This is a genomic window from Nocardioides sp. (genome assembly GCF_030149505.1).
Taxonomy (GTDB): domain Bacteria; phylum Actinomycetota; class Actinomycetes; order Propionibacteriales; family Nocardioidaceae; genus Nocardioides.
The window spans coordinates 1-57,252 of sequence record NZ_JASBRN010000069.1 but is presented as its reverse complement, the minus strand read 5'-3'; the positions used below and the strand labels follow the sequence as shown (position 1 = coordinate 57,252).

General features: G+C 73.8%; 49 protein-coding genes, 1 pseudogene and 1 riboswitch (1 of these 51 only partly in view). Of the genes and pseudogenes, 34 read left to right on the top strand and 16 right to left on the bottom strand.

The annotated features are described in order from the left end of the window. Nucleotides 1-625, top strand: partial view of a GNAT family N-acetyltransferase gene (locus Q1V71_RS15255; protein ID WP_300644844.1) — the 3' portion only. 293 nt of this gene lie to the left of the window's left edge; only the last 625 of its 918 coding nucleotides appear in the window; its start codon lies beyond the left edge, outside the window; the stop codon is at nt 623-625. Here Q1V71_RS15255 and Q1V71_RS15250 read toward each other — a convergent pair. Continuing rightward, entirely contained in the window at nt 603-1,700 is a 1,098-nt protein-coding gene (locus tag Q1V71_RS15250; RefSeq protein WP_300644843.1) for an NAD(P)-dependent alcohol dehydrogenase, read from the bottom strand. The two genes, Q1V71_RS15255 and Q1V71_RS15250, sit on opposite strands and share 23 nt — an antisense overlap. Nucleotides 1,701-1,778: 78 nt before the next feature. On the opposite strand from Q1V71_RS15250, the gene Q1V71_RS15245 reads away from it, so the two are divergent. Both Q1V71_RS15245 and Q1V71_RS15240 read left to right on the top strand, forming a co-directional pair. Continuing rightward, the gene (locus Q1V71_RS15245; RefSeq protein WP_300644841.1) at nt 1,779-3,158 is read left to right on the top strand and encodes a folylpolyglutamate synthase/dihydrofolate synthase family protein; all 1,380 of its coding nucleotides are present in this window, start codon (nt 1,779-1,781) and stop codon (nt 3,156-3,158) included. Next, entirely contained in the window at nt 3,155-3,532 is a 378-nt protein-coding gene (locus tag Q1V71_RS15240; protein ID WP_300644840.1) for a DUF4233 domain-containing protein, read from the top strand. The genes Q1V71_RS15245 and Q1V71_RS15240 overlap by 4 nt, the downstream gene beginning before the upstream one ends. A gap of 248 nt (nt 3,533-3,780) precedes the next feature. On the opposite strand, the pseudogene Q1V71_RS15235 reads toward Q1V71_RS15240, so the two are convergent. Next, a pseudogene (locus Q1V71_RS15235) lies at nt 3,781-4,815 on the bottom strand (PLP-dependent aminotransferase family protein); the annotation flags it as partial. Between the two features lie 150 nt (nt 4,816-4,965). Here Q1V71_RS15235 and Q1V71_RS15230 point away from each other — a divergent pair. The 7 genes from Q1V71_RS15230 (at nt 4,966) to rodA (ending at nt 12,520) form a co-directional block, all read left to right on the top strand. Then, nucleotides 4,966-5,673 (top strand): pyridoxamine 5'-phosphate oxidase family protein, encoded by a 708-nt coding sequence (locus tag Q1V71_RS15230; RefSeq protein WP_300644839.1) that lies wholly within the window; start codon nt 4,966-4,968, stop codon nt 5,671-5,673. A gap of 178 nt (nt 5,674-5,851) precedes the next feature. Further along, entirely contained in the window at nt 5,852-6,274 is a 423-nt protein-coding gene (gene ndk, locus Q1V71_RS15225; protein ID WP_300644838.1) for a nucleoside-diphosphate kinase, read from the top strand. A 331-nt stretch (nt 6,275-6,605) separates the two neighbouring features. Then, a complete protein-coding gene (locus Q1V71_RS15220) occupies nt 6,606-7,634 on the top strand; it encodes a rod shape-determining protein (protein WP_300644837.1) in 1,029 nt (342 codons plus the stop codon). Beyond that, nucleotides 7,634-8,671 (top strand): rod shape-determining protein MreC, encoded by a 1,038-nt coding sequence (gene mreC, locus Q1V71_RS15215; protein WP_300644836.1) that lies wholly within the window; start codon nt 7,634-7,636, stop codon nt 8,669-8,671. The genes Q1V71_RS15220 and mreC overlap by 1 nt, the downstream gene beginning before the upstream one ends. Continuing rightward, nucleotides 8,668-9,177 carry a rod shape-determining protein MreD gene (gene mreD, locus Q1V71_RS15210; RefSeq protein WP_300644835.1) on the top strand — a complete coding sequence of 170 codons (510 nt, stop codon included), beginning with the start codon at nt 8,668-8,670 and terminating at the stop codon, nt 9,175-9,177. Before mreC ends, mreD begins: the two co-directional genes overlap by 4 nt. Then, complete coding sequence (gene mrdA, locus Q1V71_RS15205) at nt 9,174-11,324, top strand: penicillin-binding protein 2 (protein ID WP_300644834.1); 2,151 nt, start codon at nt 9,174-9,176, stop codon at nt 11,322-11,324. The genes mreD and mrdA overlap by 4 nt, the downstream gene beginning before the upstream one ends. Further along, nucleotides 11,321-12,520 carry a rod shape-determining protein RodA gene (gene rodA / locus Q1V71_RS15200; RefSeq protein WP_300644832.1) on the top strand — a complete coding sequence of 400 codons (1,200 nt, stop codon included), beginning with the start codon at nt 11,321-11,323 and terminating at the stop codon, nt 12,518-12,520. Before mrdA ends, rodA begins: the two co-directional genes overlap by 4 nt. Before the next feature lie 6 nt (nt 12,521-12,526). Here the strand turns inward: rodA and Q1V71_RS15195 are convergent, their stop codons facing one another. Together Q1V71_RS15195 and Q1V71_RS15190 are read right to left on the bottom strand one after the other, a co-directional pair. After that, nucleotides 12,527-14,305, bottom strand: a complete 1,779-nt coding sequence (locus tag Q1V71_RS15195) for a M1 family metallopeptidase (RefSeq protein ID WP_300644831.1) — start codon at nt 14,303-14,305, stop codon at nt 12,527-12,529. A gap of 38 nt (nt 14,306-14,343) precedes the next feature. After that, nucleotides 14,344-15,162 (bottom strand): alpha/beta hydrolase-fold protein, encoded by an 819-nt coding sequence (locus tag Q1V71_RS15190; RefSeq protein WP_300644830.1) that lies wholly within the window; start codon nt 15,160-15,162, stop codon nt 14,344-14,346. Nucleotides 15,163-15,225: 63 nt separating this feature from the next. Here Q1V71_RS15190 and Q1V71_RS15185 point away from each other — a divergent pair, with 63 nt between their 5' ends. After that, the gene (locus Q1V71_RS15185; RefSeq protein WP_300644829.1) at nt 15,226-16,455 is read left to right on the top strand and encodes an MFS transporter; all 1,230 of its coding nucleotides are present in this window, start codon (nt 15,226-15,228) and stop codon (nt 16,453-16,455) included. A gap of 15 nt (nt 16,456-16,470) precedes the next feature. Here the strand turns inward: Q1V71_RS15185 and Q1V71_RS15180 are convergent, their stop codons facing one another. Next, nucleotides 16,471-17,601 (bottom strand): ionic transporter y4hA, encoded by a 1,131-nt coding sequence (locus tag Q1V71_RS15180; protein WP_300644827.1) that lies wholly within the window; start codon nt 17,599-17,601, stop codon nt 16,471-16,473. A 75-nt stretch (nt 17,602-17,676) separates the two neighbouring features. On the opposite strand from Q1V71_RS15180, the gene Q1V71_RS15175 reads away from it, so the two are divergent. Continuing rightward, complete coding sequence (locus Q1V71_RS15175) at nt 17,677-19,347, top strand: MDR family MFS transporter (protein ID WP_300644825.1); 1,671 nt, start codon at nt 17,677-17,679, stop codon at nt 19,345-19,347. Nucleotides 19,348-19,462: 115 nt separating this feature from the next. After that, complete coding sequence (locus Q1V71_RS15170) at nt 19,463-21,451, top strand: TIGR03960 family B12-binding radical SAM protein (RefSeq protein ID WP_300644823.1); 1,989 nt, start codon at nt 19,463-19,465, stop codon at nt 21,449-21,451. A gap of 3 nt (nt 21,452-21,454) precedes the next feature. On the opposite strand, the gene Q1V71_RS15165 is transcribed toward Q1V71_RS15170, so the two are convergent. The 4 genes from Q1V71_RS15165 to Q1V71_RS15150 form a co-directional block, all read right to left on the bottom strand. Continuing rightward, on the bottom strand, nt 21,455-21,772 hold the full coding sequence (locus Q1V71_RS15165) for a hypothetical protein (protein ID WP_300644822.1): 318 nt from the start codon (nt 21,770-21,772) through the stop codon (nt 21,455-21,457). Nucleotides 21,773-21,804: 32 nt separating this feature from the next. Continuing rightward, nucleotides 21,805-22,035, bottom strand: a complete 231-nt coding sequence (locus Q1V71_RS15160) for a YlcI/YnfO family protein (protein WP_300644821.1) — start codon at nt 22,033-22,035, stop codon at nt 21,805-21,807. Next, the gene (locus Q1V71_RS15155) at nt 22,025-22,339 is read right to left on the bottom strand and encodes a hypothetical protein (RefSeq protein WP_300644820.1); all 315 of its coding nucleotides are present in this window, start codon (nt 22,337-22,339) and stop codon (nt 22,025-22,027) included. Before Q1V71_RS15155 ends, Q1V71_RS15160 begins: the two co-directional genes overlap by 11 nt. A 115-nt stretch (nt 22,340-22,454) precedes the next feature. After that, the gene (locus Q1V71_RS15150; RefSeq protein WP_300644819.1) at nt 22,455-23,306 is read right to left on the bottom strand and encodes a DUF4190 domain-containing protein; all 852 of its coding nucleotides are present in this window, start codon (nt 23,304-23,306) and stop codon (nt 22,455-22,457) included. Nucleotides 23,307-23,526: 220 nt separating this feature from the next. Between Q1V71_RS15150 and Q1V71_RS15145 the strand changes: the two genes are divergently transcribed. Further along, complete coding sequence (locus Q1V71_RS15145; RefSeq protein WP_300644817.1) at nt 23,527-25,272, top strand: S8 family peptidase; 1,746 nt, start codon at nt 23,527-23,529, stop codon at nt 25,270-25,272. 42 nt (nt 25,273-25,314) lie between these two features. Here the strand turns inward: Q1V71_RS15145 and Q1V71_RS15140 are convergent, their stop codons facing one another. Continuing rightward, on the bottom strand, nt 25,315-26,529 hold the full coding sequence (locus Q1V71_RS15140) for an MFS transporter (RefSeq protein WP_300644816.1): 1,215 nt from the start codon (nt 26,527-26,529) through the stop codon (nt 25,315-25,317). A gap of 71 nt (nt 26,530-26,600) precedes the next feature. Here Q1V71_RS15140 and Q1V71_RS15135 point away from each other — a divergent pair, with 71 nt between their 5' ends. From Q1V71_RS15135 to Q1V71_RS15085, 11 genes are all read left to right on the top strand, one after another. Next, nucleotides 26,601-27,794: a winged helix DNA-binding domain-containing protein gene (locus Q1V71_RS15135; protein WP_300644814.1), complete on the top strand. Its 1,194-nt coding sequence runs from the start codon at nt 26,601-26,603 to the stop codon at nt 27,792-27,794. Continuing rightward, nucleotides 27,787-28,497: a TIGR03936 family radical SAM-associated protein gene (locus tag Q1V71_RS15130; RefSeq protein ID WP_300644812.1), complete on the top strand. Its 711-nt coding sequence runs from the start codon at nt 27,787-27,789 to the stop codon at nt 28,495-28,497. Before Q1V71_RS15135 ends, Q1V71_RS15130 begins: the two co-directional genes overlap by 8 nt. 471 nt (nt 28,498-28,968) lie before the next feature. Continuing rightward, nucleotides 28,969-32,628, top strand: a complete 3,660-nt coding sequence (locus Q1V71_RS15125; RefSeq protein ID WP_300644810.1) for an Rne/Rng family ribonuclease — start codon at nt 28,969-28,971, stop codon at nt 32,626-32,628. 205 nt (nt 32,629-32,833) lie between these two features. Continuing rightward, the gene (rplU, locus tag Q1V71_RS15120) at nt 32,834-33,136 is read left to right on the top strand and encodes a 50S ribosomal protein L21 (protein ID WP_300644808.1); all 303 of its coding nucleotides are present in this window, start codon (nt 32,834-32,836) and stop codon (nt 33,134-33,136) included. 46 nt (nt 33,137-33,182) lie between these two features. Further along, nucleotides 33,183-33,437, top strand: coding sequence for a 50S ribosomal protein L27 (gene rpmA / locus Q1V71_RS15115; protein ID WP_179531651.1), 255 nt, complete (start codon nt 33,183-33,185; stop codon nt 33,435-33,437). Between the two features lie 111 nt (nt 33,438-33,548). After that, complete coding sequence (gene obgE / locus Q1V71_RS15110) at nt 33,549-35,132, top strand: GTPase ObgE (protein ID WP_300644806.1); 1,584 nt, start codon at nt 33,549-33,551, stop codon at nt 35,130-35,132. After that, entirely contained in the window at nt 35,129-36,256 is a 1,128-nt protein-coding gene (proB, locus tag Q1V71_RS15105) for a glutamate 5-kinase (protein ID WP_300644805.1), read from the top strand. The genes obgE and proB overlap by 4 nt, the downstream gene beginning before the upstream one ends. A gap of 44 nt (nt 36,257-36,300) precedes the next feature. Then, the gene (locus tag Q1V71_RS15100) at nt 36,301-37,317 is read left to right on the top strand and encodes an endonuclease/exonuclease/phosphatase family protein (protein ID WP_300644804.1); all 1,017 of its coding nucleotides are present in this window, start codon (nt 36,301-36,303) and stop codon (nt 37,315-37,317) included. Nucleotides 37,318-37,372: 55 nt separating this feature from the next. Next, on the top strand, nt 37,373-38,554 hold the full coding sequence (locus Q1V71_RS15095) for a cysteine desulfurase family protein (RefSeq protein WP_300644802.1): 1,182 nt from the start codon (nt 37,373-37,375) through the stop codon (nt 38,552-38,554). A gap of 7 nt (nt 38,555-38,561) precedes the next feature. Continuing rightward, a complete protein-coding gene (gene mnmA / locus Q1V71_RS15090; RefSeq protein WP_300644800.1) occupies nt 38,562-39,683 on the top strand; it encodes a tRNA 2-thiouridine(34) synthase MnmA in 1,122 nt (373 codons plus the stop codon). Beyond that, nucleotides 39,680-40,669, top strand: a complete 990-nt coding sequence (locus Q1V71_RS15085) for a methionine synthase (protein ID WP_300644799.1) — start codon at nt 39,680-39,682, stop codon at nt 40,667-40,669. Before mnmA ends, Q1V71_RS15085 begins: the two co-directional genes overlap by 4 nt. A 63-nt stretch (nt 40,670-40,732) precedes the next feature. Here Q1V71_RS15085 and Q1V71_RS15080 read toward each other — a convergent pair whose 3' ends face one another. The 3 genes from Q1V71_RS15080 to Q1V71_RS15070 form a co-directional block, all read right to left on the bottom strand. After that, entirely contained in the window at nt 40,733-42,367 is a 1,635-nt protein-coding gene (locus Q1V71_RS15080; protein ID WP_300644798.1) for a DHA2 family efflux MFS transporter permease subunit, read from the bottom strand. Beyond that, nucleotides 42,360-42,980 (bottom strand): TetR/AcrR family transcriptional regulator, encoded by a 621-nt coding sequence (locus Q1V71_RS15075; RefSeq protein ID WP_300644797.1) that lies wholly within the window; start codon nt 42,978-42,980, stop codon nt 42,360-42,362. Before Q1V71_RS15075 ends, Q1V71_RS15080 begins: the two co-directional genes overlap by 8 nt. A 142-nt stretch (nt 42,981-43,122) precedes the next feature. After that, on the bottom strand, nt 43,123-43,746 hold the full coding sequence (locus tag Q1V71_RS15070; RefSeq protein ID WP_300644796.1) for an alpha/beta fold hydrolase: 624 nt from the start codon (nt 43,744-43,746) through the stop codon (nt 43,123-43,125). Between the two features lie 88 nt (nt 43,747-43,834). On the opposite strand from Q1V71_RS15070, the gene ligA reads away from it, so the two are divergent. Continuing rightward, on the top strand, nt 43,835-45,964 hold the full coding sequence (gene ligA, locus Q1V71_RS15065) for an NAD-dependent DNA ligase LigA (RefSeq protein ID WP_300644795.1): 2,130 nt from the start codon (nt 43,835-43,837) through the stop codon (nt 45,962-45,964). A gap of 50 nt (nt 45,965-46,014) precedes the next feature. Here ligA and wrbA read toward each other — a convergent pair whose 3' ends face one another. Next, a complete protein-coding gene (gene wrbA, locus Q1V71_RS15060; RefSeq protein WP_300644793.1) occupies nt 46,015-46,620 on the bottom strand; it encodes an NAD(P)H:quinone oxidoreductase in 606 nt (201 codons plus the stop codon). A 117-nt stretch (nt 46,621-46,737) separates the two neighbouring features. Here wrbA and gatC point away from each other — a divergent pair, with 117 nt between their 5' ends. The 8 genes from gatC to Q1V71_RS15020 all read left to right on the top strand — a co-directional run bounded on the left by gatC (nt 46,738) and on the right by Q1V71_RS15020 (nt 56,039). Further along, nucleotides 46,738-47,037 carry an Asp-tRNA(Asn)/Glu-tRNA(Gln) amidotransferase subunit GatC gene (gatC, locus tag Q1V71_RS15055; RefSeq protein WP_300644792.1) on the top strand — a complete coding sequence of 100 codons (300 nt, stop codon included), beginning with the start codon at nt 46,738-46,740 and terminating at the stop codon, nt 47,035-47,037. Next, a complete protein-coding gene (gene gatA / locus Q1V71_RS15050) occupies nt 47,034-48,569 on the top strand; it encodes an Asp-tRNA(Asn)/Glu-tRNA(Gln) amidotransferase subunit GatA (protein ID WP_300644791.1) in 1,536 nt (511 codons plus the stop codon). The genes gatC and gatA overlap by 4 nt, the downstream gene beginning before the upstream one ends. Further along, on the top strand, nt 48,566-50,077 hold the full coding sequence (gene gatB / locus Q1V71_RS15045; protein WP_300644789.1) for an Asp-tRNA(Asn)/Glu-tRNA(Gln) amidotransferase subunit GatB: 1,512 nt from the start codon (nt 48,566-48,568) through the stop codon (nt 50,075-50,077). The genes gatA and gatB overlap by 4 nt, the downstream gene beginning before the upstream one ends. A gap of 143 nt (nt 50,078-50,220) precedes the next feature. Then, nucleotides 50,221-50,345: riboswitch (cobalamin riboswitch) on the top strand. 79 nt (nt 50,346-50,424) lie between these two features. Beyond that, a complete protein-coding gene (locus Q1V71_RS15040) occupies nt 50,425-51,522 on the top strand; it encodes a prenyltransferase/squalene oxidase repeat-containing protein (protein ID WP_300644788.1) in 1,098 nt (365 codons plus the stop codon). Beyond that, nucleotides 51,519-52,421, top strand: a complete 903-nt coding sequence (locus Q1V71_RS15035) for a hypothetical protein (protein WP_300644787.1) — start codon at nt 51,519-51,521, stop codon at nt 52,419-52,421. Before Q1V71_RS15040 ends, Q1V71_RS15035 begins: the two co-directional genes overlap by 4 nt. Next, the gene (locus Q1V71_RS15030) at nt 52,418-53,548 is read left to right on the top strand and encodes an energy-coupling factor transporter transmembrane component T (protein WP_300644786.1); all 1,131 of its coding nucleotides are present in this window, start codon (nt 52,418-52,420) and stop codon (nt 53,546-53,548) included. Before Q1V71_RS15035 ends, Q1V71_RS15030 begins: the two co-directional genes overlap by 4 nt. Then, nucleotides 53,545-55,197: an ABC transporter ATP-binding protein gene (locus Q1V71_RS15025; protein WP_300644785.1), complete on the top strand. Its 1,653-nt coding sequence runs from the start codon at nt 53,545-53,547 to the stop codon at nt 55,195-55,197. The genes Q1V71_RS15030 and Q1V71_RS15025 overlap by 4 nt, the downstream gene beginning before the upstream one ends. Further along, nucleotides 55,194-56,039: an ECF transporter S component gene (locus Q1V71_RS15020; protein ID WP_300644784.1), complete on the top strand. Its 846-nt coding sequence runs from the start codon at nt 55,194-55,196 to the stop codon at nt 56,037-56,039. The genes Q1V71_RS15025 and Q1V71_RS15020 overlap by 4 nt, the downstream gene beginning before the upstream one ends. An 11-nt stretch (nt 56,040-56,050) precedes the next feature. Here the strand turns inward: Q1V71_RS15020 and Q1V71_RS15015 are convergent, their stop codons facing one another. Both Q1V71_RS15015 and Q1V71_RS15010 read right to left on the bottom strand, forming a co-directional pair. Continuing rightward, on the bottom strand, nt 56,051-56,338 hold the full coding sequence (locus tag Q1V71_RS15015) for a DUF4287 domain-containing protein (protein ID WP_300644782.1): 288 nt from the start codon (nt 56,336-56,338) through the stop codon (nt 56,051-56,053). Between the two features lie 406 nt (nt 56,339-56,744). After that, the coding region (locus Q1V71_RS15010; RefSeq protein WP_300644780.1) for an HNH endonuclease signature motif containing protein at nt 56,745-57,252 on the bottom strand (508 nt) is incomplete at its 5' end.

Genomic DNA, 57,252 nt, shown 5'->3' with positions numbered 1-57,252 from the left:
CGAGCCGGACGTCGCCCACGCCAACGGCGTGCGTGCCTCGGTCGAGACGGTGCTCGGTGTGCTGGCGGCTCACCGCGGCGGCAGCACCCGGGTGATCGAGCACGATCGTCTCTGGGAGGCCACCTCCGTCCTGCCACCGACCGGCGTTCCCGGAGTCGGCCGCGCCGCCACGTTGGACGACCTCGACCTGGTCACCGCGTGGTGCCTGGACTTCATGCCCGCCGCCGACCGGCAGGCCGGCCGCCCACCGCGCGAGGGGGAGGGCGAGCACCTCGACCGTGAGTACGCCCGCGGCAAGATCGAGCGGGGGCTCATGTGGCTGTGGGAGGACAAGGGAGAAGTTGTGCACCTCACCGGCTGGAACCCTCCTGCCCTGGGGGTCGCCCGGGTCGGTCCGGTCTACACCCCGGTCGAGCACCGTGGGCACGGGTACGCCGCCGCGCTGGTCGCGCAGGTGACCGAGCGCATCCTGTCCGACGGCGCCCGCGCCTGCCTCTTCACCGACGTCGACAACCCGGTGAGCAACGGGGTCTACGAGCGGATCGGCTACCGCCCGGTGGCGGAGATGGTGCGGATGGAGGTCGCGCCGCAGCCGGTCGCGGTCACCACACCAGGACCGGCTTGACCACCTTCGCTGCCAGCACGTCCGCGACCGCGGTGTTGATGTCGGCGAAGTCGTAGGTCGTCACGAGCGGGTCCAGGTCGAGCACGCCCTCGGCGCGCATCGCGATCATCCGCGGCACCATCACCTGCGGGTCGGAGTCGCCCTCCAGGCTGCTCATCAACCGCTTGCCGCCCTGCAGCAGGTCGGTCGCGTCGATCGGGTACTCCTCCGCGCCGAGCCCCAGCGCCACCAGCGTCCCGCGCATGCCGAGCGCCTGCACGCCTTGCTTGACCACCGACGGCACCGCCGTCGTGTCGATCGCGTACGACGCCCCGCCGCCGGTCAGGTCCCGGACCGCCTGCACGACGGCCTCCGGCGCCAGGCCGGTGGCGTCCAGGGCGGTGGCCCCCAGCCGCTGCGCCTCGGCGAGCCGGGCGGCCTGCAGGTCGACGGCGACGACCGTGCCCACGCCGGTCGCGGCAGCCGCGGCCACCGCGGCCAGGCCGACCGCGCCGGCGCCGTACACCACCAGGGAGTCGGTGGCCCCGGGCTGGAGGACGTTGAGGACGGTGCCGACCCCGGTCTGGTAGCCGCACCCGAAGGGTGCGAGCCGGGTGAGGTCGAGCGCGGGGTCGACGACGACGCAGCACTCGGCGCCCACCAGGGCGTGCCGACCGAAGCTGGACTGGCCGAAGAACGACCCGAAGACCGACGACCCGTCGCGGCTCATCGTCGTGGAGCCGTCGATCCGCATGCCCATGTAGTTGAGCAGCAGCGTCTGCTCGCAGTACGCCGGGTTGCCGGCGCGACAGGCCACGCAAGCCTGGCAGGAGCGGAAGGAGAGCACGACGTGGTCGCCGGGGGACACGGAGGTGACGCCGGGCCCGACCTGCTCGACCACGCCGGTGCCCTCGTGGCCGAAGACGTTGGGGAACATCTCGGCCGGGAGGAAGGAGCGCATCGTGATGTCGGTGTGGCACAGGCCGGTCGCGACGATCCGCACCAGCACCTCGCCCTCGCGCGGCTCGTCGAGCTCCACGTCGACCAGCTCGAAGTCCTGGCCCGGACCGTTGACCACCGCCACCGTCGTCTGCATGACGGCACCCTAGGGGCGAAGTAGAACGCGTTCCAGCGAATCTGCCGACGAGCAGCCGCTCCCTAGACTGGCGGAGCCATGAGTGAGACCCCCGCCGCCCCCCGCCTCGCCGAGTCGATCGCCGAGGTCGAGGACGCGCTCCTCTCCCGCTGGCCCGAGACCCGGCTGGAGCCGTCGCTGGACCGCATCCGCGCCTTCACCGAGCTGCTGGGCGAGCCGCAGCACGCCTACCGCGTGGTCCACCTGACCGGGACCAACGGCAAGACCTCCACCTCGCGGATGGTCGATGCCTTGCTGCGGGCGCTGGACCTGCGCACGGGCCGCTTCACCAGCCCGCACCTGGAGACCATCAATGAGCGGATCAGCGTCGACGGCGAGCCGCTGGACGACGAGGCGTTCGTCCGCGCCTTCAACGACGTCGCGCCCTACACCCACCTCGTCGACGAGGACCAGCCGCACCCGCTGTCGTTCTTCGAGACCGTCGTCGGCATGGCGTACGCCGCGTTCGCCGACGCCCCGGTCGACGTCGCGGTCGTCGAGGTCGGCATGGGCGGCGGCTGGGACGCCACCAACGTCGTCGAGGCCGACGTCGCGGTCGTGCTGCCGATCTCCGTCGACCACGCCAAGTACCTCGGCGCCACGCCGGAGGCCATCGCCCAGGAGAAGGCCGGGATCATCAAGGCCGGCTCGGTCGCGGTCTCCGCGGCGCAGGAGCCCGAGGTGGAGGCCGTCCTCGCGGCCCGCGCGGCCGAGGTCGGCGCGAGCCTCGTGCGCGAGGGCGTCGACTTCGGCGTCGTCTCCCGCACCCCCGCGGTCGGCGGCCAGATCCTCAGCATCGAGGGGCTGCGCGGGCGCTACGACGACCTGTTCCTCCCGTTGTACGGCGCCCACCAGGCCCAGAACGCCGCCGTCGCGCTGGCCAGCGTCGAGGCGCTCGTCGGCGGTGCCGAGCCTCTGGACGCCGAGCTGGTCGCGGCCGCCTTCGCCGAGGTGACCTCGCCGGCCCGGCTCGAGATCGTGCGCCGCAGCCCCACCGTGGTGCTGGACGCCGCGCACAACCCGCACGGCGCCCGCGCCAGCGCCGAGGCGCTGGAGGACTCCTTCACCTTCGACCCGCTCATCGGCGTGCTCGGCGTCATGGCCGACAAGGACGTCGAGGGCCTGCTGGTCGCCCTGGAGCCGGTGCTGGCCCACGTCGTGGCCACCCAGAACTCCAGCGACCGGTCGATGTCGGCCGCCGCCCTGGGCGAGGCCGCCATCGAGGTCTTCGGGGAGGAGCGGGTCACCGTCGTGCCCCGCCTGCTGGACGCGATCGAGGCAGCCGCCACCCTCGCCGAGGCGGGGGAATCGGTCTCGGCCAGCATCGGCGCCGGGGCGGTCCTCGTGACCGGCTCGGTCGTCACCGCGGGCGAGGCCCGCACCCTCCTCACCGCCGGCCGCAGGAAGGACCTCTCGTGAGACGTTCCCCGCGCCGCGGCATGTGTGCCGCGGTTCTCTCCCTCGAGGCGATCACGCTCGGGCTGACCACCCCGGTCATCCTCACGCTCACCGACGTCTCGACCCCCGTGGGCCTGGCCGTCGGTCTGGGTCCCGCGGTCTTCGCCCTGCTGCTCGCCGGCGCCCTGCGCAGCGAGGGCGCCTACGGCCTGGGCTGGGCGCTGCAGGTCGTCGCCGTCGGGCTGGGCTTCCTCGTGCCCTCGATGTTCTTCCTCGGCGCGGTCTTCGGGCTGCTCTGGGGCACCGCGGACCTGCTGGGCCGCAAGATCGAACGGGAGCGCGCGGAGGCGTACGCCGCGCTCGAGCACGAGCAGGCCGACCCCGAGGCCGGCTGACCAGGTGCGCCCCGGCCCCCGCGCCCGTCAGCCCGCCTGGAGGCCACGCTGGAGCGCGGCAAGGGCGGCGTCCAGCTCGGCGTCGCTGCAGCCGCCGAAGCCGAGCACCAGCCCGGTGAGCGGCGAGCTGCGGCAGTAGTCCGACAGCAGCGGCACGTCGAACCCGGCGCGGCGGCCCGCCGCGCGGCCACCGCCCGGTCGCCGGGGAGCAGCACGGTGGCGTACATGCCGGCCACCGGACCACCGAGGTGTGGGCCCAGCGCCTCGGTCACGCGCGCCGACCGCTCGGCGTACACCCTGCGCGCGGAGCGGACCACGCGGTCGACGTAGCCGTCGCGGAGCATGGCCAGGAAGGCGCGCTGCACCGGCCAGGCCGCCGCGTCATGGGTGATCGCGCGGTGCCGGTCGACCTCGTCGGCGAGCGCCGGCGGCGGGACCAGCCAGCCCAGCCGCAGGCTCGGGGCCACGGACTTCGAGGCGGTGCCGAGGTAGGCGGTGTGCTCCCGGTCCAGGCTGGCCAGGGCCGGGATGGGGGCCACGTCGTAGCGGAACTCGGAGTCGTAGTCGTCCTCGACGACGACCGCGCCCGTGTCGCGGGCAGCCGCGAGCAGCGCGACCCGGTCCCGGCCGGACATGGGCGGGCCGAGGGGGTGCTGGTGCGCCGGGGTGGTGTACGCCGCCGCCACCCCCTCCAGCTCCGGCCTGCCGACGGGGCGGGTCGCCGGGTGGTCGAGCACGGTGCGGCCGGTGGCGCGCACGGTCTCCACCGCGGCGCGGTACCCGGGGTCCTCCACGAGCACCGGCCCCGGCCGGAGGGCGGTCAGCAGGTGGCGCAGACCGTCGGTCGTGCCGGCGGAGACCCGCACGTCGTGCGGATCGAGCTGCAGGCCGCGGGTGCGGGCCAGGCGCTCAGCGAGCGCCTCGCGCAACGCAGGCAGGCCCCGCGGGTCGTCGTAGCCGCGGGGAGCGGTGGCCTGGCCGACCTCGCGCCAGGCGCGGCGCCAGGCGGCGGCGTGCCGCGGGTCGATCCAGGGGGTCCCGGCGTCGAGCCGGACCAGGCGGCGTCCCGTCGCCGCGGGTCGCGGCCGGGGCACGTCCACGGAGCGGGGGGTCCGTCCGGCGGCGACGTAGGTCCCGGAGCCGTGGCGCCCCTCGAGCCAGCCCTCCGCGACCAGCTGGGCGTAGGCCTGCTCGGCCACCGAACGCGCGACGCCGAGGTCGGCCGCCAGCGCCCGGCTCGAGGGGAGCCGGTCGCCCGGGGCCAGCCGGCCCTCGGTGACCATGCCCCGGACCGCGACGCTCAGCTGGACCCCCAGGGGCACCCGGGACGCCCGGTCCAGGCGGAGGGGGAGGGTGGAGGTCATCGAGTGGCCCGTCCAAGATCGTCTCGATTGGCCCTGGAGCGCAGGCCACTGGGGCTCGACGATAGTGGCATGTCGACCCAGACGACCTCGCCGGGCCCGCTCTCGCCGACGCCCCGCACCACGCTGACCCGCAGCCGCCACCGCGCCGCGACGGACCGGGCCGAGCTCGACGCGCTCCTCTCCGAGGTGCTCGTGGCCCACCTCGGCATCACGGTCGGGGAGGGCGAGGACGCGCACCCGGTCGTCCTCCCGGTGGCGATCGCCGTGGACCACGACGGCCCCGACGCGGGCGGCTCTCTCTACCTCCACGCCTCCGTGGCCGCAGGCTGGGTCTCCGCCGTCCGTGACCGCACCGTCTGCCTGACCGCGACGCTGCTCGACGGGCTGGTCGCCGCCCGCTCGGGCTTCCACCACTCGATGAACTACCGCTCGGCCGTCGTCATCGGCCGTTGCCGGGTCGTCGAGGACGCCGAGGAGCGGGCACGCGCGCTGGACCTCGTGGTCGACCACATGGTCCCCGGCCGCGCCGCCACGCTGCGCCCGCCGACCCGCAAGGAGCTCGCCGCCACCGTCGTGCTCGCGCTCCCGCTGGCGGAGGCCTCGGTCAAGCGCCGGGCCGGCGGCCCGAAGGACGACCCGGAGGACGTCGCGGCCGGCGGCTGGGCGGGCGTCGTCCCGCTGCGCACCGTCGCCGGGGCCCCGGAGCCCGACGAGTGGTCGCCCGCCGAGGTGCCGGCCGACGTCGCCACGCGCGCCGCTGCCCTGGCCGACCGGTAGCCCGCCGAGCCGGCGCAACTTTCCGGAAGGACGTGCCGGTTCGGCGGTGACGGTCGGCCGAGCCGGCGCATGTTCCGGAAGGACGTGCCGGTTCGGCGGTCACGGTCGGCCGAGCCGGCGCATGTTTCGGAAAGACGTGCCGGTTCGGCGGGGGAGGGGCAGTCGGTAGGTTGACCCCATGAGCGAGCGTTCCCTGGTCCTGGTCAAGCCCGACGGCGTACGACGGGGGCTGACCGGCGAGATCCTGCGCCGCATCGAGGCCAAGGGCTACACGCTGGTCCGGCTCGAGCTGCGCACCGCCACCCGCGAGCTGCTGGCCGCGCACTACGCCGAGCACGAGGGCAAGCCGTTCTACGAGCCGCTGGTGGAGTTCATGCTCTCCGGCCCGGTCGCCGCGATCGTGATCGAGGGCGAGCGCTGCATCGAGGGCTTCCGCTCCCTGGCCGGTGCCACCGACCCGACCGTGGCTGCCCCCGGCACCATCCGCGGCGACCTCGGTCGCGACTGGGGCCTGGCGGTCCAGCAGAACCTCGTGCACGGCTCGGACTCCCCGGAGTCGGCCGCCCGCGAGATCTCCATCTGGTTCTCCGAGGGCAGCTGACCGGACGGAGTCCGGGCAGCGTCGCCCGAGGAGGTCGAGGGAACGCGGTGCCCTGAGCCTGCGAAGGGCGCCGACCGTTCGTCTCGAGACCCGGTCGAGTGCGGGTGACAACGGCAGCCTGGCCAGGCGGGGGTCTCGAGGCTCGGCGCTGGCGCGCCTCGCACCTCGACCACCGGCTGAGGAGTCCCACCAGTCACAGGAGTCCCGGCGTGGCGCCGGGTTTCGGCGTACGCCGCTGCCTACCCTCGTGACCGGGTCGGACGGGAGCGTGCGCGCGTGCCGACCCGCCTTCCCCGGCTGAGATCTGCGCACGAGGCGGCGACGAGCACCGATGGCGAACAGCTTCTTCGGCCGGGACATGGCCGTGGACCTCGGCACCGCCAACACGCTCGTCTACGCCCGCGGCAAGGGCGTGCTGCTCGACGAGCCGAGCGTCGTGGCGCTGCACTCCGGCACCGGCGAGGTGCTGGCGGTCGGGCACGAGGCGAAGCGGATGATCGGCCGCACGCCGGACTCCATCACCGCGATCCGCCCGCTCAAGGACGGCGTGATCGCCGACTTCGAGGCGACCGAGCAGATGCTGCGCTGGTTCATCCAGCAGGTGCACCGTCGCCGCGCCTTCGCCAAGCCCCGCATGGTCATCTGCGTGCCCTCCGGCATCACCGCCGTCGAGCAGCGCGCGGTCAAGGAGGCCGGCTACCAGGCCGGGGCCCGCCGGGTCTACATCGTCGAGGAGCCGATGGCCGCCGCGATCGGCGCCGGGCTGCCCGTGCACCAGGCCACCGGCAACATGGTGGTCGACGTGGGCGGCGGCACCACCGAGGTCGCGGTCATCAGCCTCGGCGGCATCGTCACCAGCCTCTCGATCCGCACCGCCGGCGACGACCTCGACAACGCGATCGTGGCGTGGATGAAGAAGGAGTACTCCCTGCTCCTGGGCGAGCGCACCGCCGAGGAGGTCAAGATGACCCTCGGCTCGGCCTTCCCGCTGCCCGACGAGCCCGAGGCCGAGATCCGCGGTCGTGACCTCGTCTCCGGCCTGCCGCGCACCGTCCTGGTCTCCAGCGCCGAGGTGCGCCAGGCGCTGGAGGAGCCGCTGCACGCGATCGTCGACGCGGTGCGCACCACCCTCGACCAGACCCCGCCCGAGCTGGCCGGCGACATCATGGACCGCGGCATCGTGCTCACCGGCGGGGGAGCGCTGCTGCGCGGCCTCGACGAGCGGCTGCGCCACGAGACCGGCATGCCCGTCCACGTCGCCGAGGACCCGCTGACCTCGGTCGCTCTGGGTGCCGGCAAGTGCGTGGAGGAGTTCGAGGCGCTCCAGCAGGTCCTGGTCAACGAGCGACGGCGGTACTGATGGCCCTGCTCGAGCGCACCTCCGGCTCCCGCGGCACCGGCACCGGCCCGGGCGCCTCCCCGACCGGCCGCAGCCGCCGCTCCCTGGCCGCCCGCCGCGAGCGGCGCGAGCGCCGGTGGAGCCCCGGACCCGACCTGGACCGCCAGCGCCCCAGTCGCTCGCTGCTGGTCGCCCTCGGCCTGGCGAGCGCCACGCTGATGACCCTCGACCTCACCGCTGGCGGTGCCGCTCTCGACCCGGTGCGCGGCGTCGTCGCCGACGTCGTCGGGCCCGCCGAGGCGGGCGCGACCGCGCTGGTGAGCCCGGTCCTGGCCGTCCCCGACTTCTTCCGCACCCACTCCTCGCTGCGCGAGGAGGTGGCCGCGCTGGAGGAGGAGAACACCGCCCTGCGCGCGGAGCTCGGCAGCGCCGCCTTCCAGCGCAACCGGCTGGCGGCGTACGACGAGCTGACCGCGACCGCCGAGGACCTCGGCTACTCGCTCGTGCCGAGCCGCGTGGTCGGCTGGGGCCCGGCCCAGTCCTTCTCCAGCACCGTCACCATCGACGCCGGCACCGACGCCGGCGTGCAGCCCGACATGACCGTGGTCAGCGGCGCCGGCCTGGTCGGCCGCGTCGTCTCCGCGGGCCGCACCACCGCCACGGTCCTGCTCATCATCGACCCCGCCTCCACCGTGGGCGCCCGGATCGGCGACACCCTCGACATGGGCTTCCTCACCGGTCGCGGCGTGGTCGGCGACGAGGGTCGCCTCGACCTCGAGCTCGTCGACCGCACCGCCGTCCCCGCCCGCGCCGACTCGGTCGTCACCTGGGGCAGCGACGGGGGAGCGCCCTACGTCTCCGGTGTGCCCATCGGACGCGTCACCCGGGTCTACTCCTCGCTGCGCGAGACCTCCCAGCGCGTCGTCGTCGACCCGTACGTCGACTTCGGCTCCCTCGACGTCGTCGGTGTCGTCGTGCCCACCGGCACCACCTCCGACCGCGCGCTCGTCGGTCCCGACGGAGAGCTGAGCGACGAGCCGGGCGGGGGTGAGCAGTGAGCACCGCCCGGGCTGCCGCCGCGGCCGCCGCCGTCTTCGTCGCGCTGCTCCTGCAGGTCTCCCTCGCGCCGCACCTGGCCTGGCAGGGGGTCGTGCCCAACCTCGTCCTGCTCGTCGTGGTCGCCGCGGCGCTGACCCGCGGCCCGCAGTTCGCGATGGTCCTCGGCTTCGCCGCGGGTGCCCTGCTCGACCTGGCCCCGCCGGCCGACCACACCGCCGGGCGGTGGGCGCTCGCCCTCGTCGTCGTGGGGTACGTCGCCGGGCGGGTGCGCAGCGAGGCGAGCCCGACCGCGACGACCGTCGTCTCGACCGTCGCCGCGAGCTCCTTCGTGGCCACCTCGCTCTTCGCGATGACCGGCCTGCTCCTGGGCGAGCTGAGCGTCGGCGTGGGCGAGCTGCTCCTGGTGGTCGGGCTGGCCGTGGTCTGGGACGTCGTGCTGACCCCGTTCGTGCTGCCCCCGCTGATGGCGATGTTCCGGCGTCTCGAGCCGGCGCGGCTGGCATGAGCCGCCCGACCGAGGAGGCCGCCGGGACCCGCCGCTCCCGGCTGCGCATCGTCGTCATCCAGGCGCTGGTCTTCAGCCTCTTCGCGACGCTGCTCGTGCGGCTCTACTACCTGCAGGTCGTCTCGGGCGAGCAGTACACCGCCCAGGCCGCCTCCCAGTCCGTGCGCGACATCGTCGAGCAGCCGCAGCGCGGGCTGATCGTCGACGACATGGGCCGCCCCCTGGTCACCAACCGCCTGGCCTGGGTGGTGTCGGTGGACCGCACGTTGCTCGGCAAGCTGCCGGGTCGCGACCGCACGGAGCTGCTCGACCGGGTCGCGTCCGTCACCGGCGTACCCGTCAAGGCGCTGGAGCGCCGCCTGGTCACCTGCGGCGAGGAGGGCAGCGTGACCGGCACCTGCTGGAACGGCTCGCCCTACCAGCCGGTGCCCGTGGCCACCGACGTCGAGCGCGAGGTCGCGCTGCGCATCCTCGAGCAGCCCGAGGACTACCCCGGCGTCCTCGCCGAGCAGCAGAGCGTGCGCGCCTACCCCCGCCCCTACGGCATCAACCTCGCCCACGTCCTGGGCTACCTCAGCCCGGTCACCGCCGAGGAGCTCGAGCAGGCCGAGGCCGACGGTGAGGACTCCGTCAACGGCGCCTCCGTGGTCGGTCGCGCCGGCGTCGAGAAGGAGTACGACGCGTGGCTGCGCGGGGTCCCGGGGACCCAGTCGGTCGCGGTCGACTCGATGGGCCGCGTGCTGGGCGAGGACTCCCAGGTGCAGGCGCGCCCGGGCGACACCCTGGTCACCTCCATCGACGCCAAGGTGCAGTCGGTCGTCGAGCAGCAGCTCGCCGAGACCATCCGCACCGCCCGGCAGACCCGGGACACCGTCACCGGGCGCAACTACGTCGCCGACTCCGGCGCGGTCGTGGTGCTCGAGGCCGACACCGGCCGGGTCGTGGCGATGGCCAGCCAACCGACGTACGACCCCGAGGTCTGGGTGGGCGGCATCTCCGACGACGAGCTGGCCCGGCTCTACTCCGAGGCCGCCGGCACCCCGCTGCTGGGCCGTGCGACCCAGGGCCAGTTCGCCCCCGGCTCGACCTGGAAGCCCTTCATGACCGCGGGCGCGCTGACCAACGGCTACTCCACCGACACCCGACTGGACTGCTCGAGCTCCTTCACGGTCGGCAACCGCCCGTTCCGCAACTACGAGTCCGGTGCCTACGGCTACATCGGCTTCGACAAGGCGCTCGAGGTCTCCTGCAACACCTTCTTCTACCGCGTCGGTTACGCCTACTGGCAGCGCTTCGGCTCCGACGAGGCCGACGTCGACGCCTTCGACCCGCTGGTCGAGGAGGCCAAGGACTTCGGCTTCGGCAAGCGCACCGGCATCGACCTGCCCGGCGAGGCCGCCGGCCGGATCGCGGACCGGAAGTGGAAGCGCGAGTACTACACGTCCATGAAGGATTTCTACTGCGGCATCTCCGAGAAGCCGCAGGACTCGAAGACCTCCGACTTCGTCTACAAGTTCGCCTACGAGTTCTGCCTGGAGGGCTACGCCTACCGCGCCGGTGACGCCGCCAACTTCGCCATCGGGCAGGGCGACACCATCGTCACGCCGCTGCAGCTGGCCCGCGCCTACGGCGCCCTCGCCAACGGTGGCACCCTCTACGCGCCTCGCGTCGGCAAGGCGATCGTCGGCCCCGACGGCTCGGTCGTGCAGCGGATCCCGCCCAAGAAGGTCGGCACCGTCGACGTGCCGCAGAGCACGCTGGGCTACATCGACACCGCGCTCAAGGGCGTGACCCGCCAGGGCACGATGGCCTGGCGGATGGGCGGCTTCCCGCTGGACGAGGTCGAGATCCGCTCCAAGACCGGCTCCGCGGAGGTCTACGGCAAGCAGTCGACCTCGTGGGTCGCGTCCTACTCCGACGACTACGTCGTGGTGATGATGGTCAGCCAGGGCGGCACCGGCTCCGGCACGTCCGGCCCGGCGATCCGCGCCATCTGGGAGACGTTGTACGGCGTCGAGGGCGAGCGCGTGGTGCCTGCGCGGGCCGCGATCCCCGGCACCGTCCCGCCGACCCAGCTGCCCGAGTTCCTGCCCGACGGCTCGATCCTGCCGCCGGCACGCACCCCCGGGAAGCGGGACGAGCGATGACCACCCTGACCCGCTCGCCGGCGAGGGTCGGCGCCGGCGTACGTCCCCGCTCCTCGCTGGGCACCCGGCCGCTGCTGCGCTGGAGTGGCATCGACTGGTGGCTGATGGTCGCCGTGGCCGGCCTGCTGGTGCTCGGCACCCTGCTGGTGTGGTCCGCCACGACCACCCGCGACGACCTCACCGGCGGCGACCCCCGCGCGTACCTCTACAAGCAGGTCACCAACATCACCATCGGCCTGGTGCTCATGGCCGTCGTGCTGGTCTCCGACCACCGGTGGGTGCGGATCGCCGCGCCGCTGGCCTACCTGGCTTCCGTCGCGGGGCTGGTGCTCGTGCTGGTCGCGGGCTCCACGATCAACGGCTCGCGGTCGTGGATCGTGGTCGGGGGCATGTCGATCCAACCCGCCGAGCTGGCCAAGCTGGCCGTGGTGATCGGGATGGCGCTCGTGCTCGCGCACCGCGCCACCGGCCGCTGGCGCCCGCGAGTGGGCCTGGTCGAGGTCGTCCTCATGCTGGCGATCGCGGCGGTGCCCGCCGTGCTGATCCTGCTGCAGCCCGACCTCGGCACGATGCTCGTGCTGACCGCCACCGTGACCGGCGTCCTGGCCGTCTCCGGCGCGCCGCGTCGATGGCTCGCGCTGCTGGCCGGTGGAGGAGTGACCGTGGCCGTCGCGGCCGTCGCCGGCGGGGTGCTGAAGCCCTACCAGGTCGACCGGTTCCTGGCCTTCACCAACCCCGACCTCGATCCGCGCGGCGCCGGCTACAACGTCGAGCAGGCCCGGATCGCGGTCGGCAACGGCGGCCTCTTCGGCCAGGGCCTCTTCGAGGGCTCCCAGACCCGCTCGGGCTTCGTCCCCGAGCAGCACACCGACTTCGTCTTCACCGTCGCCGGTGAGGAGCTAGGCCTGCTGGGGGCGGGTCTGCTCATCGCCCTGCTCGGCGTGGTGGTGTGGCGCGCGCTGGCCATCGCGATGTCCACCGACGACGTCTTCGGACGGGTGGCGGCCGCCGGCATCGCTTGCTGGTTCGGCTTCCAGGGCTTCCAGAACATCGGGATGTGCCTGGGGATCATGCCGGTCACCGGCGTCCCGCTGCCGTTCGTGTCCTACGGCGGCTCCTCGATGTTCGCCGGCCTGCTCGCGATCGGGCTGCTGCAGAACATCCGGCTGCGCGCCACCGACCGCACGGTCGGGTAGTCGCCCTCAGGCCAGGATCCGGTCCACGACCCCCTGGCTGACCGGGTGGTACGTCGGGCGGGCGAGCGTGTAGATCTCCCGCGCGCGCGTCCGACCCTGCTCGGTCGTGGCGAGGGCGGCGTACACCTTGCGCAGGTAGAGGGCTCGACCGTGCCGGGTCAGCAGGTCGGCGAGGGCGGCGTCGGCCGCGGGCCGCTCGAAGACCCACCCGGAGGAGACGGCCAGCTCGAACCAGGCGGTCGCGACCTCGATGTTGCCGCTCGTGGAGAAGGCGTGGGCCGCGTCGACGTCGTCGAGCACCGCGTGGTCGGTCGGAAGGGACCGGATGAAGTGGACCCACTGGTGGCTGTTCCAGCCGGTGGTGTCGAGGTCGGCAGCGGGGGTGCCCGCGGCGAGGGCCGAGGCCTGGGCGTCGACGAGGTCGAAGGCGTCGGAGGTGAAGGCCGGGGCCGCGACGGGGACTCCGGGGCCGTGGACCCACTCCTCGACGTCGACGTCCTCGGACGTGAGGCCGGCGGGCGCCAGCAGCTCGGCCTCGAGGTGGGCGAGGAAGGTCGGGGTGTCCATGGACCCGAAGGCGTGGCGGTCGAAGTAGTCGCGCAGGAAGGCGTCGAAGCGCTCGCGGCCGACCCGGGCCTCCAGCATCCGCAGGAAGAGCGAGCCCTTCTCGTAGGGCAGCTTGGGCAGGTAGCCGTCGGGGTCCTCGAGCTCGATGTGCAGCACGGTCTGCTGCGGCTCGGCGCCGTCGAGGGTCTTCTCCAGCTCCTGGCGGCCCAGCCGCAGCAGCATCGAGGTGTAGTCCGCACCGAAGACGGCCTCGTCGATGCGCGTCTCGAAGTAGGTGGTGAAGCCCTCGTTGAGCCACAGGTCGTTCCAGGTGGCGTTGGTGACGAGGTTGCCCGACCAGGAGTGCGCGAGCTCGTGGGCCACGAGCGAGACCAGCGAGCGGTCCCCGGTGATGACGGTGGGGGTGGCGAAGGTCAGGCGCGGGTTCTCCATGCCGCCGTACGGGAAGCTCGGCGGGAGCACGAGCAGGTCGTAGCGGCCCCAGCGGTAGGGCCCGTAGAGCCCCTCGGCCGCCTCCACCATCCGCTCGGTGTCGGCGAACTCCCAGGCCGCCGCCTCGACCACCTGGGGCTCGGCGTAGACGCCGGTGCGCGGGCCGAGCTCGCGGAACTCCAGGTCGCCGACGGCCAGCGCCACGAGGTAACTCGGCACCGGCTCGGGCATGGTGAAGCGGTACGTGCCGTCGGCCGCCGGTGCGGTCGGGTTCTCCGCGCTCATCACGGCCATGAGCCCGAGGTCGGCGGGCACCCGGACGACGGCGTCGTACGGCGCGCGGATGCCGGGGCTGTCCTGGCAGGGGATCCAGCTGCGGGCCAGGATCGGCTGGGACTGGGTGAAGAGGAACGGCTTCCTCGAGCTGGTCTGCGCCGGGTCGAGCCACTGCAGGGCCTGGGCGTCCCCGGTGGTCGCGTAGTGCACGACCACACGGTCGCCCTCGCCCAGCGTGATGGTGAGGCGAGCGCCGAGGACCGGGTCGTGCTCGCCGAGGTCGTGCGCGAGCGGCGTGCCCCGGCCGTCGGTGACGGCACCCAGGTCGAGGTGCCAGGTGTCCAGCACCAGTCGGGTCGCGTCCGGGTCGACCCGCTCGACGTCGAGGGTCACGCTGCCGGAGAGCCGGCGCTCCTCGAAGGAGACGTCGAGGTCGAGCGCCATCCGGCGCACGACGACCTCCTCGGGACGGGCGTGGGAGTGGGGGTCGCGGGCGAGTCCGAGGGTCACCGGCGCAACGTACATGGTGGGTCCGGGAGCGAGCCGACCTACCGCCAGAGCCAGCGCAGGGCGTCGGGCAGCAGGACCCCCGGGTGGTTCGAGGTGTGCGCGCCATCGCCGAGCACCAGGCGTGCGTCGTACCCGGCGCCGAGGAGCGCAGCGGCCACGAGCAGGTTCTCGACAAGCCAGTTGTCCTCGGGCTCGTCCCAGCCGAGGTCACGGTGGCCGACCTGGAGCAGGACGCGGAGTGGCCGAGCCGGCTCGGAGCCGATGAGTGCCGGGAAGCGGTTGCCGCCGCGCACCTGCGGGAAGCTGGAGGAGAACCCGAGGACCTTGCCGAAGGCGTCGGGGCGGTGCCAGGCCGCGGTCAGGGCCGCGTTGCCGCCGCTGCTGAAGCCGCAGATCCCGCGCTCCGCCGGGTCGTCGCTGATGGGAACGAGGCCGGAGACCAGGGGCAGCACCTCGTCGACGAGGAGGTCGGCGTAGCGGCTGTCGAACGCGTCGTACTCGGCGTTGCGGGCGACCGGCTCGACGAAGACACCGACCATCGGCGGGACGTCGCCGCCGGCCACGAGGTTGTCCAGCACGATCCCGGCCCGCAGGTCGTCCTCGGGCTCGAGGAAGCCGGCCCCGTCCTGGAAGACCATGCAGGGCAGGGCGCCGTCCTTGCTGCGGCCGTCCGCCGCCGCGGGGACGTGCACCCGCACGTCTCGATCGGCGCCCGGGAAGGCGCGGGAGCCGGTGAGCCGCAGTCGGGTCGTGCGGCCCGTAGGGACGCCGGCACGCGGCGCCGAGTCGGGCCCGTGGTCGTAGACGACCCGGGTCGCCTCCATCGGCAGGGGGTGGAACGGGATCCGAGCATCCATGCCCGAGAACCTAGGCCCCGGCCGGGCTCGGGCGGAGCGCGGGCCGCGTGAAAGGGTGGCCGCGTGTCGACTCGGGGCGTGGTCATCTCCCCGCCCTTCTTCCGCTACTGGCGCGCCACCGCGGTCTCGGGTCTGGGCACCTACGTCACCGTCTTCGCCCTCCAGGCCCTGGTCGTGCTCACGCTCGACGGGACGGCCTCGGACGTCGGGCTGCTCAATGCCGCCCGCTGGCTGCCGTACCTGACCTTCGGGCTCGTCGTCGGCGCGCTCGTCGACGGTCGGCGCAGGCTGCCGTTGATGGTGCGCACGGACCTCGTGCAGGCGTTCCTGCTGCTCCTCGTCCCACTGCTGTGGTGGCTGGACGTGTTGTCGCTGCCGGTGCTCCTGGCCGTCGTGTTCGCCTACGGCGCGGCGGCTGTGGTGAACATGGCGGCGACGATGTCCTTCCTGCCTCGGCTGGTGGACCGCAACCAGCTCCAGTCGGCCCATGCTCGCGTGGACGGGGCCGACGCCGTCGCCTCGACGTCCGGCCCCGCGCTCGGGGGCCTGCTGGTGAGTGCCGTGGGTGCGCCGGTGACCGTCGTCCTGGACTCGCTGACCTACCTCTTCTCCGCGCTCACCCTGCGCCGGATCACGCTCGACGAGCCTCCACCGAGGACGGGCGTCACCGCCCGCCAGCTGCTCGGCGAGATCAGGGAGGGTGTGCGCTGGGCCTACGGCCGCTCGGGCCTGCGCACCCTGGCGATAGCCACGCACGGCTGGTTCGTGGGCAACGCGGTCGTCGGCGTCGTCGTGGCTCCGTACGCCTTCATCGTGCTGGACCTCGGTGCCGCCCAGCTCGGCCTGGTGGGTGCCGCCGGCGGGGTGGGGGCGTTGGTCGGTGCGACCGTGACGACCGCGGTCGGGCGTCGCCTGGGCACCGGGCGCACGATCATCGCCTGCCACCTGCTCACCACCGTCGGTGTGGCCGTGATGGCCCTCGCCGCCGAGTCGTCGTACGCCGCCTGGGTGCTCGGACTGGGCCAGGCCGGCTACGGCATGGCGATGGGCATGAGCAACTCGCACGAGATGAGCTACCGCCAGCTCGTCACCCCGGACGAGCTCCAGGCCCGGACGAACACGACCCTGCGGTCGCTCAACCGCGCCGTCGTGGTGGTCGTGGCGCCGGTCGCCGGCTTCCTGGCCGACGCGGTCGGCATGCAGACCATGCTCGTCGTCGCGGCGGCGACCTTCGCCGTCGTGGCCACGGGTCTGGCCGCGACGTCGTTCCGCGCCGTGCGTGCACCGGTCTGAGCGGGTGCGCCGCCGTCAGGGGCTGAGGGAGAAGAAGAGGAACGTCGCCAGCAACGTCAGGTGCACGACCCCCTGCAGGGCCTTGGCCCGGCCCTGCACGACGGTGAGGGTGGCGACGGCGACCGAGGTCACGAGCAGCACGATCTGGGTCGACTCCAGGCCCAGGACCAGCGGGCCGTCGAGCCAGATCATGGCGACGGCGATGGTGGGGATGGTCAGGCCGATCGATGCCATGGCCGAGCCGTAGGCGAGGTTGAGGGAGATCTGGACCCGGTCGCGGGAGGCGTTGAGGACGGCGGCGATGGACTCCGGTGCCAGGACGAGCAGGGCGATGACGACGCCGACGACGGCGTACGGCAGGCCCAGGGCGGAGACCGCGTCCTCGATGGTGGGGGAGAGCAGCTTGGCCAGGCCCACCACGGAGACGAGCGAGACCAGCAACAGCGCCAGGGACATGACCGTCTCCCGGCCGTCCGGCGGGTCCGCGTGCCCGTCACCGTCGGAGTCGGCGAGGTCGAAGACGCCGGTCATCCGCCCCTGCGAGTCCGAGGTGACGGGCAGGAAGAAGTCGCGGTGCTGCACGGTCTGGGTGAAGACGAAGGCGCCGTACAGCACGAGGGAGGCGACCGCGGCGAAGGCCAGCTGGTTCGGGGCGTACTCCAGACCCTGGCCGGTCGAGGTGAACCCGGGCAGCACCAGGCACACCGAGGCCAGGGCGACCACCGTGGACAGTGCCGAACCGGTGCCGGTGGCGTTGAAGCTGACCAGTCCGTGGCGCAGCGCGCCGACGAGCAGCGAGAGGCCGACGATGCCGTTGAGCGTGATCATGAGGGCGGCGAAGACGGTGTCGCGGGCGTACGTCGAGGAGCCCTCCCCGCCGCCGACCATGAGCATGACGATGAGCCCGACCTCGATCACCGTCACCGCGACGGCCAACACCAGCGAGCCGTAGGGCTCGCCGACGCGGTGCGCGACCACCTCCGCGTGGTGCACCGCCGCCAGGATCGAGCCCACCAGCGCCACCGCGATGGCGACCAGGACGACCGGGTTCTCGTGGCTGGACCAGGTCGCCAGAAGCAGGCTTAGGGAGAGGACCGGCACCGCGACCGTCCACTGGAAAGGGCCTCGCCGCGCGGGGTCGCTCATGCCCCAACCCTAGGGAGGTGGCCAACCGGTCGAGCGGGGTGGGCCCGGACCCACCTCTGCGTATGATGGTTGCTGATGGCAACGAATACCCCCGACGTGCCGGCGACCGACGGCGCTCCCCAGACCGACTCGGGCGAGTACACCCACGCCCAGGTCCTCACGATCCTCACCGGCCTGATGCTGGGCATGTTCCTGGCCTCGCTCGACCAGACGATCGTCAGCACCTCGATCCGCACGATCGCCGACGACCTCAGCGGGCTGTCGGTGCAGGCGTGGGTGACGACGGCGTACCTCATCACCGCCACGATCACGACCCCGATCTACGGCAAGCTCGGCGACACCTACGGCCGCAAGAAGCTGTTCATGTTCGCCATCTCGGTCTTCATCGTGGGCTCGGCGCTGTGCTCGTTTGCCGACTCGATGTACGTGCTCGCGGTCTTCCGCGCGGTGCAGGGGCTGGGCGCGGGCGGCCTCATGACGCTGGTGCTCGCGATCATCGGCGACATCGTCAGCCCACGCGAGCGCGCGCGCTACACCGGCTACTTCATGGCCACCTTCGCCACCTCGTCCGTGCTGGGCCCCGTGCTCGGCGGGCTGCTCGCCGGCCAGGACTCGATCCTGGGCGTCACCGGCTGGCGCTGGGTCTTCCTCGTCAACGTCCCGGTCGGACTGCTGGCGCTCGTCGTGGTCGCTCGCACGCTGAATGTGCGGACCGAGCGCCGGGACGTGCGGATCGACTGGTGGGGCGCCGCGGCCCTGGTGGTCGGCCTGGTCCCGCTGCTCACCGTCGCCGAGCAGGGCCGCGAGTGGGGCTGGGGGTCCGGGCTGGCCCTGGCCTGCTACGCCCTCGGCGTCCTCGGTCTGGTGGCCTTCGTGCTGGCCGAGCACGCGATGGGCGACGCCGCGCTCATCCCGCTGCGGCTCTTTCGGATGCGCGTCACCGCCGTCACGATCGCGGCCAGCGTCATCATCGGCATGGCGATGTTCGGCGGGATCATGATCCTGCCGCTCTACATGCAGATCGTGCACGGCGCCAGCCCCACCGAGTCCGGCATCCTCATGCTGCCGATGGTCGCCGGCATGATGCTCGCCTCGATCGGCTCGGGCCGCGTCATCTCCCGCACCGGGCAGGTGCGGATGTTCCCGGTCGTCGGCTCCGCAGTGATCGTGCTGGGTCTGTTCCTGCTCTCCTTCACCTCCGCCGACACCCCGCTTCCCTGGGTCAACGCCGCCATGTTCGTGCTGGGGGTCGGCCTCGGCTCGTGCATGCAGCCGCTGCTGCTCACCGTCCAGAGCGCGGTGCCGCCGACCGAGATCGGGGTGGCCACCGCCTCCTCGACCTTCTTCCGGCAGATGGGCGGCACCCTGGGTGTCGCGGTCTTCCTCTCCGTGCTCTTCAGCACCGTCGGGCCCAACATCTCCGAGGCGCTCGACGAAGCAGCACGTACGCCGGAGTTCCAGCAGGCCGCGCAGGAGGTCGGCGGGCTCGACCCCGACCTGGTCACCACGATCCAGGACGACTCCTCGGTCCTGGAGACCCTGCCCGACGCCCTGGCCCAGCCGTTCCGGGTCGGCTTCGCGGAGTCGATGGACACCGTCTTCCTGGCCGCGGCCGGCGTGGGGGTGCTCGCCTTCCTGATCCTGCTCCTCCTGCCGCCGGTCCAGCTCCGCGACACCTCGGCCTCGGCGGCGCGCGCAGCCGCCGCGACCTCGACCGGCCCCACCCCCGCCGCCCCGCGGGAGTAGGGCCCGGCCCGGAGGTTTCGGGACGCGACCGGCGGCGCCGTACCCTGGGTGACTGCGCTGCCACCCGTCGCGGAGCGCAGCCTGCCCCGTCCCAGACCCACGCCGAGGTGAACCCATGTCCGCCCCCGCAGCCCTGCGCCGTGGCCAGTCCGTCTTCGAGCTCCTGGAGCCGCACCTGCCCGGCGTCTCCAAGCCGATCCAGTACGTCGGTGGCGAGCTGAACTCCACGGTCAAGGACTGGGACTGCGGCGCCGACTCCGAGGAGTCCGGCGGCCAGACGGTTCGGTGGGCGCTGATGTACCCCGACGCCTACGAGGTCGGCCTGCCCAACCAGGGCGTCCAGATCCTCTACGAGGTGCTCAACGAGCGCGACTGGATCGTCGCCGAGCGCACGTACGCCGTGTGGCCGGACATGGAGAGGCTGCTCAAGGAGCAGGGGATCCCGCAGTTCACCGTCGACGCGCACCGCCCCGTCGGCGACTTCGACCTCTTCGGCCTGAGCTTCTCCACCGAGCTCGGCTACACCAACATGCTCAACGCCCTCGACCTCGCCGGCATCCCACTGCACGCCGTGGACCGCACCGAGGACCACCCGGTCGTCATCGCCGGTGGGCACGCGGCGTTCAACCCCGAGCCGATCGCGGACTTCATCGACGCCGCCGTGCTCGGCGACGGCGAGGAGGTCGTGCTCGCGATCTCCGACATCGTGCGCGAGTGGAAGTCCGAGGACCGCCCCGGCGGTCGCGAGGAGCTGCTGCGCCGGCTCGCCGTCACCGGCAACATCTACGTCCCCCGCTTCTACGACGTCACGTACGCCGCCGACGGGTCGATCGAGGCGGTCGTGCCCAACCGCCCCGGCATCCCGTTCCGCGTCCGCAAGCACACGCTCATGGACCTCGACGCCTGGCCCTACCCCCGCAAGCCGCTGGTGCCGCTGGCCGAGACCGTCCACGAGCGCTTCAGCGTCGAGATCTTCCGCGGCTGCACCCGCGGCTGCCGCTTCTGCCAGGCCGGGATGATCACCCGCCCCGTGCGCGAGCGCTCGATCGAGACGATCGGTGCGATGGTCGAGAACGGCATCCGCAAGACCGGCTTCGAGGAGGTCGGCCTGCTCTCGCTCTCCAGCGCCGACCACACCGAGATCGGCGACGTCGCCACCGGGCTGGCCGACCGCTACGAGGGCACCAACGTCTCGCTGTCGCTGCCCTCGACCCGCGTCGACGCCTTCAACATCACCCTGGCCAACGAGTTCTCCCGCAACGGCCGCCGCTCGGGCCTCACGTTCGCCCCCGAGGGGGGATCGGAGCGGATGCGCAAGGTGATCAACAAGATGGTGACCGAGGAGGACCTCATCCGCACGGTCGCGGCGGCGTACTCCCACGGTTGGCGGCAGGTGAAGCTCTACTTCATGGTCGGGCTGCCCACCGAGACCGACGAGGACGTCCTGCAGGTCGCCGAGCTGGCCAAGGCCGTCATCGCGAAGGGCCGCGAGGTCGCCGGCCACAACGACATCCGCTGCACCGTCTCCATCGGTGGCTTCGTGCCCAAGCCGCACACGCCGTTCCAGTGGGCCGCCCAGCTCGACGTCGAGACCACCGACGAGCGGCTGCGCAAGCTGCGCGAGACCGTGCGGGCGGACAAGAAGTTCGGCCGCGCCATCGGCTTCCGCTACCACGACGGCAAGCCCGGCATCGTCGAGGGCCTGCTCTCGCGCGGCGACCGCCGCGTGGGTCGGGTCATCGAGCGGGTCTGGCGCGACGGCGGCCGCTTCGACGGCTGGTCCGAGCACTTCTCCTACGACCGCTGGATGGCTGCTGCCGAGCAGGGCCTGGCGGGCACCGGGGTCGACCTGGACTGGTTCACCCTGCGCGAGCGCGACTACGACGAGGTCCTGCCCTGGGACCACCTCGACTCCGGCCTGGACAAGGACTGGCTGTGGGGTGACTGGGAGGACGCCCTCGCGGTCGCCGACGGCTCGGCCGACGTCGAGGTCGAGGACTGCCGCTGGACGCCGTGCTACGACTGCGGCGTGTGCCCGGAGATGGGCACCGAGATCCAGGTCGGTCCGACGGGGCAGAAGCTGTTGCCGCTCAGCGTGGTCTGACGATCACTCCGTCTGCGACCACGCTGCGACCGGCAGCATGAGGTAGACGCCGACCCGGAGTGGGTTGAGGACATCGGTGACAGCAGCAAGGACCGCGTCACATCGCTGCTGCCTGTTCTCGGCACGGCTGGCGAACCACTTCGAGCGGATCTCGATGGTCACGTCCAGTCCGGACGAGTCGTGAGGGCCCAGCGAGCGAAAGCGGAGCTCGACGTCGCCAGGTCCCAACCGACCGTCGTAGGGCTCTTCCGGGCACTCGACCGCGGTCGACACGGCGTGCGGCAGCACGGCAGCCAGGTCCGCGACCTGGCAGTCGCTCACCCCTTGACCGAGCATGACCTCGACGATCGGCATCAGGCAGGCCGGTTGAGCTCGTGCTCGACGGCGCGTCGGATCCACGACGAGACGGATCGGTCGTCGGCGTCCGCGCGGCGCTTCACCTCGTCGAGCACGTCGGCGGGGAAGCGGACAGGGATCGGCGTGGTCAACTTCGCTGAACGACGCCGTGGCTCGCCGGTCGGCGTCTGGTTCGCAGGGTCGGCGTAGAACTCGTACTCCTCGTCCGGAGTCATCTCAGACGTCATCACGATCACCTCGGTAGGTCTCGGCCAGCTCGACGCTGGCCTGATAGCAGCCGATCGGTCGGCAGCGGGTCGGATCGCCGTCCCGAGACGGGGCGATGGGGACGACGAGCACCTGCCCGCCGACGTCGGCCACCATCAGCCAGTGGGCAGGCGGCTTGGCTGGGTAGAACACCGGGTCGTTCGCCCAGACGTCGTACACATCGTCGAGTCCCAGGTGCGGGTGCTTGAACAGATGAGCTGCCTGTGCGTCGACCTCGAACGGTTCGTCGGCGAGCTGATCGAGGTCGAGCGGATCCGAGTCCACGGCGAAACTGTATAACAAACGACTACGAACCGGTCGGCACCACGGATATCGACGAGGACCGATCCGTCCTGAGATGGGCACCGAGATCCAGGTCGGCCCGACGGGGCCCGCCGAACTACTCGACCAGCGGCTCGTCGAGCTGGCCGCCGTCGGGGGCCAGGGCCAGGCAGGCGATCTGCTCGCCGGCCTCGAGCTCGTCGTAGATCACCAGGAGCGAGACGTCGCCGCTGGTGCTGACCGCCTCCCGCTCGGGGTCGTCGGAGACGGCCTCGTCGCACAGCTGGCTGTAGTCGCCGTCGGGGCCGCCGGCCGCGGCCTCCTCGGTCAGCGTGGCCACCGCCAGCACCTCGGCGTCGTGCGGCTCGGTGCAGTCCTCCACGGTGATCGTCTCGAAGCTCTCCGCGTCACCCCGCAGGCCCTCGGCGCTGATGCAGTCACCCGGCTCCAGGTCGTTGACCGCGCGCACCGAGCTGCCGACGACGACCGCCACCACGACCAGGACCAGTGCGCCGATCATCACCAGCGTGTTGAGCACGATCGCGGCGATCGCCAGGCCCTTGCCGTGGTCGCGCCCGTCCTTGCTGCGGCGCAGCACGACGATGCCCAGCACGAGGCCGACCGGAAGGCAGCACAGCACCGAGGAGACCAGGGCTCCGATGGCCATGCCCTTGCTGGGCTCGCCCTGCTCGCTGCCGCCGGGGAAGGCGCCGCCCGGGAACGCGCCGGGAGCGCCGTACGGCTGCCCGGCGGGCTGCGGCGCGCCGTACGGCGAGGGCGGCTGGCCGTAGGGCGTCGAGCCGTACGACGGGGGCGGGGTGCCCGGGGCGGGGTAGGGGTCGCCCGAGGGCTGCTGGGGCGGCGGCGGGGGAGCGCCGTACGGCGGCGGGGGCGGAGGCGTGCCCTGCGGGTCCCGGCCCGGCTGCTCGGGCTGCTGGGGCTGGTCGGGACCTGTCGGCGGCTGCGTCACGGTGCTCACCCTAGGGACGGGCGGGCCGCGCGGCGAACACATCCGCACCGCGGAGCGGCGGCGTAGTCCCGGGCGCACTTCTGCGAGTTGTTGCAGCGCGAGAAGGTGAGCCATCGCGCGGCCCCCGGACGGCCCGCGACGCCACTACGTTCCTGCGCACCGTGCCGACCGGCCGGGAGCCGCGCTCGCGGCGTCCTCACCACTTCTCGGGAGTCCACCCATGACGTCCACCCCTGTCCGCAGGCGCGCCCTGCGCCGACTAGGCGCCACCTCGGCCGCCACCTCGGCCGCCGCCCTGGCCAGCTCCGTGGCCCTCGCCGGCCTGACCGGTGTCACCGGCCTCGCCCCCGCGCAGGCCGCCCCCGGCGACGCCCGCTCCGACCGGGCCCCGGTCGTCGGCGAGAACCGCGCCGCCGCCGTCCCGGGCCGCTACATCGTGGTCTTGGAGGAGCGGGCCGCGGCCGGCGCCGACGCCGACGCCCGCGAGACCGCCCGCGCCCACGGCGGCCGGGTCCTGGAGACCTACGGCACCGCGCTGCGCGGCTTCTCGGCGCAGCTGCCCGAGCGCGCCGTCGAGGCCCTCGCGAAGCGCCCCGGGGTCGCGTTCATCGAGGCCGACCAGACCCTGTCCGTCGACGCCACCCAGACCGGCGCCACCTGGGGCCTGGACCGCGTGGACCAGCGCAACCTCCCGCTGGACGGCTCCTACACCTACGACCGCACCGGCCAGGGCGTCACCGCCTACATCATCGACACCGGCATCCTGGCCGGGCACACGCAGTTCGGCTCGCGCCTGCAGTCGGGCTACACCGCCATCAGCGACGGCCGCGGCACCAGCGACTGCAACGGCCACGGCACGCACGTCGCGGGCACCGTCGGCGGCTCGACGTACGGCGTCGCGAAGGCCGTGACCCTGCGCCCCGTGCGCGTGCTGGACTGCACGGGCAACGGCTCGACGTCCGGCGTCATCGCCGGCGTCGACTGGGTGACCTCCCACCACACCGCAGGTGCCCCGGCCGTCGCCAACATGAGCCTGGGCGGCGGGATCTCCTCCGCGCTGGACCAGGCCGTGTCGACCTCCATCGCCGACGGCGTCACCTACGCCGTGGCCGCCGGCAACGAGAACACCAACGCCTGCAACGGCTCGCCCTCGCGCGTGGCCGCGGCGCTGACCGTCGGGTCGACCACCCGCACCGACGCGCGCTCGTCGTTCTCCAACTACGGCAGCTGCCTCGACCTCTTCGCCCCCGGCTCGGACATCACCTCGGCCTGGCACACCGGCACCAGCGCCACCAACACGATCTCCGGCACCTCGATGGCCACCCCACACGTGGCCGGCGTCGCGGCGCTCTACCTCCAGGGAGCGCCCGGCGCCTCGCCGAGCACCGTCTCCTCGGCGGTGCTCGGTGCGACGACCAGCGGCAAGGTGACGAGCGCCGGCACCGGCTCGCCCAACCGCCTGCTCACCTCTCTCGTGACCGGCGGGACGACCGAGCCCCCGGCCCCGTCGGGCAACCTGCTGGCCAACCCCGGCTTCGAGTCCGGCGCCGTCTCCTGGACCGCCACCTCCGGCGTCATCACCAACGACGCCGGCGCCCCGGCCGCCAGCGGGAGCTGGAAGGCGTGGCTCAACGGTTACGGCACCGCCCGCACCGACAACGTCACCCAGCAGGTCGCCATCCCGGCCGCCTCGCGTGCCACGCTCTCCTTCAAGCTCTACGTGAGCAGCGCCGAGACCACGACCAGCCAGGCCTACGACACCCTGCGGGTGCAGGTCGTCTCGGGCGGCAGCACCAGCACGCTGGCGACCTACTCCAACCTCGACGAGGGCAGCGGCTACACCACGCGGACCCTCGACCTGTCGGCGTTCACCGGTCGCACCGTCACGGTCCGGTTCCTCGGCACCGAGGACTCCTCGCTCGGCACCAGCTTCGTCGTCGACGACACGTCGCTGACCACGGGCTGAGCACCTCCTGACCGGAGGCTGCTCCGCAGGGGCCGCGCCCCGTCACCCGTGCTGGGGTGACGGGGCGCGGTCGCGCAGCTGGTCCTCCACGTGGGCCGGCCGCGCGAGCACGACCGAGAGCCACGCGAGCGGTGCGACGAGCACCAGCAGGAAGAGCAGCGGCAGCGTCCACGCGTCGGTGGCGGCGTACAGCAGGCCGACCACGAAGGGCCCCACCACCGCCAGGAGGTAGCCCGCGGACTGGGTGAAGGCCGAGAGGGTGGCGGTGCCCTCGGCGGTGCGGGCGCGCAGCCCGATGAGGGTCAGGATGAGCGGGAAGGTCGTGGTGCCGGCACCGGTCAGGAGCGCCCACAGCACGGCCAGCGAGGCGGGGGCGACGAGCAGCCCGACGTACGCGACGGGGTAGCAGGCCACGACCGCGAGGAGCACGACCGCGGGCCGCGGGCTGGCCACGAGCACCCGCGGCAGCACGTAGGACAGCGGGATCGTCACGCCGGTGAGCAGTCCGACGAGCAGCCCGGCGGTGCCCGCGGAGTAGCCGTTGTCGCGCCACAGCTGCGCGAACCAGCCGAAGATCGCGTAGGCCTGCAGCGACTGCAGGCCGAAGTACGCCGCGAGCGCGATGCCCAGCGGGGTGCGCGCCACCGCCCAGAACGCCACGCGCGGACCCTCCTCCTGCGCGACCCGGTCGTGCCGGCTCATCAGCAGCCAGGGCACGAGCGCCGCGGCGGCCAGGACCGTCCAGATGCCCAGGCCCCAGCGCCAGCCCTCGTCGACCGAGCCGCCCAGCAGCCGGCTCAGCGGCACGGTCAGCACCAGGGCAGCCGTCAGGCCGACGGCCAGGACCGTGGAGTAGACCGACGTGGCCTCGCCGATCCGGTCCGGCTGGTGCCGCTTGACCAGCGAGGGCAGCAGCACGTTGGCGACCGCCGCGCCGGAGACGGCCAGGAAGGAGAGCGCCAGGAACGCGAGAGGGTCGCCGGTCAGGGCCCGCAGCAGCAGCCCGGCGGTGACCGCGACCAGTGCGAGGAGGGTGACCCGGTGCAGGCCGGCGCGCGCGGCTGCTGCCGACGCGAGCGCGCCGACCAGGGCGAAGGCCAGGACGGGGAGCGAGGTCAGCAGGGCTGCCTGGGCGTCCGAGAGCCCCAGCCCGTCCCGCACCTCCTCCAGCACCGGCCCGACGCTCACCGCCGCCGGACGCAGGTTGACCGAGACCAGGACCAGCCCGGTCCAGAAGAGCAGCTGCGACCGGTTCACCCCGCGATGCTCGCACTCGCTCCAGCCACCGTGGGGGTGGGGTGTCGGTGCGCTGCGGCAGGATCCCCCTCGTGACGACCCGCGTGGTGAGCGACGAGGAGCGCCGGGCCCGGCTGGGCCGCCGGCACGCCGTCGCGCCGTCGTACCGGGTCGCCGACCCGGTCGAGGCGACCCGGTCCGTGGTCGCCCTGCACGCGACCGAGCCGGCGACGGTGCACCTGGCGGTGCACGCCCGTGCCGAGGTGCCCCGCTCCGCGGTGGACCACGCGCTGGAGGGCGAGCGGTCGCTGGTGCGGCAGCTGGCGATGCGGCGCACGATGTTCGTGCTCCCGCGCGACCTGCTGCCCGCGGCCTGGGGGAGCGCGGCCGCGCGGGTGGCCGCGACCGAGCGGTCGAAGCTGGCCAAGGACCTCGTGGCCGCCGGTCTGGCCGACGACGGTCACGCGGCGCTCGCGCAGGCGGGGGAGGAGATCCTCGCCGCCCTGGACGCCGCGCCCGCGGGGCTCACCACCACCGAGCTGCGCGCGGTCGTGCCGGCGATGGACGTGCGCGCCGAGCTGCCCTCCTCCCAGGTCGGCCCGGGTCGGTTCCTCACCGTCCTCGGCGCCGAGGGGCGCCTGGTCCGGGGCACCAACACCTCGCACTGGCGGGTCTTTCGGCCGCGCTGGGCCACGACGGCGGCCTGGCTCGAACTGGTGGAGGAGCCGCTGACCGCGGAGGCGGGCTACGCCGCGCTCGTACGCCGCTGGCTGGAGCGCTTCGGCCCCGGGACCGAGACCGACCTGGTCTGGTGGCTGGGCGCCACCAAGGGGGCCGTGCGCCGCGCCCTGGCCGACGTGGGGGCCGTCGCGGTGGCGCTCGAGACCGGCGCGACGGCGTACGTGCTGGGCGAGGACGTGGAGCCCGAGCCGGCCGTCGAGCCGTGGGCGGCGCTGCTGCCGGTGCTCGACCCCACGGTGATGGGGTGGAAGGAGCGCGACTTCTACCTCGGCGAGCACGGGCCGGCGCTCTTCGACCGCAACGGCAACGCCGGCACGACCGCCTGGTGGGACGGGCGGGTCGTGGGGTGCTGGGTGCAGGACCCCGACGACGCGGTCGAGGTGCGGCTGCTCGAGGACGTCCCTGCCGAGGGGCGTGCCGCGCTGCGGGTCGAGGCCGGGCGGCTGCAGACCTGGCTCGCGGGGGAGCGGGTGGGCACCGTCTACCCCTCGCCGGCGATGCGGACCGACCCCGGTGACCTCACCTACCCTGTGCTCCGTGCGTGAGCAGCCCGAGCAGCAGGCCCCCCCGGTCCAGCGCCTGAGGATCCGGTACGCCAAGCGCGGCCGGCTCCGCTTCACCAGCCACCGCGACTTCTCCCGGGCCTTCGAGCGCGCCGTCTTCCGCGCCCGGATCCCGATGGCCTACTCCAGCGGCTTCAACCCCCACCCCCGCATCTCCTACGCCGGTGCCGCGCCGACCGGGTCGGCCAGCGAGGCGGAGTACCTCGAGATCGCCCTTGCCCAGGTGGTCGACCCCGCCGGCGTGCACGCCGAGCTCGAGGAGGCCCTGCCCCCGGGGCTGGACGTGCTCCAGGTCGTCGAGTCCCCGGGCGGCTCCCTGGCCGACCGGCTCGAGGCCAGCCACTGGACCCTGGACGTCCCGACCGCGCCCGACACCACCGCCGCGGCCGTCGAGGGCTTCCTCGCCCAGGAGGCCGTGCTCGTGGAGCGGATGACCAAGAAGGGCCTGCGCGAGTTCGACTGCCGCGCCGCCGTCGTCTCGCTCGCCGTCACCCCGCACGAGCAGGGCTCGCGGCTCGACCTCGTGCTGCGCCACTCCACCACCCCGGCCGTCCGCCCCGACGACGTCCTCCGGGGCCTGCGCGAGACCGCCGGCCTGGAGACGGGCGGCGCCCCGCTGCTGACCCGCCGCGCCCAGGGCCCGCTCGACCCCGAGACCGGCGAGGTCGGCGACCCGCTCGCCTGACCTGGTGGTCCGGGGGCGGTGGGTGATGAACCCTTCCGGCCTGGGACCCGGTTGCCGGCGCACCGCTCGCGGACGACGCGCCCGACGCGGGGCCCGCACGCCGACGAACCGGCCCGTCCGGCCCGCGTGTGCGATACTCGCCACGGTCCCTGACCACCTGCCCAGCCCGCCGCGACACGAGTGCCGCGACGAGCCAGACCGGGTGGTCCAGGACACGACGACGTTCTCGCCGGTCCCGCGCAAGGACCGGCACGCCGAGGACAGGTCGTCGCCAGACCGCGACGCGGCCCGGCTGATCGGTGACAGCGATCCTCCCGGAGCAGGCGACCGCGGCAGGCGAGGGCCGGCCGAGGTGACGCACCCGCGGAGGGGGTCGCCGCCACACGACAGACTTGCGTCCGGCCCCGCGGGGTCAGGACGTTCGACCAGCCCGGACGCTGCGCACCTCGCGACCGGGCCGAGGAGCAGCACGTGCCCCAGGACGACACGCAGGACAACGCCCCGGACCAGGCCGGCGTCGAGCAGGGCGGGGCCACCCCCGCCGCCGAGAGCACCCCCGCCGCTGCCGGCGGCACCGCGACCGAGGGTCGCCAGGCCGAGGAGCCCACCACCCCGGCCCGCAAGACCGCCGCCCGCAAGACGGCGAAGAAGGCCCCCGCCAAGAAGGCTGCGGCCACGAAGACACCCGCGAAGAAGGCCTCCGCGAAGAAGACGGCCGACAAGGCCGCCGCCGACGAGGCGCTGCCGCTCGAGGCCGGCACCGACGCCGCAGAGACGGGCAGCGCCGACGACACGGCCGCGACCGCGCCCGCGGCGAAGAAGGCGGCCAAGAAGGCGCCGGCGAAGAAGGCCGCCGCCAAGCGCACGACGAAGAAGGCCGCCGCGGCCCCGGAGGTCCCCGCCGAGGACCAGACGCGCGAGGGCGTCTCCGCCGTCGACGCCCCGGCCGAGCCGGTCGAGGCAGGCCAGGCCGCCCCCGCGAAGAAGGCGGCCGCCAAGAAGTCGACCGCGAAGAAGACCACCGCGCGCAAGAGCGCCGCCAAGAAGACCGAGGCCCCTGCGGAGGCTCCGGTCGAAGCGGCCTCCGAGGGCGCCGAGCAGGACGAGACAGGCGCCCCCGCGGGCGCTCCCGTGCCGCTCTTCCAGGCCCCGGTCGCGAAGAAGACCACGAGCCGCCGCAGCACCGCCAAGAAGGCAGCGTCCGCGCCTGTCGAGGAGCCCGCCGACGAGGAGCTGGACGAGGACGCCGAGGCCACGGCCGAGGGCGCTGCCCCGACCGATGCGCCCGTGGTCGAGGCCGTCGAGGGCCAGGACGCCGACACCAGCGAGGGCGCGGACGACGACTCCGGCGACGACTCCGGCGACGAGGACGGCGACGAGGACGGCGAGGACTCCGGCGACGGCTCGCCCGCGCGCCGCCGCCGGCGTCGCGGCGGCCGCCGCCGTCGCCGCGGAGGCTCGGGCGGGTCCGGTGGCGGCTCCGCCGACTCCGGTGACGACTCCGAGGACGGTGCCGAGGGCACCGGCTCCTCCGCAGGCGCCGAGGCCGAGGCCGGCGCCGCGTCGTCCGAGGGCGGCGACGCCGACAAGGACGAGAAGGACGACGGCGACCAGGACTCGCAGGACTCCCAGGCAGGGCAGGGTGAGGGCTCCGGCTCCTCGCGCCGCCGGCGTCGCCGTCGCCGCTCCGGCGAGGGCGGGGACGACTCCGCCGACGAGCCCGGCACCACCACCCGCGTGCGCAGCTCGCGCACCGGCGAGGACCAGATCACCGCCCTGAGCGGCTCCACGCGCCTGGAGGCCAAGAAGCAGCGTCGCCGCGAGGGCCGCGAGGCCGGTCGCCGCCGCGCGCCGATCGTCTCCGAGGCCGAGTTCCTGGCCCGCCGCGAGTCGGTCGACCGGGTCATGGTCATCCGCGAGCGCGAGGACCTCACCCAGATCGCCGTCCTCGAGGACAAGGTCCTCGTGGAGCACTACGTCGCGCGCGAGTCCCAGACCTCGCTCATCGGCAACGTCTACCTCGGGCGCGTGCAGAACGTCCTGCCCTCGATGGAGGCCGCCTTCATCGACATCGGCAAGGGCCGCAACGCCGTCCTGTACGCCGGCGAGGTCAACTGGTCCGCCCTGGGCCACAAGGAGGGCCAGCCGCGCAAGATCGAGTCGGTGCTCTCCTCGGGCCAGCCGGTCCTGGTGCAGGTCACCAAGGACCCGGTCGGCGCCAAGGGTGCCCGCCTGACCAGCCAGATCAGCCTGGCCGGCCGCTTCCTGGTCTACGTCCCGGACGGCACCACCTCCGGCATCTCCCGCAAGCTGCCCGACACCGAGCGCAGCCGGCTCAAGGCCCTCCTCAAGGAGATCGTCCCCGACACCGCCGGCGTCATCGTGCGGACCGCGGCCGAGGGCGCCAGCGAGGAGGAGCTGACCACCGACGTCGAGCGGCTCAAGGCGCGCTGGGAGGACATCGAGAAGAAGTCCAAGGGCAGCGCCCCGCAGCTGCTCTACGGCGAGCCGGACCTGACCCTCAAGGTGGTCCGCGACCTGTTCACCGAGGACTTCGCCAAGCTCGTGATCCAGGGCGAGGACGCCTGGGAGACCGTCGAGTCCTACGTCAGCCACGTGGCCCCGGACCTCGCCGAGCGGCTCGAGCGCTTCGAGCCCGTCACGGAGGGCCGCGACGCCGGCAAGGACGTCTTCGCGGCGTACCGCGTCGACGAGCAGATCGCCAAGGGCCTCGACCGCAAGGTCTGGCTGCCCTCCGGCGGCTCGCTGGTCATCGACCGCACCGAGGCGATGACCGTCGTCGACGTCAACACCGGCAAGTTCACCGGCTCCGGTGGCAACCTGGAGGAGACGGTCACCAAGAACAACCTCGAGGCGGCCGAGGAGATCGTGCGCCAGCTCCGGCTGCGCGACATCGGCGGCATCATCGTCGTCGACTTCATCGACATGGTCCTGGAGTCCAACCGCGACCTCGTGCTGCGGCGCCTGGTCGAGTGCCTGGGCCGCGACCGCACCCGCCACCAGGTCGCCGAGGTCACCTCGCTCGGCCTGGTGCAGATGACCCGCAAGCGGATCGGCACCGGCCTGCTGGAGGCCTTCAGCGAGAACTGCCAGGCCTGTCAGGGTCGCGGCCTCGTGATCCACGAGCACCCGGTCGAGCCGCGCGGTGGCGGCTCCGACGACGACCGCGGCGGACGCGGCGGCGGGAGCAAGCGCTCGCGCGGAGGTCGCGGGGGCAAGGGCTCGGAGGGCTCCGGCGGCCAGGGCAACCAGGGCAACCAGGGCAACCAGGGCGGTTCCAGCGGCTCGGGCACCCCCTCGGCGCCCTCGCCCAAGGACGTGGCCGCCATGGCCCGCCAGGAGCGCCAGGACGCCGAGAAGGCGGCCGAGGCCGCCGACGGTGCGACGTCGCAGACCGAGCAGCCCCCGGCTGACCAGGCCCGGACCGACCAGGCCGGGACCGACCAGGTCCAGGCCCCGGCTCCGACCGACCAGGTCCAGAGCGACCAGCCCCGGGCCGACCAGCCGAGCGAGCCCGCCGCGCCCCGCGTGAGCACCCGCTCGCGCTCCCAGCGCGGCCGCTCGGGCCAGTCCGGCCGCACGGACGCCCCGGCCCAGCAGGAGGCTCCGGCAGCCGAGCAGCCGGCCGAGCAGCCGGTCCAGCAGGCGCCCCGGGACACCGAGCCCGCCCCGGAGCCGACCCCGGCGCCGGAGCGAGCGGAGGCGCCCGCCGCAGCCCCCGCGGGCAGCAGTGGCGTCGTCACCCGGACCCGCCGCAGCGCCCGTCGTACGGCGCCGCTGACGACCGGCGAGGCAGCGGCCGTGGTCGTGGACCCGAAGAAGGTGGAGACCGCCGCACCTGCCACGAGCTCCACGGCCCAGACGGCCCCGACGCCCGCCCCGAAGGTCGTGACCCGCACCCGCTCCAGCCGGCCGGCCCGGCAGGGGAGCGTGCCGAGCATGGGCGAGGCGTCCGTGCCCGGCGGTGTGGGAGAGCCGGCCGGCGACGGCCGGGTCGAGCCGGGGACCGCCGACAGCGGTGCCGGGACCGACACCGGCAGCGACACCGGTGGCAGTGCGAGCACCGTGGAGCACGTGCCCGTGAAGCGCAAGGGTGCGCGCAAGCGCTGACGTTTTGCGGGGGCACCCCGCGGGCGCGTAGCATCATCGTTCGGTGCGCCCGCGAGCGTGCCGTTCTCCGTGTGGCGCCACCGTCGCCGCCGACCTCCCAGCGGGAGGGTCAGGCGTGGGCAGGTGCCGCAGCCCCGGAGGCAGCACCACCAGCACAAGCACCAGACCCAGCAGCATCAGACGTAGGACGACGAAGGAGACCGCGGTGTACGCGATCGTGCGCGCTGGCGCCACCCAGCAGAAGGTTGCCGTGGGCGACGTCATCGAGATCGACAAGGTCGGCACGCCCGTCGGCGAGACCCTGACGCTCCCCGTGGTCATGGCCGTCGACGGCGAGAAGGTCACCTCGACCGGCCTGGACAAGGCCGCGGTGACCGTCGAGGTCCTCGGCGCCACCAAGGGCCCGAAGATCGTCATCCAGAAGTACAAGAACAAGACCGGCTACAAGAAGCGCCAGGGTCACCGCCAGAAGTACACCCAGGTCAAGGTCACCGACATCTCCCTCTGACCCGTCCGGCCGGCGAGTCAGCAGCAACGACACGAAGGAACTCCTCATGGCACACAAGAAGGGTGCGGCGTCCACCAAGAACGGCCGCGACTCCAACGCCCAGCGCCTGGGCGTCAAGCGCTTCGGCGGTCAGCTGGTCAACGCCGGCGAGATCATCGTCCGCCAGCGTGGCACCCACTTCCACCCGGGTTCCGGTGTGGGTCGTGGCGGCGACGACACCCTGTTCGCGCTGCAGGCCGGTGCCGTGGAGTTCGGCACCCGTCGCGGCCGCAAGGTCGTCAACATCGTGCCCGGCGAGTGACCGGGCGCTAGCACTTCCGACCGGCTCGTCCGGTCCCGTCGAGGGCGTCCCGATCCGGGGCGCCCTTCGTCGTTCCCCACCGGAGAACAGAACAGACCCGAGGAGCACCTGATGGCCCTGCCGACCTTCGTCGACCGCGTGACGCTGCACGTCAGCGCCGGCCGCGGCGGCAACGGCGTGGCGTCCGTGCACCGCGAGAAGTTCAAGCCGCTGGGCGGCCCCGACGGGGGCAACGGCGGTCCGGGCGGCTCGGTCATCCTCCGGGTCGACCCCGGGGTGACGACCCTGCTGGACTACCACCACAGCCCCAAGCGCCGTGCCGAGCACGGCGGCCACGGCGCCGGCGCCCACAAGAACGGCGCCCACGGCAGCGACCTGGTCCTGCCGGTGCCCGACGGCACGGTCGTCGCCGACCGCCAGGGCAACGTCCTGGCCGACCTGGTCGGCCCGGGCACCGAGCTCGTGGTCGCCGAGGGCGGCCGCGGTGGTCTCGGCAACGCCGCCCTGGCCTCGGCCAAGCGCAAGGCCCCCGGCTTCGCGCTGCTCGGCGAGCCGGGCGACGAGCTCGAGATCGTCCTCGAGCTCAAGGTCGTCGCCGACATCGGCCTGGTCGGCTTCCCGAGCGCCGGCAAGTCCAGCCTGATCGCCGCGATCTCCCGGGCCCGGCCCAAGATCGCCGACTACCCCTTCACCACCCTCGTCCCGAACCTCGGCGTGGTGACCGCCGGCGAGACCGTCTTCACGGTCGCCGACGTCCCCGGGCTCATCGAGGGCGCCAGCGAGGGCCGCGGACTGGGCCATGACTTCCTGCGCCACGTCGAGCGCTGCGCGGCGATCGTGCACGTCATCGACACCGCGACGATCGAGCCGGGACGCAACCCGATCGACGACCTCGACATCATCGAGGCCGAGCTCAGCAGGTACGGCGGTCTCGAGGACCGCCCCCGCCTGGTCGCGCTCAACAAGGTCGACGTCCCCGACGGCAGCGACATCGCCGACATCACCGGCGACGACATCCGGGCCCGTGGCTTGCGCGTCATCCCGGTCTCCGCTGCGTCCGGGGTCGGGCTCAAGGAGCTGACCTTCGCGATGGCCGAGATCGTGGCCGCCTCCCGCACGGCCAAGGAGGTCGTGGCGCCGCAGCGGATCGTCCTGCGTCCGCCGGGCGTCGACGGCAGCGCCGACTTCACGGTCACCGAGGCCGACGACGTCCCCGTCGAGGCGGGCCACCGCGGCTGGCGGGTGCGGGGCACCAAGCCCGAGCGGTGGGTGCGCCAGACCGACTTCAGCAACGATGAGGCCGTCGGCTTCCTCGCCGACCGGCTCAACCGGCTCGGGGTCGAGGACCGACTCGTCAAGCTCGGCGCGATCGAGGGCGACACCGTCCTCATCGGCCGCGACGACAACGCCGTCGTCTTCGACTTCAAGCCCGGCATCGAGGCCGGTGCGGAGATGCTCGGCCGGCGCGGCGAGGACCAGCGCTTCGACGAGCGCCGCGACGCCTCGCGCCGCCGTCGCGACATCGACGCCGCCATGCCCGAGCGCGGGGAGAACGAGACCCGGGCCGACGTCGCCCGTCGCCTGGACGCCGAGCGTCGCGGTGGCGCAGCGGGCCCGATGTCCTACGAGATCGGCAGCGCCGACGACCCCGACTGGGCCGAGAACGACCCCGGCACAGGGGCAGACCGGGGGTGAGCGCCCTCGTGGAGGGCACCCGGCCGGAGGTGACCGGCGCACGCCGCGTCGTCGTCAAGGTCGGCTCCTCCTCCCTCACGACCCCGGCCGGCGGCATCGACCCCGACCGGGTCCGCGCGCTCGTCGACGTCCTCGCCGCCGCGCGCGAGCGCGGCACCGAGGTCGTGCTGGTCTCGTCTGGTGCGATCGCCGCGGGCCTGGCCCCGCTGGGCCTGGCCAAGCGGCCCCGCGGCCTGGCCGCCCAGCAGGCGGCGGCGTCCGTGGGCCAGGGGCTGCTCGTGCACCGCTACACCGAGGAGCTGGCCCGCCACGGCGTCATCGCCGGCCAGGTGCTGCTGACCCTGGACGACGTCACCCGGCGCGCGCACTACCGCAACGCCCACCAGACCCTCGCCACGCTCCTCGAGCTGGGCGTCCTGCCGATCGTCAACGAGAACGACACCGTCGCCACCTCCGAGATCCGCTTCGGCGACAACGACCGCCTCGCCGCCCTGGTCGCGCACCTCGTGCACGCCGACCTGCTGGTGCTGCTCTCCGACGTCGACGGGCTCTACGACGGCCCGCCGAGCCGCGAGGGCACCCGGCTGCTCCCCGACGTCCGCGGCGAGGACGACCTGGCCGCGGTCACCATCGGGTCGGTGGGCTCCGCGGTCGGCACCGGCGGCATGGTCACCAAGGTAGAGGCCGCCCGGATCGCGACCGGTGCCGGCATCCCTGTCGTGCTCACCTCCGCCGACCACGCCGCCGGCGCGCTGGCGGGGGAGCCGGTCGGGACGCTGTTCCACGTCACCGGTCGCCGGCGGCCCACCCGGCTGCTGTGGCTCGCGCACGCCACCGAGTCCCGCGGCACCCTGCACCTCGACGCCGGCGCCGTCCGCGCGGTCGTCGAGCGCCGTGCCTCGCTGCTGGCCGCCGGTCTCACCGGCGCCACGGGCGGCTTCGTCGCCGGTGACCCCGTCGACCTCGCCGGGCCCGACGGCGCGGTGGTGGGCCGCGGCCTGGTCAACTTCGACGTCGAGGAGATCCCCGCGCTGGTCGGCCGCTCGACGGCCGAGCTCAAGCAGGAGCTGGGAGCGGCGTACGAGCGCGAGGTCGTGCACCGCGACGACCTCGTCCTGCTGTAGCAGGCGAGCCGCTCTCGCGCCCAGCGGCTGGCTAGCCTGGCGCCGTGCGCGTTCGGGGGATGCTCTTCTGGGGCGCGTCGGCCCTCCTGGTGCTCCCCGCCGCCGCGCTGACGCTGGTCCGCCTGCTCGGCCTGGACTCCGCCCCCGCGGTGCGACTGGTCAGCTTCGCCCCCCTCGCCCTGCCGTCGTACGCCGCTGCGTTGGTGCTCCTGGCCGTGGCCCTCCTGCGCCGACCCGCGCGCGGTGCGGGCGGCGGTCGGCTGCTCGTGGCGGCGACCGTCGCGGTGCTGGTGGGGCTCGGCCTGCACGCGTGGTGGCTGGCCCCGCTCGTGACCGGGGAGCGGCCGGCCACCGAGGGCCGCACCTGGTCGGTGCTGACCAGCAACCTGCTGGCCGGGCAGGGCGACGGGCTCACCGTCCTGCGCACGGCCGTGGCCGAGGACGTCGACGTCCTGGTGCTCCAGGAGGTGACCCTGGACGCGCTGGCGACCCTGGACCGCGCCGGGCTCGCCGAGGCCTACCCCCACCGGATCGGCGAGGCGGTCCCCGAGGGCCGCACCGACGGCACCATGGTGCTCTCCCGCACGCCGCTGGGGGAGCCGTTGCGCGTGGCCACCGACATGCAGTCGTGGGCGGTCGACGTGGCCGACCCCGACGGCGGTGACCCCGTGCGCCTGCTCGCGGTGCACCCCGCCGCCCCGACCGACGTCGGAGCCTGGCGGCGCGACCACGCGGTGGTGCTGGCCGCGGCCCGGGAGCTCGACGTCGACCTGGTCGCCGGCGACCTCAACGCCACCCTCGACCACGCTCCCGTGCAGGCCCTGGTCGACGGCGGCTGGCGCGACGCCACGGAGGAGGCCAACGGCGGGTGGCAGCCGACCTGGCCCAGCAACGGCCTCTTCGAGAGCCTGCCGCTGCCGCCGCTGGTGCAGATCGACCACGTGCTCACCGGGCCGGGGTGGGTGGGCACGTCCTCGAGGCCGCTGCGGGTCGAGGGCACCGACCACCTCGCCCTGCTCGTCGAGGTGGCCCGCGCCGCCGACGACCCGCCCGCCCCGTGACCGGACAGGGTCCGGACCCGGGATGGGGACCCGGCGCCGTACGCTGGGCGACGTCATGACCCCGCCCGTCTACCTCGACCACGCCGCCACGACGCCGATGGTGCCGGAGGCCGTCGAGGCGATGGTCGAGCAGCTCGGCCGGGCCGCCAACCCTTCCTCGCTGCACGCCTCGGGCCGCGCCGCCCGGCGCGCCGTGGAGGAGTCGCGCGAGCGGGTCGCCGCGGCCCTGGGCTGCCGCCCCGGGGAGGTCGTGTTCACCTCCGGCGGCACCGAGGCAGACAACCTCGCGCTCAAGGGGCTCGCCTGGGCTCGTCGCGGCCAGGACGCCCGCCGGCGCCGGCTGCTCACCACCGCGGTCGAGCACCACGCCGTGCTCGACCCGCTGGAGTGGCTGGCCACGGCACAGGACTTCGTCGTAGAGCACCTGCCGGTCGACGCCGAGGGGGCTCTCGACCTCGACGCCGTGGCCCGGGCGCTCGCCGAGCCCGACGAGGTCGGCCTGATCTCGGTCATGTGGGCCAACAACGAGGTCGGCACCGTGCAGCCGCTGCCCGAGGTCGTCGCGGCCGCGCGCGAGCACGGGGTCCCCGTGCACACGGACGCCGTCCAGGCCGTCGGCGTCCTCCCGGTCGACTTCGCTGCCTCCGGCGTCGAGGCGATGAGCGTCTCGGCGCACAAGGTCGGCGGCCCCCACGGCGTGGGTGCGCTGGTGGTCCGGCGCGACCTCGAGCTGGCGCCCCTGCTGCACGGGGGCGGCCAGGAGCGCGACGTGCGCTCGGGGACCCTCGACACCCCGGCGGTGGTCGGGTTCGCGGTGGCGCTCGAGCTCGCCGTCGTGCGCCGCGAGCAGCACGCCGCCCATCTCGCCGCCCTGCGCGCGCGGCTGGTCGAGGGCCTGCGCCGGGTCGTGCCCGACGTGGTGCTCAACGGCCCCGACGCCCCCGAGTGGGACACCCGCCGCCTGCCCGGCAACGTCCACGTCTCCTTCCCCGGCTGCGAGGGCGACTCGCTGCTGATGCTGCTCGACGCCCGCGGCATCGAGTGCTCCACCGGCTCGGCCTGCTCCGCCGGCGTGCCCCAGGCCTCGCACGTGCTGCTGGCGATGGGGCGCGACGACGACGCGGCCCGCAGCTCGCTCCGCTTCACCCTCGGCCGGCCCTCCAGCGAGGCCGACGTCGACGCGGTCCTCGACGCGATCGGCCCGGCCGTCGAGCGGGCCCGGGCGGCCCGGCTGTGAGGGTCCTGTGAAGGTGCTCGCGGCGATGTCCGGCGGGGTCGACTCCGCCGTGGCGGCCGCGCGCGCCCACGACGCCGGCCACGACGTGACGGGGGTGCACCTCGCGCTGTCGCGCAACCCCGCCTCCTACCGCTCCGGGGCCCGCGGCTGCTGCACCATCGAGGACAGCAACGACGCGCGCCGCGCCGCCGACGTCATCGGCATCCCGTTCTACGTCTGGGACCTCTCCGAGCGGTTCCACGCCGACGTGGTCGAGGACTTCATGGACGAGTACGCCGCCGGGCGCACCCCCAACCCCTGCCTGCGGTGCAACGAGAAGATCAAGTTCGCCGCGGTGCTGGACCGAGCCCTGGCCCTGGGCTTCGACGCGGTGGTCACCGGGCACTACGCGGTGCTGCGCGAGGGTGCCGACGGGCTGGTGGAGCTGCACCGCTCCGTCGACGCCGGCAAGGACCAGTCCTACGTGCTCGGTGTCCTGGACCAGCACCAGCTGCGGCACTCGCTCTTCCCGCTCGGCGACACCCCCAAGACCCGGGTGCGCGAGGAGGCGGCCGCCCGCGGGCTGCTGGTCGCCGACAAGCCGGACAGCCACGACATCTGCTTCGTCGCCGACGGCGACAACGCCGGCTGGCTGCGCGAGAAGCTGGGCGACCGCGCCCCCAACCACGGCGGCGCCATCGTCGACGACGAGACCGGCGAGGAGCTGGGGCGCCACGAGGGCACGTACGGCTACACGATCGGCCAGCGCAAGGGCCTGCGGATCGGCACCCCGGCGCAGGACGGGAGGCCGCGCTTCGTGCTCGACATCGAGCCGGTCGCCGGCACCGTGCGGGTCGGCCCGCGCGAGCGGCTGGCCGTCCACGGCCTCGAGGGCATCCGCCCGCGCTGGTGCGGCACCGAGCCGACCTCGCTCCAGGGGACGGTGCAGCTGCGCGCCCACGGCGCCGAGCACCGCGCCGAGGTCGAGGTGAGCGGGCACGGCGCCGACCAGCGGGTCTCGGTGCGGCTGCTCGACCCCGCCGAAGGCATCGCCCCCGGCCAGGCCGTCGTCGTGTACGACGGCAGCCGGGTCGTCGGGTCGGCCACCATCTCCGCCACGCACCGCTCCCCGGCCGGAGCGTCCGCATGACCCGCTCGACCGGTGTCGGCTCCTGGCCGGGTGAGGACGCGGCCGCCTACGCCGAGGCGGTGCACGTGGTGCTCGGCGAGCTCGACGTGCCCCACGTGCCCGAGCTGCCGGGGCGCGGCGCGACCGCGACCATGACCGGGCGCGCGCTGGCGCTGCTCGAGGGCCTGACCGTGGACCTGCAGCCCGCCGGGTGGCGGCTCGTGGGTGACGGGGCTCCTGGGGTGGACCATCGGCGCACGCGCAGCCTGCTGGCCCAGGACCTCGATGCCGTCGAGGAGCAGGCCCAAGGGTGGGAGGGGCCGTTCAAGACCCAGGTCGCCGGGCCGTGGACGCTCGCTGCCACCGTCGAGAAGCCGCGGGGGGACCGGGTGCTGTCCGACCACGGTGCGCGCCGCGACCTGGCGGAGTCGCTGGCGGAGGGGGTGCGCGCGCACGTGCGCGACCTGCGCCGACGGGTCCCCGGGGCCACGTCGCTGGTCGTGCAGGTCGACGAGCCGGCCCTCGGGGCGGTGCTCGCGGCGCAGGTGCCGACGGCGTCCGGGTTCGGGAGACACCGGGCGGTGCACCCGCCCGAGGCCTCGGCGCTGCTCGGGGTGGTGCTCTCCGCGATCGCCGAGGAGGGGGCCGAGCCGTGGGTGCACTCCTGCGCCCCGGGCGTGCCCTGGGACCTCGTCCGCGGCGCGGGCGCGGTCGGGCTGGTCCTCGACCTCTCCATGCTCTCGGCGGGTGACCACGACACGGTCGCCGAGGCGCTCGAGGCCGGCACGACCGTCGCGCTCGGCGTCGTACCCAGCACGGAGCCGGCGGGCGGGCTCACCGACACCCGGGTCGTGGAGCGGGTGCAGCGGTGGCTGGACATGCTCGGGCTGGACCCGACCGTCGGCTCGCTGGTCGTCGCACCCACCTGCGGGCTCGCCGGTGCGTCCGAGGCCTGGGCCCGTCGCGCCACCACGCTGTCCCGCCAGGTCGCGGCCGGCCTCACCTGATCACCGGCACGCCGAGCCGGCGCATCCTTCCGGAAGGATGCGCCGGCTCGGCGTGGAGGACGGTCAGACGTGGACCGCGGCACCCTCGGGGCCGTCGGTGGCCAACTCGGTGTGCTTGACCCGCAGCTGCGTCCAGATGACCAGGGAGGCGGTGAGCATCATGAACGCCCCGATCCGGAAGGCGTCGGTGGCGCCCTCGGAGAAGGTGGCCTGGAAGACCGCGGCCTGCAGGAAGCCCTGCCCCTGCTCGCTGGCGACGTCGATGCCGGCGGCACCGGCGGCCTCGGCCAGCTGCGGGGTGATGGTCGCGGCCCGGTCGTTGACCACGCTGAGGGCGACCGTCGACAGGGTCGCCAGGCCCAGCGCGCCACCGACCTGCTGCATGGTGTTGAGCACGCCCGAGCCGATGCCGGAGTCCTCGTTGCGCAGGTGGTGCACGGCGGTGAGGGTCAGCGGCACGAAGGTCAGGCCCATGCCGATCGACATGGTGAAGATCCACGGCAGGATGTGGGCGAAGTAGTTGTAGCCCTCGCCGGCGGTGGAGTCCTGGGCCAGCTGGGAGACGACGTTGCCCGCCGAGGTGTCGATGTCGATGAGGCTGAACATGAACAGCGAGAACGCGGCGACCAGCGTGCCGGTGCCGGCCAGGAAACGCGGGTCGACGCGGGCGACGAGGTTCGAGGAGAGCCCGGCGCCGATGACGATGCCGACCGAGAACGGCAGGAAGGCGAAGCCCGCCTGGAGCGGGGAGTAGCCGATGACCTGCTGGATGGTGAGCGAGAGGAAGTAGAACATCGCGAACATCGCGGCCGGCGCGATCATCATCGCGACGAAGCTCGAGGCCCGGGTGCGGTTGCGGAAGATCCGCATCGGCAGGAGCGGGTGCTCCACGCGCGATTCGATCACCATGAAGACGACGAGCAGCGCGACGCCGGCGACGAGGCTGGCGATGGTCCAGGTGTCGCCCCAGCCGTGCGCCTCCTCGCCGGCGCGCGTGAGGCCGTAGACCACGCCGAGCAGGCCGAGGGTGCCGGTGATGGCGCCGGGGACGTCGAGCCAGCCGGAGTGCTTCTCCGACTCGGGCAGGAAGAACGGGGCGGCCACGGCCGCGGCCACGCCGATCGGGACGTTGATGAGGAACGTGTAGCGCCAGCCGTCGATGCCCAGGCCGAACAGGTCGGCGTGGCCGGTCAGCCAGCCGCCCAGGATGAGGCCGACCGCGGCCCCGGCGCCCGACATGGCGGCGTAGACCGCGAAGGCGCGGTTGCGCTGCGGGCCGGCCGGGAAGGTCGTGGTGATCAGGGCGAGGGCCGCGGGGGAGGCGAGCGCGGCGCCGAGGCCCTGGAGCCCGCGCGAGGCCAGCAGCATCGCCTCGTTCTGGGCCACGCCGCCGAGCAGCGAGGCCAGGGCGAAGACGAGCAGGCCGACCATGAAGACGCGGCGGCGGCCGTAGAGGTCACCGAGACGCCCACCCAGCAGCAGCAGGCCGCCGAAGGCGAGGGCGTAGCCCGTGACCAGCCACGACAGGTTGGCGGGCTCGATGGCCAGGTCGGCACCGATATAGGGCAGCGCGATGTTGGTGATCGTGCCGTCCAGCACGACCATCAGCTGCGCCACGGAGATGACCACGAGGGCCCAACCGAGGCGGCTGTGCCCGGCGCGTGCGGGCTGCGCCGGGGCGTCGGTGGTGTCAGTCATGAGGATCCTTCTGGTGCTGACGTGGACTGCCCGGGCGGGTCGCGGCGGGCAGCAGGACCGCGTCGATGACGCGCGTGACGAGCTCCGGGGTGGGGAGCTCGCCGAGGAGGTGGACGCGGTGCATGAGGATGCCCGCGAGGGCCGGCTCGAGGACCTCGAGGTCGGCGTCGGGGGAGACCTCGCCGCGGGTGACGGCGCGCTCCCAGATCAGCCGGCTCACGGCCAGCCGGGGTCCGACCACCTCGCGCCGGAACACCTCGGCGAACTCCGGGTCGGTCGTGGTGGCGGTGAGGATGCTGCCGAAGAGCGCGGCCTGGCGCGGGGTGGCCATGCCGCCGAGCCCGCAGTAGGCCTCGCGCAGGTCCTCGCGCAGGCTGCCGGTGTCCGGCGGCTCCGGGGCCGGCCCCTTGTCGTGGACCAGGGCGTCGACCACGAGGGCGGCCTTGCCGTTCCAGCGGCGGTAGAGCGTGGCCTTCGAGGCCTTGGCCCGGGAGGCGACGGCGTCGAGGGTCAGCCGGTCGTAGCCGACCTCGACCAGCACGTCGAGGGTCGCCTCGAGGATCTCGGCCTCCCGGTCGCCCTCGACGCGGGGGCGCGCGACGGTCTCGGACACGCACCCTCCCTCTGTCGATGAAACGAAACGGTTCCGTTCCATCGGAGCCCAACAGTCGTACGCCGCGCGGCCATTCCCGCCCCGGGTGAAATGTCTAGCGGGGCCCGCCGACAGGCGGGTCGTGGGCTTCCCGGATGGGGCCTCAGACGTGCGTGGCCAGCTTCAGCACGCCCTCGGCGGCGACGTCGTTCCACCGGTCGATCCGGCGCAGCATGTAGTGCCCGACCCGGCCCATGTCGACGTACTCCGTGCTGGCCGCGAGCGGGGTGGCGCGCGCGAGGAAGGCGCGGGTCATCTTGGCCGAGGTGATCTTGTCCGAGCGGCCGTGCGCGGCGACGACGTGCCGGTCACGCAGCGCCCCCACCGGGTCGTCCGGCTGCCACCACGGGGCCAGGGCCATCACGCCCAGCACCGCGGGGTCGTCGGCGACGTACGCCGAGGTGCGCCCGCCCATCGAGTGCCCGAGCAGCACGACCGGCACGTCGCCGTACGCCACCCGCACCTGGTCCAGCGCCCAGCGCGCGTCCTCCTGCGGGCCGGCGCCGGTGCCGTTCCAGCCGCGGGCGCGGTAGCGCAGGAGCCACGTGGCGATCCCCGCCTCGTGCAGCCGCGGGGTGATCCGGCGCTGCATCGCCGCCATCCGCTTCCACGAGGCGCTGCGCCCGCCGACCGGCTCGTGGGAGTGCTGGGTGCCTCCGTGCAGGACCAGGCACACGACCCGCGGGGTCGCGGCGAGGTCCAGGCGGGTCAGGGACGGGGTGCTCACGCTGTCGTCTTCGTCGCCGGGCAGCGCATCGGATGGGTGGCCGGACGGGTGGGCCGGGGGTGTCGGCGTCCCCTGGCAGGATGCGCGCATGGCCACAGGGACCCCCGCGACCGATGACGCGCGCGAGGAGCACCGCCGTCTGGCCGAGGAGGTCGAGGACGCGCGCTGGCGCTACTACGTGCTGGACTCCCCGACGATCGACGACGCCGACTTCGACGCCCGGATGCGCCGGCTCGAGGAGCTCGAGGAGGCGCACCCCGAGCTGCGCACGCCCGACTCCCCGACGCAGAAGGTCGGGGGTGCGGTGTCCACCGAGTTCACCCCCGTCGACCACCTCCAGCGCATGGAGAGCCTCGACAACGCCTTCTCCCTCGAGGAGCTCGAGGCCTGGCACGCCCGGCTGGCGCGCGACGGCGTGGAGTCGCCGGCGCTGCTGTGCGAGCTCAAGGTCGACGGCCTGGCGATCAACCTGCTCTACGAGGACGGCCGCCTCGTTCGCGCGCTGACCCGCGGCGACGGCAGCACGGGCGAGGACGTCACCCCCAACGTCAAGACCATCGAGGTGGTGCCGCACCGGCTCACCGCCACCGAGGAGTTCCCGGTCCCGGCGCTGGTCGAGGTGCGGGGCGAGGTGTTCCTGCCGACCGAGGCCTTCGAGCGGCTCAACGAGCAGATGACCGAGGCCGGCAAGCCGGTGTTCGCCAACCCCCGCAACGCCGCGGCCGGCTCGCTGCGGCAGAAGGACCCTCGCGTCACCGCCTCGCGCGCGCTCGGGATGGTCTGCCACGGCATCGGTGCCCGTGAGGGCTTCGAGCCCGAGTCGCAGTCGCAGGCCTACGCCGCCCTCGCCGCCTGGGGCCTGCCGACCTCCGCGCGCGCCCGCGTGGTGGCGACCCTGGCCGAGGTCGAGGAGGTCATCACCCACTTCGGCGAGCACCGCCACGACGTCGAGCACGAGATCGACGGGGTGGTGGTGAAGGTCGACGAGGTCGCCTCGCAGCGTCGCCTGGGCTCGACCAGCCGTGCCCCGCGCTGGGCGATCGCCTTCAAGTACCCGCCCGAGGAGGTCAACACCCGGCTCCTCGACATCCGGGTCAACGTCGGTCGCACCGGCCGCGTGACGCCGTACGGCGTCATGGAGCCGACCCGGGTGGCCGGCTCGACCGTGGAGAACGCCACCCTGCACAACGCCCACGAGGTCAGGCGCAAGGACGTGCGCCCCGGCGACACCGTCATCCTGCGCAAGGCCGGCGACGTCATCCCCGAGATCCTCGGCCCGGTGCTGGCGCTGCGGCCCGAGGGGCTGCCGGAGTGGGAGATGCCGACCCACTGCCCCGAGTGCGGCACCGCGCTCGCGGAGCAGAAGGAGGGCGACAAGGACCTGCGCTGCCCCAACTCCGAGCAGTGCCCCGGCCAGGTGCGCGAGCGACTGTTCTTCGTGGCCAGCCGCTCCGCCTTCGACATCGAGGGCCTGGGGTACGAAGCGGCCGTGGCGCTGATCGAGGCCGGGGTGGTCGCCAACGAGGGCGACGTCTTCGACCTCGACGAGGCCGCACTCCTGCGCACCGAGCTGTTCACCCGTGCGCCCAAGAAGGGGGCCCTTCGAGACGGCGCTGGCGCGCCTCCTCAGGAACCGGGGGCCCGAGAGCTCAACGCCAACGGCCGTCGCCTGCTCGACAACCTCGCCACCCGCAAGCAGGTCCCGCTGTGGCGGGTGCTGGTCTCGCTCTCCATCCGGCACGTCGGTCCGACCGCGGCCCGGGCGCTGGCCACGGAGTTCGGCTCGATGGAGGCGATCCGCGCCGCCACCGAGGAGCAGCTGGCCGCCGCCGAGGGGGTGGGCCCGACGATCGCCGACGCGGTCATCCGGTGGTTCGAGGTCGACTGGCACCGCGAGATCGTCGAGAAGTGGGCCGCGGCGGGTGTCTCGATGGCCGACGAGCGCGACGAGTCGGTGCCGCGCACGCTGGAGGGGCTCACCGTCGTGGTCACCGGCTCCCTGGTCGACTTCTCCCGCGACTCCGCCAAGGAGGCGATCCTGAGCCGCGGCGGCAAGGCGGCCGGCTCGGTCTCGAAGAAGACCGACTTCGTCGTCGTCGGCGACAACGCCGGCTCCAAGGCCGAGAAGGCCGAGCAGCTCGGGGTGCCGATCCTCGACGAGGACGGGTTCAAGCAGCTGCTGGAGCAGGGCCCGCCAGCGCCACCCGCCGAGGCGTGACGCAGGGGCCGGCCCCGTGACGGGACCGGCCCCTGCGCAGGTCGAGCGGGTCAGGCCGCGGCGGAGCCGTTCAGCCGCTCGGCGATGCGGATCGCGCGGGTGACCAGGTGGTCGAGCACCGCGTGGTCGTCGTCGTCCAGGTCGCCGCCGGCGCCGGTGACCTTGCCGACGCCGTACGGGTTGCCGTCGGTGAACTTCACCGGGTCGGTGTAGCCGGGCGGCACGATGATGCCGCCGAGGTGCGCGAAGGTGGTGTGGAAGGCCTGCAGCGTCGTCTCCTGCCCACCGTGCTTGGTCTGGGAGGAGGTGAAGGCGGTGTAGACCTTGTCAGCCAGCTTGCCCTCGGACCACAGCGGGCCGAGGGTGTCGATGAAGCCCTGCATCTGGCTGGTCACGTGGCCGTAGCGGGTGGGCGAGCCCATCACCACGACGTCGGCCCACTCGAGGTCCTCGGGCGCCGCGACGGGCTCGTCGGCCATCGCGTCGACGTGGGCCTTCCAGGCCTCCTGGGCGCCGTACGCCTCGGCCGGGGCGGTCTCCTTCACGTGCCGCAGGCGCACCTCGGCGCCCCGCTTCTCGGCGGTCTCCGCGAGGCGCTGGGCCATGGCGTGGGTGCTGCCGTAGCTGGAGTAGTAGACGATCGCGACCTTGGTCATGCGGGGGGGGGTCCTCCCGAGTTCGTACCACGAATGTTGACGGTTCAACTTCGAGCGTACGGAGCCGCGGAGGCCCGGCAGTCACCCCCGCGGGTGGCCGCTCCTAGGATGGCCCCCATGCCCGAGATCTCCCGAGACGAGGTCGCCCACCTGGCGACCCTGGCCCGGATCGACCTGTCCGACGCCGAGCTGGACCACCTGGCTCCCCAGCTGTCGGTGATCCTCGAGTCGGTCGCCTCCATCAGCGAGGTGGCCGGTCCCGACGTGCCTCCGACCTCCCACCCCATGCCGCTGACCAACGTGTTCCGGGAGGACGTCGTGCAGCCCAGCCTGACCGCCGAGCAGGCGCTCGCCATGGCCCCGCAGGCCGAGGAGCAGCGCTTCGCCGTGCCGCGCATCCTGGGGGACGAGCAGTGAGCGACACGACGCGGCGCACCGCCGCCGACCTCGCCGAGGCGCTCGCCACGGGCGAGACCACCTCGGTCGCCCTGACCCAGGCCCACCTCGACCGGATCGCCGCGGTCGACGGCTCGGCCGAGTCCGGGGTGCACGCCTTCCTCCACGTCGACACCGAAGGGGCGCTGGCCGCGGCCGTCGCCTCCGACGAGCGCCGTGCGGCCGGGGCGCCGCTGCACGCGCTCGACGGCGTGCCGATCGCGGTCAAGGACGTCCTGACCACCACCGGGCTGCCCACCACGTGCGGGTCGAAGATCCTCGAGGGCTGGATCCCGCCGTACGACGCCACCGTCGTCGCGCGGCTCAAGGCCGCGGGCCTGCCGATCCTGGGCAAGACCAACATGGACGAGTTCGCGATGGGCTCCTCCACCGAGCACTCCGCCTACGGCCCCACCCGCAACCCGTGGGACCTCGAGCGGATCCCCGGCGGCTCCGGCGGCGGCTCGGCCGCCGCGGTCGCCGCCTTCGAGGCGCCGCTGGCCCTCGGCACCGACACCGGCGGCTCGATCCGCCAGCCGGGCGCGGTCACCGGCACGGTCGGGGTCAAGCCGACGTACGGCGGGGTGTCGCGCTACGGGCTGGTCGCCATGGCCAACAGCCTCGACCAGGTCGGGCCGGTCACCCGGACCGTCCTGGACGCCGCGCTGCTGCACGAGCTGATCGGCGGGCACGACCCGCGCGACTCCACCTCCATCGACCAGCCGCTGCCCGGCCTCGTCGCCGCCGCCCGCCAGGGTGCCGCCGGCGACCTGACCGGCCTGCGGGTCGGCGTCATCCGCGAGCTGCAGGGCGAGGGCTACCAGGCCGGCGTCCTGGCCCGGTTCCAGGAGTCGCTGGAGCTGCTGACCAAGGCCGGCGCCGAGGTCGTCGAGGTGTCCTGCCCGAGCTTCGTGCACGCGCTGGCGACCTACTACCTCGTCATGCCGTGCGAGGCGTCCTCCAACCTCGCGAAGTTCGACGCCATGCGCTACGGCCTGCGGGTGCTGCCGGAGGGCGTCGACTCGCCCTCGGCCGAGGAGGTCATGCGCGCCACCCGCGACGCCGGCTTCGGCGACGAGGTCAAGCGCCGCATCATCCTGGGTACCTACGCGCTGTCCAGCGGCTACTACGACGCCTACTACGGCACCGCCCAGCGGGTCCGCACGCTCATCTCGCGCGACTTCGAGGCCGCCTTCGGCCAGGTCGACGTGCTCGTCAGCCCGACCGCGCCGACCACGGCGTTCAAGCTCGGCGAGAAGCTCGACGACCCGCTGGCGATGTACCTCAACGACCTGGCGACCATCCCGGCCAACCTCGCCGGTGTCCCGGGCATCTCGCTGCCCAGCGGCCTGGCCGACGAGGACGGCCTGCCCGCCGGCTTCCAGGTGCTCGCGCCCGCGATGGCCGACGACCGGCTCTACCGCGTCGGTGCCGCCCTCGAGGCGGCGCTGGAGGAGCGGTGGGGCGGCCCGCTGCTCGACAAGGCCCCCGCACTGGAAGGTGGCAGCAAGTGACCTCGGAGACCCTCGTCCCGTTCGAGGACGTGCTGGCGGCGTACGACCCGGCCCTGGGCCTGGAGGTCCACGTCGAGCTCAACACCGCGACGAAGATGTTCTGCGGCTGCCCCGCGGTCTTCGGCGGCGAGCCCAACACCCAGGTCTGCCCGACCTGCCTGGGCCTGCCCGGTGCGATGCCGGTGGTCAACGGCAAGGCCGTGGAGTCGGCGATCCGCATCGGCCTGGCGCTGAACTGCGACATCGCGGAGTGGTGCCGGTTCGCCCGGAAGAACTACTTCTACCCGGACATGCCGAAGAACTTCCAGACCAGCCAGTACGACGAGCCTATTGCCTTCAACGGCTACATGGACGTGACTCTGCCTGACGAGGGGGGCGACGGCGAGACCTTCCGCGTCGAGATCGAGCGCGCGCACATGGAGGAGGACACCGGCAAGTCGACGCACGTGGGCGGCAGCACCGGCCGCATCCACGGCGCCGACTACTCCCTGGTCGACTACAACCGCGCCGGCATCCCCCTCATCGAGATCGTCACGCGCCCGATCCTCGGTGCGGGGGAGAAGGCCCCGGCCGTCGCCCGCGCCTACGTCAGCCAGCTGCGCGACCTGATCGTTGCGCTCGGCGTCTCCGAGGCCCGGATGGACCAGGGCAACCTGCGCGCCGACGTCAACCTCTCGCTGTCGCCGAAGGGGTCGGGCACGCTCGGCACCCGCACCGAGACCAAGAACGTCAACTCCTTCCGCTCCGTGGAGCGGGCGGTGCGCTTCGAGATGCAGCGGCACGCCGCGATCCTCGACTCCGGTCGGGCGATCTTCCAGGAGACCCGGCACTGGCATGAGGACACCGGCATCACCACCGCCGGGCGGCCCAAGTCCGACGCCGACGACTACCGCTACTTCCCCGAGCCCGACCTGGTGCCCGTAGCCCCCTCGCGTGAGTGGGTCGAGGAGCTGCGCGGCACCCTGCCCGAGAACCCCGTCCTGCGCCGCGCGCGGCTGCAGGAGTCCTGGGGCTACACCGACCTGGAGATGCGCGACGTCGTCGCTGCCGGGGTCATGGGCGAGATCGAGCAGACCGTCGCCGCCGGCGCCTCGCCGCAGGCGGCGCGCAAGTGGTGGCTCTCCGAGCTCTCCCGCCGCGCCAACGACGCCGGCGTGGAGATCACCGACCTGGGCGTGACGCCCGCGCAGGTGGCCGCCGTCCAGGCGCTGGTCGACGCAGGCACCGTCAACGACAAGCTGGCCCGGCAGGTCTTCGACGGCCTGCTCGCCGGTGAGGGGACGCCGGAGGAGATCGTGGAGAAGCGCGGCCTGGCCGTCGTCTCCGACGAGGGCGCGCTCTCGGCCGCGGTGGACAAGGCGATCGCGGAGAACCCCGACGTCGCCGACAAGATCCGCGACGGCAAGGTCGCGGCCGCCGGTGCGCTCATCGGTGCGGTGATGAAGGAGATGCGCGGCCAGGCCGACGCCGGCCGGGTCCGTGAGCTGGTGCTGGAGAAGCTGACCTGATCCCGCTGACCCGGGTGCGCTGACTTGTGCGCCGCACCCGGGGCCTGCCCTACCACAGGTCCCGGGTGGCGCAGGTCTCCTGGTCCCGGGCTGGTGCCGGGCCCGGATCGCGGTACGCTCCAGCGGCACCGCCTGGTGCACCCAACTCCACACACGCCCGCAGTGGGGAAAGCCGGTCGAAGCCCGGCGCTGACCCGCAACCGTAGGCCGCTCCTCCCGCGTGGAGGGGCTGCGAGCCGGAGCACCTGCTGCGACGCGTCCCGATCACACGCTGTCGTGGAAAGCAGCGGGTGGCCACCTCGGTCTGCCGAGTCGTGCCCTCCCGCTGGTGCAGCGGAGAGGAACCCATGACCCGCACCACCCTGCGCGCGACCTTCGTCGCGCTGACCGCCTCGGCCCTGGCTGTGAGCGCGATCGCCCCGGCCTCGGCCGCCCGCGCCGGTGCCGCCGAGGAGAAGCGCGCCGTCCAGTGGCTCGCCGGCGAGCTCGGCCCCGACGGCCTCATGGTCAACGAGGAGTTCGCCTTCACCGACGTCGGCCTGAGCATCGACGCCGGCCTCGCGCTCCTCGGAGCCGGCCGCAAGGGCGCCGTGGCCCGTGACATCGCGACCGCGGCGGCGGGGGAGGTCGAGTCCTACACGCAGGGCGGCGAGTTCGACCCCGGTGCGGTGTACGCCGGCGCGACGGCCAAGCTGGCGGCGTACACCGTCCTGACCGGCGGTGACCCGACCGACGTCGGCGGCACCGACCTGGTCGCCCAGCTCGAGGGCGTGACCGCCGACGCGGGTCCCTCGGCCGGCCGGATCGCGGACCAGAGCGACTTCGGCGACTTCGCCAACACCATCGGCCAGGCGTTCGCGGCCACCGCGCTGTCGCGCGCCGGGTCCTCGGAGGCCGGCGCCGCCGTGGAGTTCCTGCTGGCCCAGCAGTGCGCCGACGGCTACTTCCGCCTGTCCTTCACCGCGGACGCGGCCGCCGAGGACCAGTCCTGCGACGCCGACGGTGGCCAGCCCAGCGTGGACACCACCGCCCTGGTGCTGACCCAGCTCCTCGAGGTCCGGGGCGTCGGGTCAGAGGCCTCGCTCGCCATCAGCCGCGCCGCAGGCTGGCTGGAGAGCATGCAGGCGGAGAACGGTTCGTTCCCGACCGGTGTCGAGGGCGAGGCCAGCAACAGCAACTCCACCGGCCTCGCCGGCTGGGCGCTGGCCGAGGTCGGCTCCTGCGGCAAGGCCCGCAAGGCGGCGCGGTGGGTGAAGAGGCTGCAGGTCGCCCCGAAGCACTCCGAGACCCCGCTGGACCAGGAGATCGGCGCGATCGCTTTCGACCGCGCGGCCTTCCGGGCCGGCAAGGCCGACGGCATCACCGACCGCGACCAGTGGCGCCGGGCGACGGCCCAGGCCACGGCCGTGCTGGAGAACCTCTCCAAGGCGACGTGCCGGCGGTGACCCGGCTCGCACGCGTGGCGGCGCTCGCGCTCGGGGCGACCGTCCTCACGGTGCCGGTGGGTGCCCAGCCCGCCTCCGCGGCCACCTGCGCCGCGGGGAGCGGGGTGAGCGTGGTCGTCGACCCCAACAGCCTGGGCGGCTCCGTCGCCGCCTCGTGCGTCGCCGACGGTGGCGGCGACACCGCCTCCGCGCTCTTCGCGGCGGCCGGGCACTCGTTGACCTACGCCCAGCGCCAGCCGGGCTTCGTGTGCCGGGTCGACGGGGCACCTGCGGACGACCCGTGCGTCAACACCTCGCCCGCGGACCGGTTCTGGAGCCTGTGGTGGTCCGACGGCACCTCCGGCAGCTGGACGTTCTCCACGCAGGGCGTCACCGCGCTGAAGATCCCCGAGGGTGGCTCGGTCGCCTTCTCCTTCGACGACGTCGAGGGGGAGGCGCGCCCGAGCGCGACCCCGCCGCAGAACAGCGCGCCCAGCGCGACGCCGACCACGGGCAGCGGTGGGTCCGGCTCGGGCGGCAGCTCGGGCGGGTCCTCGGGCTCGACCGGGGCCGGGTCCGGCTCGCCGGCCGCGACCGGTAGCCCGACCAGCCCGACCCCCACCCCCGGGGCGGGCGAGCCCTCGGGTGAGCCCCGCGGGCGCGACCGGCGCTCGGACGAGGCCGGCGACCGGAAGGGTCGCGACCGTCGTACCGGTGGCGCGGCCACCGAGCCCTCGGACCAGCCGTCGGAGGACGCCTCGGATGAGGCGGTCGCCGATGGCGTCGTCTCCGACCCCGACGCCGCGCCGGCCTCCGCGGAGACCGACGGACTCCCCGTGTGGGTGGCCCCGGTCGCCCTGCTGGTCCTGGCGCTCGGCGCCGGCGGCGCCGTCCTCGCCCGGCGGCGGTCGCTGCGATGACCACCCGAGCCCCACGCCTGCCACGCGACCTGCACCCGGTCGCGTGGTGGGTGTGGGCGCTCGGCCTCGCCGCGGCGGCGTCCGCGACGACCAACCCCTTCTCCCTGCTGCTGCTCGTCGGCGCCGCCTGCGTCGTCGTGCTGGCCCGCCGCTCCGACCAGCCGTGGGCGCGCGCCTTCCGGCTCTACCTCTGGCTCGGTCTGGCCGTCGTCGTCTTCCGGGTGGCCTTCCGGCTGGTCCTGGGCGGCGGCTACGGCACGACCGTCCTGCTCGACCTGCCGGCGGTGCCGCTGCCGGACATCGCCGCGGGCATCACCCTGCTCGGCCCGATCACCCTCGAGTCCCTGCTCGCCGGGTTGTACGACGGCATGCGGCTCGCGGCGATCGTGGTCTGCATCGGGGCGGCCAACGCGCTGGCCAACCCCAAGCGGCTGCTGCGCTCCGTGCCGCCGGCCCTGTACGAGATCGGAGCGGCCCTGGTGGTCGCCGTCACCGTCCTGCCCCAGCTCGCCGACTCCGCCCGGCGCGTGCGCGCCGCCCAGGGCCTGCGTGCCGGGGCGACCGGTCGGGTCGGGCGGCTGCGCCGGTTCCTCGTGCCGGTCCTGGAGGACGCCATCGACCGCTCGATGGCGATGGCCGCCGGCATGGACGCCCGCGGCTACGGTCGCGCCCCCGGCCTGGACCGCCGCGCCCGGATCCGCACCGGTGCCCTGATGATCACCGGCCTGTGCGGCGTCTGCCTGGGCACGTACGCCGTCCTCGACCGCACCGCGCCGCGCTGGCTCGCCCTGCCCGTGCTCCTGTTGGGCGTGGGCATCGCCGTCCTCGGCCTGGTCAGCGCCGGACGCCGCGTGCAGCGCACCCGCTACCGGCCGGACCCGTGGCGGGTCGATGAGTGGCTGGTCGCCGGCTCCGGTGTCGCCACTGCCGCCGTGGGCGTGTGGACCGGCCGCTCCCAGCTGCTCGTCGCCTACCCGCCCCTCGACGCCGTCCCCGTCGTCAGCACGGTCGTGCTGCTCGGCGTGGGCATCGCCCTGGCCGGTGGCCTGGGCGCACCTCGACCGGTCCTCCAAGCAGACCGGCTCGCCCCCCTGCCCGCCCCCGAGAAGATCGGAGCGGCCGCATGACCGCCCCCGTGCTGGAGCTGCGTGGCATCCGCCTGGGCTACCAGGCCGGCCAGCCGCCCGTGCTCGCCGACGTCGACCTCACGGTGGAGGAGGGGGAGCTGGTCCTGCTCTCCGGGCCCACCGGGGTCGGCAAGTCCACGCTGCTCGGGGTCGTCAGCGGGCTCGTGCCCCGCTTCTCCGGCGGCGTGCTGACCGGGGACGTGCTGCTCGACGGTGAGAGCGTGCTGCACCGTCCGCCGCGCGAGCGCGCCCACGTGGTGGGCTACGTCGGGCAGGACCCTGCCCTCGGCTTCGTCACCGACACCGTCGAGGAGGAGCTCGCCTACGGCATGGAGCAGCTCGGCCTGCCCGCGCCGACGATGCGCCGCCGGGTCGAGGAGACCCTCGACCTGCTCGGCATCGCCGACCTGCGCTCCCGCGACCTGCGGACGCTCTCCGGAGGCCAGCAGCAGCGGGTCGCCATCGGTGCCGTGCTCACCATGCACCCGCGGCTGCTCGTGCTCGACGAGCCGACCTCGGCCCTCGACCCCACCGCGGCCGAGGAGGTGCTGGCCACCCTGACCCGGCTGGTCCACGACCTCGGCGTCTCGGTGCTGCTGGCCGAGCACCGGCTGGAGCGGGTCGTCCCGTTCGCCGACACGATGTGCCTGATGACCGGCGACGGCCGGGTGCGGGTGGGGGAGCCGGCCGACCTGCTCGCGGAGTCCCCCGTCGTCCCGCCGATCGTCGAGCTCGGTCGCGCCGCCGGCTGGAGCCCGCTACCGCTGAGCGTCCGCGACGCCCGCCGCCGGGCGCGAGGGCTGCAGGAGCGGCTCGCCGGGGTCTCGTGGCTCGAGACGGACCAGGCCGAGCGCGCCGTCGGTGGCGCCGACCGCGTCGACCACGACGGTCTCGTCGCCACCGGTGTGACGGTGGTCCACGGCCGCGAGGTGGCCGTGCGATCGGTCGACCTGTCGCTGCCGGCCGGTCGGGTCACGGCCCTCATGGGTCGCAACGGCGCGGGCAAGTCCTCGCTGCTCTGGGCGCTCCAGGGCACGGGGGCCCGGTTCGCCGGCACGGTGGACGTACGCCGCGGGGGAGTCGTCTCCGACCCCGCGACCCGCCCCGCGGCCGAGCGCCGCGCCCTGGTCGGGCTGCTCCCGCAGAACGCCGCGGACCTGCTCTACCTCGAGACCGTCGCCGAGGAGCTGGCCGCCGGCGACGGCGAGCGTCCCGCGGACCGCGGCGGGTGCCGGCGGATCCTGGACCAGCTCGTCCCCGGCGTACCCGACGACGCGCACCCGCGCGACCTCTCCGAGGGCCAGCGCCTCGCGCTCGCGCTCTCCCTCGTGCTCGCCGCGCGGCCGGGCGTGATGCTGCTCGACGAGCCGACGCGCGGGCTGGACTACGCCGCCAAGCGGGCGCTCGCGGCGTCGGTGCGGGCGCTGGCCGCCGACGGGCACGCGGTGCTGGTGGCCAGCCACGACGTGGAGTTCATCGCGCAGGCCGCCGACGACGCGGTCGTGATGGCCGACGGCGAGGTCGTCTCGCGCGGCCCGGCCCGCCGGGTGGTCGCGGAGTCGCCGGCGTTCGCACCGCAGGTCACCAAGGTCCTCGGCCCGCCGTGGCTGCGGGTCGACGAGGTGGTCGCCGCGCTGGAGACGGCGTGAGCGCGCCCGCCCCGGCCCGGCCCGCGGTGCCGCACGAGCGGCTGGTCGACGCCGTACCCCTCTCGCGGCGCTCGGTCGCCGTGCTCTCCCTCGCCAGCCTCGCGGGGCTGATGATGCTGGTCTGGCCGCTGCTCCTGCAGGTGCCGGACGGCGCACGCGTGGACCCGCCGTTCCTCTTCCTGGCGCTGCTGCCGGTGGTGGTGGCGGTCGTGCTCGCGGAGGTCACCGAGGGCGGGCTCGACGCACGGGTGCTGGCGCTGCTGGGGGTGTTGAGCGCGGTCAACGCGGTCACGCGCGCGATCTCACCAGGGATCTCCGGGGTGGAGCTGGTCTTCTTCCTGCTGATCATCGGCGGACGGGTGATGGGGCCCGGCTTCGGCTTCGCGCTCGGGTGCACGTCGCTGTTCGCCTCGGCGCTCGTGACCGCCGGTGTCGGCCCCTGGCTGCCCTACCAGATGCTGACCGCGGCCTGGGTCGGCATGGGGGCCGGCCTGCTGCCGCGCCGGGTCAGGGGTCGGGCGGAGATCGCGCTGCTGGTGGCGTACGCCGTCGTGGCGGCGTACCTCTTCGGTGCGCTGATGAACCTCTCCGGCTGGCCGTTCCTCCTCGGCGTCGCCGTCCCGGGCTACGAGAGCGACCTGTCCTACGTGCCGGGCGCGCCGATCCTGGAGAACCTCCAGCGGTTCGGGATCTACACGCTGCTCACCTCCACCGGCGGCTGGGACACCATGCGCGCGATCACCAACGCGGTCGCCATCGTCGTCCTGGGCCCCGCGGTCCTCGCCGTGCTGCGCCGGGCCAACCGCCGGGCCACCGTCACCGGCACGGTCACCAGCGGCTGACGAACGGGGCCTCAGGAGGGCCGGCCGGCCTGCCCGTCGAGCCAGAGCTCTGTGCCGGCGTCCGCGTGGGACCCCGAGGTCCCGACGTGCTTGTCGGAGATGGTGGGGCCCTTCGTGATGACGTGGACCATGGCCATCCCGTGCCCCCGACCCAGGTCGTAGGTGTCGGCGAGCCAGGCGAGGATCGGTGTGGCCTTGGTGCCGGGCCCGAAGCCCTGCTCCTGCGCCTCCACCAGCAGCTCTCGCGGCGTCTTGCCGGTCTTGGTCTCGATCGCGTCGAGGTAGGCCTGGAACGACATGGGTCCTCCGAAGGTTCGTGCTGGAGCGGGGCTTGGTGTTCGGCGGGGGTGTGCGTGGTCGTCGCGGCGGCAGCGGTCGTGGAGCGACGCCGCGCCGGGTGGGCGTCCGTGGTTCGAGCACTCAGACCGGGAGAGCGCCCAGGACTCATCGCTTCCCCGTCTCGCCGACGGACTTGCCAGGGCAGCGGGACGGGCCGCCGGGCCGCAGTGCGGCCGGCTCGGCAGCGCGGACGAGGCGCTCCGGGGCGTCGACCCGGTGCAGCTCGACGTGCTGGAGGCCGTGTCCGGCACCTGGTGCCGGAGGCGACCTCCACCCTGGGACGCCGTGACGCCGTGACGCCGTGGGTGCGGGTGGGCGTGCTGGTAGCCCGGCCACGGGGTGGTGGTCGGGCTGCGAGCTAGGTGGTCAGAGGCTGGTGGTGCCGTCGGGGTGGACGAGGTAGCGGTGGCCGTGGGGGCTGGTCCAGAGCCAGTGGCCTGGACTGAGTCCGCGGACCCGCCATGGTGTGCCTGCTGGTGAGGGGTGGGTCTTCGCTCTGTGGTCGTGCCGGCACTGGGGTGCCAGGTTGTCTGTCGATGTCTGGTCGGGTGGGCCGGTGTCGGAGTACTCGACGGTGTGGTCGAGGTCGGCGGTCTCGGCCGGCCTGTTGCAGTGGGGGAAGGTGCAGGTCGTCCTGGCCAGCTTGACCCGGGTGGCGATGCGGTCGGGGACCTCGTAGGAGGACACCGCGACGGTCTCCTTGAGGTCGATGACGGGCTTGACGATGACCTGTGTGCCGGGGGTGCCGCACCAGTCGCGGATGGCGTCGGCGGTGAGGAGCTGGCGGTGGTTGTCGACCCTTGCGAGGTTGAGGCCGAGCTTGCCGGTGACGGGGTCGATCTGGGGTGCTCCGGTGAGGGCTGCGTCGGAGAGG

Excerpts from the sequence above, each read along its gene's own strand:
- Q1V71_RS15250 (WP_300644843.1), bottom strand. The coding sequence starts at position 1,700 with ATGCAGACGACGGTGGCGGTGGTCAACGGTCCGGGCCAGGACTTCGAG.
- Q1V71_RS15245 (WP_300644841.1), top strand. The coding sequence starts at position 1,779 with ATGAGTGAGACCCCCGCCGCCCCCCGCCTCGCCGAGTCGATCGCCGAG.
- Q1V71_RS15230 (WP_300644839.1), top strand. The coding sequence starts at position 4,966 with ATGTCGACCCAGACGACCTCGCCGGGCCCGCTCTCGCCGACGCCCCGC.
- ndk (WP_300644838.1), top strand. The coding sequence starts at position 5,852 with ATGAGCGAGCGTTCCCTGGTCCTGGTCAAGCCCGACGGCGTACGACGG.
- Q1V71_RS15220 (WP_300644837.1), top strand. The coding sequence starts at position 6,606 with ATGGCGAACAGCTTCTTCGGCCGGGACATGGCCGTGGACCTCGGCACC.
- mreC (WP_300644836.1), top strand. The coding sequence starts at position 7,634 with ATGGCCCTGCTCGAGCGCACCTCCGGCTCCCGCGGCACCGGCACCGGC.
- mrdA (WP_300644834.1), top strand. The coding sequence starts at position 9,174 with ATGAGCCGCCCGACCGAGGAGGCCGCCGGGACCCGCCGCTCCCGGCTG.
- rodA (WP_300644832.1), top strand. The coding sequence starts at position 11,321 with ATGACCACCCTGACCCGCTCGCCGGCGAGGGTCGGCGCCGGCGTACGT.
- Q1V71_RS15190 (WP_300644830.1), bottom strand. The coding sequence starts at position 15,162 with ATGGATGCTCGGATCCCGTTCCACCCCCTGCCGATGGAGGCGACCCGG.
- Q1V71_RS15180 (WP_300644827.1), bottom strand. The coding sequence starts at position 17,601 with ATGAGCGACCCCGCGCGGCGAGGCCCTTTCCAGTGGACGGTCGCGGTG.
- Q1V71_RS15175 (WP_300644825.1), top strand. The coding sequence starts at position 17,677 with ATGGCAACGAATACCCCCGACGTGCCGGCGACCGACGGCGCTCCCCAG.
- Q1V71_RS15170 (WP_300644823.1), top strand. The coding sequence starts at position 19,463 with ATGTCCGCCCCCGCAGCCCTGCGCCGTGGCCAGTCCGTCTTCGAGCTC.
- Q1V71_RS15160 (WP_300644821.1), bottom strand. The coding sequence starts at position 22,035 with ATGACGTCTGAGATGACTCCGGACGAGGAGTACGAGTTCTACGCCGAC.
- Q1V71_RS15145 (WP_300644817.1), top strand. The coding sequence starts at position 23,527 with ATGACGTCCACCCCTGTCCGCAGGCGCGCCCTGCGCCGACTAGGCGCC.
- rpmA (WP_179531651.1), top strand. The coding sequence starts at position 33,183 with ATGGCACACAAGAAGGGTGCGGCGTCCACCAAGAACGGCCGCGACTCC.
- obgE (WP_300644806.1), top strand. The coding sequence starts at position 33,549 with ATGGCCCTGCCGACCTTCGTCGACCGCGTGACGCTGCACGTCAGCGCC.
- Q1V71_RS15095 (WP_300644802.1), top strand. The coding sequence starts at position 37,373 with ATGACCCCGCCCGTCTACCTCGACCACGCCGCCACGACGCCGATGGTG.
- Q1V71_RS15085 (WP_300644799.1), top strand. The coding sequence starts at position 39,680 with ATGACCCGCTCGACCGGTGTCGGCTCCTGGCCGGGTGAGGACGCGGCC.
- Q1V71_RS15080 (WP_300644798.1), bottom strand. The coding sequence starts at position 42,367 with ATGACTGACACCACCGACGCCCCGGCGCAGCCCGCACGCGCCGGGCAC.
- ligA (WP_300644795.1), top strand. The coding sequence starts at position 43,835 with ATGGCCACAGGGACCCCCGCGACCGATGACGCGCGCGAGGAGCACCGC.
- wrbA (WP_300644793.1), bottom strand. The coding sequence starts at position 46,620 with ATGACCAAGGTCGCGATCGTCTACTACTCCAGCTACGGCAGCACCCAC.
- gatC (WP_300644792.1), top strand. The coding sequence starts at position 46,738 with ATGCCCGAGATCTCCCGAGACGAGGTCGCCCACCTGGCGACCCTGGCC.
- Q1V71_RS15040 (WP_300644788.1), top strand. The coding sequence starts at position 50,425 with ATGACCCGCACCACCCTGCGCGCGACCTTCGTCGCGCTGACCGCCTCG.
- Q1V71_RS15030 (WP_300644786.1), top strand. The coding sequence starts at position 52,418 with ATGACCACCCGAGCCCCACGCCTGCCACGCGACCTGCACCCGGTCGCG.
- Q1V71_RS15025 (WP_300644785.1), top strand. The coding sequence starts at position 53,545 with ATGACCGCCCCCGTGCTGGAGCTGCGTGGCATCCGCCTGGGCTACCAG.
- Q1V71_RS15015 (WP_300644782.1), bottom strand. The coding sequence starts at position 56,338 with ATGTCGTTCCAGGCCTACCTCGACGCGATCGAGACCAAGACCGGCAAG.